Annotated in this window: 49 protein-coding genes, 3 pseudogenes and 1 riboswitch (1 of these 53 only partly in view); of the genes and pseudogenes, 37 read left to right on the top strand and 15 right to left on the bottom strand. The window is 72.0% G+C overall.

The window, feature by feature from the left end; translation table 11 throughout:
* The 3 genes from dprA to AB0C59_RS21875 form a co-directional block, all read left to right on the top strand.
* Window positions 1–57 carry the 3' end of a DNA-processing protein DprA gene (gene dprA / locus AB0C59_RS21885; protein ID WP_363007011.1) on the top strand. Its footprint begins 1,107 nt before the window's first position, so the window shows 57 of its 1,164 coding nt (coding positions 1,108–1,164); its start codon lies off the left edge, out of view; its stop codon occupies window positions 55–57.
* A 272-nt stretch (window positions 58–329) separates the two neighbouring features.
* Window positions 330–1,172: an RNA polymerase sigma factor WhiG gene (whiG, locus tag AB0C59_RS21880; protein ID WP_363007009.1), complete on the top strand. Its 843-nt coding sequence runs from the start codon at window positions 330–332 to the stop codon at window positions 1,170–1,172.
* Between the two features lie 107 nt (window positions 1,173–1,279).
* Window positions 1,280–1,837 (top strand): TetR/AcrR family transcriptional regulator, encoded by a 558-nt coding sequence (locus AB0C59_RS21875; protein WP_363007151.1) that lies wholly within the window; start codon window positions 1,280–1,282, stop codon window positions 1,835–1,837.
* Between the two features lie 45 nt (window positions 1,838–1,882).
* Here the strand turns inward: AB0C59_RS21875 and AB0C59_RS21870 are convergent, their stop codons facing one another.
* The gene (locus tag AB0C59_RS21870) at window positions 1,883–2,467 is read right to left on the bottom strand and encodes a M23 family metallopeptidase (protein ID WP_363007007.1); all 585 of its coding nucleotides are present in this window, start codon (window positions 2,465–2,467) and stop codon (window positions 1,883–1,885) included.
* Window positions 2,468–2,738: 271 nt separating this feature from the next.
* Here AB0C59_RS21870 and rpsB point away from each other — a divergent pair, with 271 nt between their 5' ends.
* The 5 genes from rpsB to AB0C59_RS21845 all read left to right on the top strand — a co-directional run bounded on the left by rpsB (window position 2,739) and on the right by AB0C59_RS21845 (window position 7,412).
* A complete protein-coding gene (gene rpsB / locus AB0C59_RS21865; RefSeq protein ID WP_363007005.1) occupies window positions 2,739–3,632 on the top strand; it encodes a 30S ribosomal protein S2 in 894 nt (297 codons plus the stop codon).
* A gap of 153 nt (window positions 3,633–3,785) precedes the next feature.
* A complete protein-coding gene (gene tsf, locus AB0C59_RS21860) occupies window positions 3,786–4,622 on the top strand; it encodes a translation elongation factor Ts (protein WP_363007003.1) in 837 nt (278 codons plus the stop codon).
* A 188-nt stretch (window positions 4,623–4,810) separates the two neighbouring features.
* Entirely contained in the window at window positions 4,811–5,569 is a 759-nt protein-coding gene (pyrH, locus tag AB0C59_RS21855) for a UMP kinase (protein WP_363007001.1), read from the top strand.
* A gap of 161 nt (window positions 5,570–5,730) precedes the next feature.
* Entirely contained in the window at window positions 5,731–6,288 is a 558-nt protein-coding gene (gene frr / locus AB0C59_RS21850) for a ribosome recycling factor (RefSeq protein ID WP_363006999.1), read from the top strand.
* Window positions 6,288–7,412, top strand: coding sequence for a phosphatidate cytidylyltransferase (locus AB0C59_RS21845; RefSeq protein WP_363006997.1), 1,125 nt, complete (start codon window positions 6,288–6,290; stop codon window positions 7,410–7,412). The genes frr and AB0C59_RS21845 overlap by 1 nt, the downstream gene beginning before the upstream one ends.
* Here AB0C59_RS21845 and AB0C59_RS21840 read toward each other — a convergent pair.
* Entirely contained in the window at window positions 7,322–8,020 is a 699-nt protein-coding gene (locus AB0C59_RS21840; RefSeq protein WP_363006995.1) for a hypothetical protein, read from the bottom strand. The two genes, AB0C59_RS21845 and AB0C59_RS21840, sit on opposite strands and share 91 nt — an antisense overlap.
* Window positions 8,021–8,138: 118 nt before the next feature.
* On the opposite strand from AB0C59_RS21840, the gene rlmN reads away from it, so the two are divergent.
* The 4 genes from rlmN (at window position 8,139) to AB0C59_RS21820 (ending at window position 13,242) form a co-directional block, all read left to right on the top strand.
* The gene (gene rlmN / locus AB0C59_RS21835; protein WP_363006993.1) at window positions 8,139–9,245 is read left to right on the top strand and encodes a 23S rRNA (adenine(2503)-C(2))-methyltransferase RlmN; all 1,107 of its coding nucleotides are present in this window, start codon (window positions 8,139–8,141) and stop codon (window positions 9,243–9,245) included.
* Window positions 9,246–9,271: 26 nt separating this feature from the next.
* Window positions 9,272–9,379: riboswitch (TPP riboswitch) on the top strand.
* Between the two features lie 67 nt (window positions 9,380–9,446).
* Window positions 9,447–10,523, top strand: coding sequence for a thiamine ABC transporter substrate-binding protein (locus AB0C59_RS21830; protein WP_363006991.1), 1,077 nt, complete (start codon window positions 9,447–9,449; stop codon window positions 10,521–10,523).
* Between the two features lie 65 nt (window positions 10,524–10,588).
* On the top strand, window positions 10,589–12,190 hold the full coding sequence (locus tag AB0C59_RS21825; protein WP_363007149.1) for an iron ABC transporter permease: 1,602 nt from the start codon (window positions 10,589–10,591) through the stop codon (window positions 12,188–12,190).
* A gap of 2 nt (window positions 12,191–12,192) precedes the next feature.
* Complete coding sequence (locus AB0C59_RS21820; protein ID WP_363007147.1) at window positions 12,193–13,242, top strand: ABC transporter ATP-binding protein; 1,050 nt, start codon at window positions 12,193–12,195, stop codon at window positions 13,240–13,242.
* Between the two features lie 109 nt (window positions 13,243–13,351).
* Here the strand turns inward: AB0C59_RS21820 and AB0C59_RS21815 are convergent, their stop codons facing one another.
* The 6 genes from AB0C59_RS21815 to AB0C59_RS21790 all read right to left on the bottom strand — a co-directional run bounded on the left by AB0C59_RS21815 (window position 13,352) and on the right by AB0C59_RS21790 (window position 18,944).
* The gene (locus AB0C59_RS21815; RefSeq protein ID WP_363006989.1) at window positions 13,352–14,038 is read right to left on the bottom strand and encodes an LAETG motif-containing sortase-dependent surface protein; all 687 of its coding nucleotides are present in this window, start codon (window positions 14,036–14,038) and stop codon (window positions 13,352–13,354) included.
* A gap of 223 nt (window positions 14,039–14,261) precedes the next feature.
* Window positions 14,262–14,669, bottom strand: coding sequence for a VOC family protein (locus AB0C59_RS21810; RefSeq protein ID WP_363006987.1), 408 nt, complete (start codon window positions 14,667–14,669; stop codon window positions 14,262–14,264).
* 164 nt (window positions 14,670–14,833) lie between these two features.
* Window positions 14,834–16,087 carry a hypothetical protein gene (locus tag AB0C59_RS21805; protein WP_363006985.1) on the bottom strand — a complete coding sequence of 418 codons (1,254 nt, stop codon included), beginning with the start codon at window positions 16,085–16,087 and terminating at the stop codon, window positions 14,834–14,836.
* The gene (locus AB0C59_RS21800; protein WP_363006983.1) at window positions 16,069–16,803 is read right to left on the bottom strand and encodes an ATP-binding cassette domain-containing protein; all 735 of its coding nucleotides are present in this window, start codon (window positions 16,801–16,803) and stop codon (window positions 16,069–16,071) included. The genes AB0C59_RS21805 and AB0C59_RS21800 overlap by 19 nt, the downstream gene beginning before the upstream one ends.
* Before the next feature lie 258 nt (window positions 16,804–17,061).
* Entirely contained in the window at window positions 17,062–18,444 is a 1,383-nt protein-coding gene (locus tag AB0C59_RS21795) for an aspartate aminotransferase family protein (protein ID WP_363006981.1), read from the bottom strand.
* Window positions 18,429–18,944, bottom strand: coding sequence for an Lrp/AsnC family transcriptional regulator (locus AB0C59_RS21790; protein ID WP_363006979.1), 516 nt, complete (start codon window positions 18,942–18,944; stop codon window positions 18,429–18,431). The genes AB0C59_RS21795 and AB0C59_RS21790 overlap by 16 nt, the downstream gene beginning before the upstream one ends.
* Window positions 18,945–19,110: 166 nt before the next feature.
* Between AB0C59_RS21790 and AB0C59_RS21785 the strand changes: the two genes are divergently transcribed.
* The 8 genes and pseudogenes from AB0C59_RS21785 to AB0C59_RS21750 all read left to right on the top strand — a co-directional run bounded on the left by AB0C59_RS21785 (window position 19,111) and on the right by AB0C59_RS21750 (window position 26,196).
* Window positions 19,111–20,550, top strand: a complete 1,440-nt coding sequence (locus AB0C59_RS21785; RefSeq protein ID WP_363006977.1) for a gamma-aminobutyraldehyde dehydrogenase — start codon at window positions 19,111–19,113, stop codon at window positions 20,548–20,550.
* Between the two features lie 174 nt (window positions 20,551–20,724).
* Window positions 20,725–21,915: a spermidine/putrescine ABC transporter substrate-binding protein gene (locus AB0C59_RS21780; protein WP_363006975.1), complete on the top strand. Its 1,191-nt coding sequence runs from the start codon at window positions 20,725–20,727 to the stop codon at window positions 21,913–21,915.
* A 154-nt stretch (window positions 21,916–22,069) separates the two neighbouring features.
* Window positions 22,070–22,441, top strand: coding sequence for a sortase-dependent protein (locus AB0C59_RS21775; RefSeq protein WP_363006973.1), 372 nt, complete (start codon window positions 22,070–22,072; stop codon window positions 22,439–22,441).
* The gene (locus AB0C59_RS21770) at window positions 22,438–23,055 is read left to right on the top strand and encodes a class F sortase (protein WP_363006971.1); all 618 of its coding nucleotides are present in this window, start codon (window positions 22,438–22,440) and stop codon (window positions 23,053–23,055) included. Before AB0C59_RS21775 ends, AB0C59_RS21770 begins: the two co-directional genes overlap by 4 nt.
* A gap of 66 nt (window positions 23,056–23,121) precedes the next feature.
* A complete protein-coding gene (locus tag AB0C59_RS21765) occupies window positions 23,122–23,613 on the top strand; it encodes an RNA polymerase sigma factor (protein ID WP_363006969.1) in 492 nt (163 codons plus the stop codon).
* Window positions 23,597–24,103 (top strand): hypothetical protein, encoded by a 507-nt coding sequence (locus tag AB0C59_RS21760; protein WP_363006967.1) that lies wholly within the window; start codon window positions 23,597–23,599, stop codon window positions 24,101–24,103. The genes AB0C59_RS21765 and AB0C59_RS21760 overlap by 17 nt, the downstream gene beginning before the upstream one ends.
* 155 nt (window positions 24,104–24,258) lie before the next feature.
* Window positions 24,259–24,816 (top strand): annotated as a pseudogene (locus tag AB0C59_RS21755) (TerD family protein); the annotation flags it as partial.
* A gap of 675 nt (window positions 24,817–25,491) precedes the next feature.
* Window positions 25,492–26,196, top strand: coding sequence for a lytic transglycosylase domain-containing protein (locus tag AB0C59_RS21750; RefSeq protein WP_363006965.1), 705 nt, complete (start codon window positions 25,492–25,494; stop codon window positions 26,194–26,196).
* A 43-nt stretch (window positions 26,197–26,239) separates the two neighbouring features.
* On the opposite strand, the gene AB0C59_RS21745 is transcribed toward AB0C59_RS21750, so the two are convergent.
* A complete protein-coding gene (locus tag AB0C59_RS21745; RefSeq protein WP_363006963.1) occupies window positions 26,240–26,899 on the bottom strand; it encodes a zinc ribbon domain-containing protein in 660 nt (219 codons plus the stop codon).
* 185 nt (window positions 26,900–27,084) lie between these two features.
* Here AB0C59_RS21745 and AB0C59_RS21740 point away from each other — a divergent pair, with 185 nt between their 5' ends.
* Window positions 27,085–28,104, top strand: coding sequence for an alcohol dehydrogenase (locus AB0C59_RS21740; protein WP_363006961.1), 1,020 nt, complete (start codon window positions 27,085–27,087; stop codon window positions 28,102–28,104).
* A 13-nt stretch (window positions 28,105–28,117) separates the two neighbouring features.
* Window positions 28,118–29,998 carry a Na+/H+ antiporter NhaA gene (gene nhaA / locus AB0C59_RS21735; protein WP_363006959.1) on the top strand — a complete coding sequence of 627 codons (1,881 nt, stop codon included), beginning with the start codon at window positions 28,118–28,120 and terminating at the stop codon, window positions 29,996–29,998.
* Between the two features lie 443 nt (window positions 29,999–30,441).
* On the opposite strand, the gene AB0C59_RS21730 is transcribed toward nhaA, so the two are convergent.
* Together AB0C59_RS21730 and AB0C59_RS21725 are read right to left on the bottom strand one after the other, a co-directional pair.
* Complete coding sequence (locus AB0C59_RS21730) at window positions 30,442–31,125, bottom strand: glycerophosphodiester phosphodiesterase (protein WP_363006957.1); 684 nt, start codon at window positions 31,123–31,125, stop codon at window positions 30,442–30,444.
* Between the two features lie 53 nt (window positions 31,126–31,178).
* Window positions 31,179–32,364: pseudogene (locus AB0C59_RS21725) on the bottom strand (adenosine deaminase).
* A 31-nt stretch (window positions 32,365–32,395) separates the two neighbouring features.
* Here AB0C59_RS21725 and AB0C59_RS21720 point away from each other — a divergent pair.
* Both AB0C59_RS21720 and AB0C59_RS21715 read left to right on the top strand, forming a co-directional pair.
* A complete protein-coding gene (locus AB0C59_RS21720; protein WP_363006955.1) occupies window positions 32,396–33,085 on the top strand; it encodes a DUF4190 domain-containing protein in 690 nt (229 codons plus the stop codon).
* Window positions 33,086–33,209: 124 nt separating this feature from the next.
* Window positions 33,210–33,674 (top strand): DUF4190 domain-containing protein, encoded by a 465-nt coding sequence (locus tag AB0C59_RS21715; protein ID WP_363006953.1) that lies wholly within the window; start codon window positions 33,210–33,212, stop codon window positions 33,672–33,674.
* Window positions 33,675–33,767: 93 nt separating this feature from the next.
* On the opposite strand, the gene AB0C59_RS21710 is transcribed toward AB0C59_RS21715, so the two are convergent.
* Window positions 33,768–34,322, bottom strand: a complete 555-nt coding sequence (locus tag AB0C59_RS21710) for an NADAR family protein (protein ID WP_363006951.1) — start codon at window positions 34,320–34,322, stop codon at window positions 33,768–33,770.
* A 212-nt stretch (window positions 34,323–34,534) separates the two neighbouring features.
* On the opposite strand from AB0C59_RS21710, the gene AB0C59_RS21705 reads away from it, so the two are divergent.
* The 6 genes from AB0C59_RS21705 to AB0C59_RS21680 all read left to right on the top strand — a co-directional run bounded on the left by AB0C59_RS21705 (window position 34,535) and on the right by AB0C59_RS21680 (window position 41,741).
* Window positions 34,535–36,088: a gamma-aminobutyraldehyde dehydrogenase gene (locus tag AB0C59_RS21705; protein ID WP_363006949.1), complete on the top strand. Its 1,554-nt coding sequence runs from the start codon at window positions 34,535–34,537 to the stop codon at window positions 36,086–36,088.
* A gap of 67 nt (window positions 36,089–36,155) precedes the next feature.
* Entirely contained in the window at window positions 36,156–37,400 is a 1,245-nt protein-coding gene (locus AB0C59_RS21700) for a spermidine/putrescine ABC transporter substrate-binding protein (protein WP_363006947.1), read from the top strand.
* Window positions 37,397–38,557 carry an ABC transporter ATP-binding protein gene (locus AB0C59_RS21695; protein WP_363006945.1) on the top strand — a complete coding sequence of 387 codons (1,161 nt, stop codon included), beginning with the start codon at window positions 37,397–37,399 and terminating at the stop codon, window positions 38,555–38,557. The genes AB0C59_RS21700 and AB0C59_RS21695 overlap by 4 nt, the downstream gene beginning before the upstream one ends.
* The gene (locus tag AB0C59_RS21690) at window positions 38,557–39,486 is read left to right on the top strand and encodes an ABC transporter permease (protein WP_363006943.1); all 930 of its coding nucleotides are present in this window, start codon (window positions 38,557–38,559) and stop codon (window positions 39,484–39,486) included. Before AB0C59_RS21695 ends, AB0C59_RS21690 begins: the two co-directional genes overlap by 1 nt.
* Entirely contained in the window at window positions 39,487–40,287 is an 801-nt protein-coding gene (locus AB0C59_RS21685) for an ABC transporter permease (protein WP_363006941.1), read from the top strand.
* Between the two features lie 35 nt (window positions 40,288–40,322).
* Complete coding sequence (locus tag AB0C59_RS21680; protein WP_363006939.1) at window positions 40,323–41,741, top strand: FAD-dependent oxidoreductase; 1,419 nt, start codon at window positions 40,323–40,325, stop codon at window positions 41,739–41,741.
* Window positions 41,742–41,813: 72 nt separating this feature from the next.
* Here the strand turns inward: AB0C59_RS21680 and AB0C59_RS21675 are convergent, their stop codons facing one another.
* Together AB0C59_RS21675 and gabT are read right to left on the bottom strand one after the other, a co-directional pair.
* Window positions 41,814–42,569, bottom strand: coding sequence for a phosphatase PAP2 family protein (locus AB0C59_RS21675; RefSeq protein WP_363006937.1), 756 nt, complete (start codon window positions 42,567–42,569; stop codon window positions 41,814–41,816).
* Between the two features lie 411 nt (window positions 42,570–42,980).
* A complete protein-coding gene (gabT, locus tag AB0C59_RS21670; RefSeq protein WP_363006935.1) occupies window positions 42,981–44,315 on the bottom strand; it encodes a 4-aminobutyrate--2-oxoglutarate transaminase in 1,335 nt (444 codons plus the stop codon).
* 262 nt (window positions 44,316–44,577) lie between these two features.
* On the opposite strand from gabT, the gene AB0C59_RS21665 reads away from it, so the two are divergent.
* The 3 genes from AB0C59_RS21665 to AB0C59_RS21655 all read left to right on the top strand — a co-directional run bounded on the left by AB0C59_RS21665 (window position 44,578) and on the right by AB0C59_RS21655 (window position 50,696).
* Window positions 44,578–46,968, top strand: a complete 2,391-nt coding sequence (locus AB0C59_RS21665; RefSeq protein ID WP_363006933.1) for an ATP/GTP-binding protein — start codon at window positions 44,578–44,580, stop codon at window positions 46,966–46,968.
* Between the two features lie 122 nt (window positions 46,969–47,090).
* Complete coding sequence (locus AB0C59_RS21660) at window positions 47,091–48,758, top strand: PucR family transcriptional regulator (protein WP_363006931.1); 1,668 nt, start codon at window positions 47,091–47,093, stop codon at window positions 48,756–48,758.
* A gap of 492 nt (window positions 48,759–49,250) precedes the next feature.
* Complete coding sequence (locus tag AB0C59_RS21655) at window positions 49,251–50,696, top strand: aldehyde dehydrogenase family protein (protein ID WP_363006929.1); 1,446 nt, start codon at window positions 49,251–49,253, stop codon at window positions 50,694–50,696.
* A 70-nt stretch (window positions 50,697–50,766) separates the two neighbouring features.
* Here the strand turns inward: AB0C59_RS21655 and AB0C59_RS21650 are convergent, their stop codons facing one another.
* Window positions 50,767–51,639: a methylenetetrahydrofolate reductase gene (locus AB0C59_RS21650; RefSeq protein ID WP_363006927.1), complete on the bottom strand. Its 873-nt coding sequence runs from the start codon at window positions 51,637–51,639 to the stop codon at window positions 50,767–50,769.
* 311 nt (window positions 51,640–51,950) lie between these two features.
* Here AB0C59_RS21650 and AB0C59_RS21645 point away from each other — a divergent pair, with 311 nt between their 5' ends.
* The 4 genes and pseudogenes from AB0C59_RS21645 to AB0C59_RS21630 all read left to right on the top strand — a co-directional run.
* On the top strand, window positions 51,951–53,891 hold the full coding sequence (locus AB0C59_RS21645) for an acyl-CoA dehydrogenase family protein (RefSeq protein WP_363006925.1): 1,941 nt from the start codon (window positions 51,951–51,953) through the stop codon (window positions 53,889–53,891).
* Between the two features lie 116 nt (window positions 53,892–54,007).
* A complete protein-coding gene (dxr, locus tag AB0C59_RS21640; protein WP_363006923.1) occupies window positions 54,008–55,300 on the top strand; it encodes a 1-deoxy-D-xylulose-5-phosphate reductoisomerase in 1,293 nt (430 codons plus the stop codon).
* Window positions 55,297–56,601: a site-2 protease family protein gene (locus AB0C59_RS21635; RefSeq protein WP_363006921.1), complete on the top strand. Its 1,305-nt coding sequence runs from the start codon at window positions 55,297–55,299 to the stop codon at window positions 56,599–56,601. Before dxr ends, AB0C59_RS21635 begins: the two co-directional genes overlap by 4 nt.
* A 177-nt stretch (window positions 56,602–56,778) precedes the next feature.
* Window positions 56,779–56,907, top strand: a pseudogene (locus tag AB0C59_RS21630) (4-hydroxy-3-methylbut-2-en-1-yl diphosphate synthase); the annotation flags it as partial.

Here is a 56,907-nt window from a genome sequence, read left to right as displayed (position 1 = left end):
TGGAAGTTGACACGCCAGGCGGTGACGGCCCCCCGACAAGATCACCGCCGGTGTTGACCGAGCGTGTTCGGCCGTCCGGGCGAACTCCGACAGCCTTGGCAAATCCCGCAGTTGACTCTTTCCGACGAATACGCACGGCGACGGCCGAGGTCCGGGCAGGCCCCCCGCCCCACCCGTTCGCGCACGGGTGATCCCTCGCCCTTCGCGCACTGCGACGCCACAGTCACGCTACGCTCACGAGGATCCCGGTACAGGCCGGTATCCCCACACCAGACCGACACCTCATCCGGACATCCCCAAGCTCACGGCAGAACGGCACAAGGCGACGAATGCCCCAGCACACCTCCGGGTCCGACCGGGCGGCGATTCCCCCAGCCGCCCGTGACGGCGGCAGCGTGCGCCCGCCCGCTCCCTCGACCCTTGCCGAGTTGTGGCGCTCGTACAAGGAGACGGGGGACGAGCGGCTGCGGGAGCAGCTGATCCTGCACTACTCACCGCTGGTGAAGTACGTGGCGGGGCGTGTGAGCGTGGGGCTGCCGGCCAACGTCGAGCAGGCCGACTTCGTGTCGTCGGGCGTGTTCGGGCTGATCGACGCGATCGAGAAGTTCGACATCGACCGCGAGATCAAGTTCGAGACGTACGCCATCACGCGGATCCGCGGGGCGATGATCGACGAGCTCAGGGCCCTGGACTGGATCCCCCGGTCGGTGCGGCAGAAGGCGCGCAGCGTCGAGCGCGCCTACGCGACCCTGGAGGCGCGGCTGCGGCGGACCCCCTCGGAGGGGGAGGTGGCCGAGGAGATGGGCATCGGGGTCGAGGACCTCCACGCCGTCTTCAGCCAGCTGTCCCTGGCGAACGTCGTGGCGCTGGAGGAGCTGCTGCACGTGGGGGGCGAGGGGGGCGAGCGGCTCAGCCTGATGGACACCCTGGAGGACACCACCGCGGACAACCCGGTGGAGGTCGCCGAGGACCGGGAGCTGCGCCGGTTCCTGGCGCGGGCGATCAACACCCTGCCCGACCGGGAGAAGACCGTGGTCACGCTGTACTACTACGAGGGCCTCACACTCGCGGAGATCGGCAACGTGCTCGGGGTGACCGAGAGCCGGGTCAGCCAGATCCACACCAAGTCCGTGCTCCAGCTGCGCGCGAAGCTGGCCGCGTTCGGGCGCTGAGACGTCGTGGCCGGCGGTGTGCCGCCCCGGCGCGGGGTGAGTGCGGCTCCCGTCCGCGGCGCCGGCTCCGTAGAGTGGGCGGCGTGCCAAGGATTCGAGCGGCCTCCGTGGCCGAGCACCGGTCGATGCAGCGAGCCGCCCTGCTGGACGCCGCGCGGTCCCTTCTGTCCGAGGGCGGTACGGAGGCGCTGACGTTCCCGGCGCTCGCCGAGCGGACGGGCCTCGCGCGCTCGTCCGTGTACGAGTACTTCCGCTCCCGCGCTGCCGTGGTCGAGGAGCTGTGCGCGGTCGACTTCCCCGTGTGGGCGGCGGAGGTGGAGGCGGCGATGGCCGGCGCGGACTCGCCCGAGGCGAAGGTGGAGGCGTATGTGCGCCGGCAACTGGCCCTGGTCGGCGACCGGCGCCACCGTGCCGTGGTGGCCATCTCGGCGAGCGAGCTCGACGCCGGGGCGCGCGAGAAGATCCGGGCCGCGCACGGCGGGCTCGTCGCGATGATCGTCGAGGCGCTCGGCGCGATGGGGCACCGCGAGCCGCGACTGGCGGCGATGCTGGTCCAGGGCGTGGTCGACGCGGCGGTGCGGCGTGTCGAACTCGGCGCGGCGGAGTCCCCTGACGCCATCACGGAGACGGCGGTGGCGATGGCCCTCCGGGGAGTGACGGGCTGAGCGGGGCGCTCACGACGAGGCGCCGGGAGGTCCCCGGGCCGCCCCTCACCGCGCCGGAGCGTGCAGCGGGAGCAGGCGGGACGGCCCTCGGGACAGGAGCCAGGGCGGGAGCAGGGACAGCGGGTCGAGGTAGGCGGCTCCCCTGCGCAGACCCCAGTGGAGGCAGGTGCTGAGGCAGTGGACCGCCGGGGCCTCCAGGGTGCCCACCACGTCGCCCGCCGAGACCGCGTCGCCCTCGTGGACCGACGCCCGCACCGGCTCGTACGTCGTCCGAAGCGGCGGGGAGCCCGTCCCCGACAGCTCCACCGAGACCGCGCCGCGCCCCGCCACCTCGCCCGCGAAGACCACCCTGCCGTCCGCCACCGCCCGCACCGGATCACCCGGACGCGCGGCCAGGTCCACGCCCCGGTGGCCCGGACCGTAGGGAGTCTCCGGCGGATCCCAGCCCCGGACGACCGCGGGGCGCGTACCCACCGGCCACAGCCGGGCCACGGCAGGCACGGCGGCGGCCGGGTCCGGCGGGGTCGGTCCCCGCCGCGCGGGCGGTCCCGCCCACGCCGCCGAGGTCAGGACGGTCGCGAGGGCGAGCAGCGGCACGGACCGGATCCGCGCCCGATGGGGGGTTCGCATGCGGGAACCGTCCCGCACTCCGCCGGATCGCCGCCGGTTCTGTGGACAACCGCCCGGTTGTGGGCAGCGGCGTCACCTGTCACTCCGCCGGTCCCGTACACTTCTCATGGCGATCCGGGTCACCGGGTCGACTTCGCACGCCCCGACATCAGGCTCCTCACCGACCGGTGTCAGCGCTCCTCGGTCCTTCGCGGCACAGCGCATCGCGGGCGTCAGGCGCGAGTGCCACCCGGCACCCGCGGCACAACCGAGAAACTCAAGGAGAACGGCCATGGCCGTCGTCACGATGCGGGAGCTGCTGGAGAGCGGCGTCCACTTCGGTCACCAGACCCGTCGCTGGAACCCGAAGATGAAGCGCTTCATCTTCACCGAGCGCAACGGCATCTACATCATCGACCTGCTCCAGTCGCTGTCGTACATCGACCGCGCCTACGAGTTCGTCAAGGAGACCGTCGCCCACGGCGGCACGGTCATGTTCGTCGGCACGAAGAAGCAGGCGCAGGAGGCCATCGCCGAGCAGGCCACCCGCGTCGGCATGCCCTACGTCAACCAGCGCTGGCTGGGCGGCATGCTCACCAACTTCTCGACCGTCTACAAGCGTCTGCAGCGCCTGAAGGAGCTTGAGCAGATCGACTTCGAGGACGTCGCGGCCTCCGGTCTGACCAAGAAGGAGCTGCTGGTCCTCTCCCGCGAGAAGGCCAAGCTGGAGAAGACCCTCGGTGGTATCCGCGAGATGCAGAAGGTGCCGAGCGCCGTCTGGATCGTGGACACCAAGAAGGAGCACATCGCGGTCGGCGAGGCCCGCAAGCTCAACATCCCGGTCGTCGCCATCCTCGACACCAACTGCGACCCCGACGAGGTCGACTACAAGATCCCGGGCAACGACGACGCGATCCGCTCCGTCACCCTGCTCACCCGCGTGATCGCCGACGCCGTCGCCGAGGGCCTCATCTCCCGCTCGGGCGTCGCCACCGAGGGCAAGGGCGAGAAGGCCGCGGGCGAGCCGCTGGCCGAGTGGGAGCGCGACCTGCTCGAGGGTGAGAAGAAGGCCGACGAGGCTCCGGCCGCTGCCGAGGCCCCCGCCACGGAGGCTCCTGCCGCCGAGGCTCCCGCCGCCGAGGCCGAGGCCACCGAGGCCCCGGCCGCCGAGGGCGAGCAGGCCTGAACCTCAGGGCCGTTCGGCTGAAGTGACGGCGGGTGGCGCCGAGCGCGCCACCCGCCGTTCATCCGCAGCCCGTAGATCCTTGGTGGTGGCCCGATCGATCCGGGGCCGTCGCCGACTTCGAGACTTCGAACTCCGAGAAGAGATTCACAGATCATGGCGAACTACACCGCCGCCGACGTCAAGAAGCTCCGTGAGCTGACCGGTGCCGGCATGATGGACTGCAAGAAGGCGCTGGACGAGGCCGAGGGCAACGTCGAGAAGGCCGTCGAGGCGCTCCGCATCAAGGGCCAGAAGGGCGTCGCCAAGCGCGAGGGCCGCTCCGCCGAGAACGGCGCCGTGGTCTCCATCATCGCCGACGACAACTCCGCCGGTGTCCTGGTCGAGCTGAAGTGCGAGACGGACTTCGTCGCCAAGGGTGACAAGTTCCAGGCCGTGGCCAGCACCATCGCCGAGCACGTCGCCAAGACCTCGCCGGCCGACCTCGAGGCCCTGCTCGCCTCCGAGATCGAGCCCGGCAAGACCGTCCAGGCGTTCGTGGACGAGGCCAACGCCAACCTCGGCGAGAAGATCGTCCTGGACCGCTTCGCGCAGTTCGCCGACGGCTTCGTGCTGGCGTACATGCACCGCACCATGCCCGACCTGCCGCCGCAGATCGGTGTCCTGGTCGAGCTCGACAAGCCGAACGCCGACGTCGCCAAGGGCATCGCCCAGCACATCGCCGCCTTCGCGCCGAAGTACCTCGCCAAGGAGGACATCCCGGCCGAGGTCATCGAGTCCGAGCGTCGCGTCGCCGAGGAGACCACGCGCGCCGAGGGCAAGCCCGAGGCCGCGCTCGCCAAGATCGTCGAGGGTCGTCTGAACGGCTTCTTCAAGGACGCCACGCTGCTCGGCCAGCCCTACGCGCTGGACAACAAGAAGTCCGTCCAGAAGATTCTGGACGAGGCGGGTGTCACCCTGAAGCGCTTCACGCGCATCAAGGTCGGCATCTGAGTCCGTACCGCGATCGACGGACGACCCCTATAGGGTCGACAGCAGTCGTCCGTGCTGTTCGCGTTTGCCGTCGCGCTCACGCGTGACGGACGACAGCAGATCTGACGAGGAGGCCATTGCCGCGCACGGGATGCGAACCACCCCACCGGCAATGGCCTTCTTCGTATGCGCACCACGAGGAGATCTCCATGACCACCAAGGCCGAGAAGAGCGACCACGGGAAAGTTCGCGGCCGGTTTCTGCTGAAACTGTCCGGAGAGGCGTTCTCCGGCGGTACCGGACTCGGTGTCGACCCGAACGTGGTGCACGCCATCGCGCGTGAGATCGCGGCCGTGGTGCGCGACGGGTCCGAGATCGCCGTCGTCATCGGCGGCGGCAACTTCTTCCGCGGTGCGGAGCTCCAGCAGCGCGGCATGGACCGGGCCCGCTCCGACTACATGGGCATGCTGGGCACGGTCATGAACTGCCTCGCCCTCCAGGACTTCCTGGAGAAGGAGGGCATCGACTCGCGCGTGCAGACCGCCATCACCATGGGCCAGGTCGCCGAGCCGTACATCCCGCTGCGCGCCGTGCGCCACCTGGAGAAGGGCCGTGTGGTCATCTTCGGCGCCGGCATGGGCATGCCGTACTTCTCCACCGACACCACCGCCGCCCAGCGTGCCCTGGAGATCGACGCCGAGGCGCTGCTCATGGGCAAGAACGGGGTGGACGGGGTCTACGACTCCGACCCGAAGACCAACCCCGAGGCCGTCAAGTTCGACTCGCTCAGCTACGGCGAGGTCATCACCCGCGATCTCAAGGTCGCCGACATGACCGCGATCACCCTGTGCCGTGACAACAGGCTGCCGATCCTGGTGTTCGAGCTGCTCGCGGAAGGCAATATCGCCCGGGCGGTCAAGGGTGAGAAGATCGGCACACTCGTGGGTGACCAAGGCGGCCGGGACTGACCCGAGGCAGACCCGTCCGGGGTGGAACCCGTCCGGGCGACGGGCCCTGACCGCAGGATGGACAATGTCCTGCCGGTCCGGAACCGTGCAGGAAGAAGACGCGACGCAGCCGGCCGCCGCCCACGGATGCCGGGCCTACTCAAGACACGCAGGAGCAAGTGGTGATCGAAGAGACCCTCCTCGAAGCCGAGGAGAAGATGGAGAAGGCCGTCGTGGTCGCCAAGGAGGACTTCGCCGCGATCCGCACCGGCCGTGCGCACCCGGCGATGTTCAACAAGATCGTGGCCGACTACTACGGCGCGCCGACGCCGATCAACCAGCTGGCCTCGTTCTCGGTGCCGGAGCCGCGCATGGCCGTGGTGACGCCGTTCGACAAGAGCGCGCTGCGCAACATCGAGCAGGCGATCCGCGACTCCGACCTGGGCGTCAACCCGAGCAACGACGGCAACATCATCCGTGTGGTGTTCCCCGAGCTCACCGAGGAGCGCCGCCGGGAGTACATCAAGGTCGCCAAGGGCAAGGGCGAGGACGCCAAGGTCTCCATCCGCTCCGTGCGCCGCAAGGCCAAGGACTCCATCGACAAGCTCGTCAAGGACGGCGAGGTCGGCGAGGACGAGGGCCGTCGTGCGGAGAAGGAGCTCGACGACACCACCGCGAAGTACGTCGCGCAGGTGGACGAGCTGCTCAAGCACAAGGAAGCGGAGCTGCTCGAGGTCTGATGAACGAATCTTCCTGGGGAGCGCCGCCACAGACCGGCTACTGGGGGCCCGCCGAGCGGGGGCCGCTCCAGGCGGCCGGTCCGGCGGGTCCCGCGTACGATGCGCATGACGCCCAGCAGACTCGCCCCATGCCCATCGTGCCCGACGTGCCCGCACAGGGCGGGGACCAGGATGACGACCCGGGGGCCGCTCACGTGAGCGGCCCCCTGTTCCGCGACCATACGCCGCAGGCGCCGTCCCCCTGGGCGGCGCAGCAGAATCCGGAGCCCATGCCCGACGCCCCGCAGCCGGCGCCCGCGCCGCAGAAGAAGAGCGCCGGGCGCGACCTGGGTGCGGCCATAGGCGTCGGCATCGGGCTCGGTGTCGTGATCGTCGCGTCGCTGTTCATCGTCAAGGCCGTGTTCGTCGGGGTGGTCGCGGTCGCCGTGGTCGTCGGCCTGTGGGAGCTGACGAAGCGGCTGGAGGAGCGCAAGGACATCAAGGCGCCCCTGGTCCCGCTGGCGGTCGGCGGTGCGGCGATGGTCGTCGCCGGCTATGTGCGGGGTCCCGAGGGCGCCTGGGTCGCGATGGCGCTCACCGCGCTCGCCGTCCTGGTCTGGCGTATGACGGAGCCGCCGGAGGGCTACCTCAAGGACGTCACGGCGGGCGTGTTCGCGGCCTTCTACGTCCCGTTCCTGGCCACGTTCGTCTCGCTGATGCTGACGGCCGACGACGGCCCGCAGCGCGTGCTGACGTTCCTGCTGCTGACGGTCGTCAGCGACACGGGTGCCTACGCGGTCGGCTGGCGCTTCGGCCGGCACAAGCTGGCCCCGCGCATCAGCCCCGGCAAGACGCGTGAGGGGCTCTTCGGCGCGGTCAGCTTCGCCATGGTGGCGGGCGCGCTGTGCATGCAGTTCCTGATCGACGGCGGCTCCTGGTGGCAGGGCCTGCTGCTGGGCCTCGCGGTCGCGGCCAGCGCCACGCTCGGCGACCTCGGCGAATCCATGATCAAGCGGGACCTCGGCATCAAGGACATGGGCACGCTGCTGCCGGGTCACGGGGGCATCATGGACCGTCTCGACTCGCTGCTGCCCACGGCGCCCGTGGTGTGGCTGCTGCTCGTGATCTTCGTCGGCGCCGGCTGACGGCCTTCTTCACGCGTCCGCCTCAGGCCCGCTCCCACCGGTCGACCGGTGGCAGCGGGCCTGAGCGTTTCCGGGTCCCAGTGGTACATCCGCCGGTACGCGACCCAAGCACCCCAGTCCGGTTCGTACAGGGACGTCGAGACCTGTGCCACCGCCGGGCCGTCCGGCCCGTGGAACAGGCAGCGCAGCCCGCCCGGACGCCACAGACCGCCGACCCGGACCTCGATGGGGCGGGGCGGCCAGTACGGCGTGTGGCCGGTGACGGGGTCGGGCATCCCGCCCGCACGCACCCTGCGCGCGTCGCCCGCGCGGGGCCGTGCCTCCGCCGTCGCGAGAACCGCCTCCGCGGTGTACTCGAGCGACATATGATCCGCATCCCAGACGACCCAAGCCGTCCGGACCGAGGGCACGGGGCGGTCCACGATGGCCAGGACGGCCCGGCGTCCGTCCGGAAGGGCCCGGTACTGCAGGACGGGCGTGCGCTGCCGCCGTCCGTCGCGGCCGAGGGTGAGCCACAGGCCGGTGCGGTCGAACTCCGTCTCCGGCTCATGGAGCAGCCCCTCCGGGACCGGGAGTGACACCACTTCCGCATCACGCCATTCGCTCATGTGTTCGAAAATAGACCATGCCCGGCCCCCGCGGGCGCCCAGCCGCGGATTCACCCGAACGAGGCCGCGCATCCGGCCAGCGAAGCCACCCGATTGGATCTGCGACACTGGTAGCGCCATGCCTAAGCCCGGAGAACTCACATTCGTCGCGCCGCGCGGAGCCAAGAAGCCGCCGCGGCATCTCGCCGACCTCACGCCCGCCGAGCGCAGGGAAGCGGTGGCCGCGGTCGGCGAGAAGCCGTTCCGTGCCAAGCAGCTCTCGCAGCACTACTTCGCCCGGTACGCGCACGACCCGGCGGAGTGGACCGACATCCCCGCCGGCTCCCGGGGCGCGCTTCAGGAGGCGCTGCTCCCCGAGCTGATGACGGTCGTGCGGCATCTGTCGACCGACCAGGACACGACCCGCAAGACGCTGTGGCGGCTGTTCGACGGGACCCTCGTAGAGTCCGTCCTGATGCGCTATCCCGATCGGGTCACCATGTGCATCAGCTCCCAGGCGGGCTGCGGCATGAACTGCCCCTTCTGCGCCACCGGCCAGGCGGGACTCGACCGCAACCTGTCCACCGCCGAGATCGTGCACCAGATCGTGGACGGCATGCGGGCGCTGCGCGACGGCGAGATCCCCGGCGGTCCGGCCCGGCTGTCGAACATCGTCTTCATGGGCATGGGCGAGCCGCTCGCCAACTACAACCGGGTCGTCGGCGCGATCCGTGCCCTCACCGACCCGGCGCCGGACGGGCTCGGGCTGTCCCAGCGCGGTATCACCGTCTCGACCGTCGGACTGGTCCCGGCCATCCACCGCTTCGCCGACGAGGGCTTCAAGTGCCGACTCGCCGTCTCGCTGCACGCGCCGGACGACGAGCTGCGCGACACCCTGGTCCCCGTGAACACCCGCTGGAAGGTGCGCGAGGTCCTGGACGCCGGGTTCGAGTACGTCGAGAGGTCCGGGCGGCGGCTGTCCATCGAGTACGCCCTGATCCGCGACATCAACGACCAGGCCTGGCGCGGCGACCGGCTCGGCCGGCTGCTGCGGGGCAAGCCCGTCCATGTGAACCTGATCCCGCTGAACCCGACGCCCGGCTCAAAGTGGACCGCCTCGCGGCCCGAGGACGAGAAGGCGTTCGTGGAGGCGATCGCCGCCCATGGTGTGCCGGTGACGATCCGGGACACCCGTGGCCAGGAGATCGACGGTGCCTGCGGTCAGCTCGCGGCCACCGAGCGGTAATCTGACTCCCGTCCTATCACATCTTCATATTCCGACAGGGGAGCGCCACAGCGCTGAGAGTGCGGCAGACGGGCCGCAGACCCTCTGAACCTCGCCCAGGTCATTCTGGGTAGGAAGTTCGGTCATCACTCAAGCTGTTGCGCCCTGCCCGGGCATCCCGGGCAGGGCCGCGTCTCTTCCTGGACCCCCAGGAGGAATCCAGTGCACAACAAGACGTTCGTGGCCGTCGCCACCGGGCTCGGCCTGCTCGCGCTGTCCGCGTGCGGCACGTCGTCCGGCGGCCCGTCGGCGGCCGACTCCAGGACCGTGACCCTCGTCAGCCACGACAGCTGGAGCGTCTCCAAGAACGTCCTCGCGGCGTTCGAGAAGCAGTCCGGCTACAAGGTCAAGGTGCTGGAGGACGGCGACGCGGGCCAGGCCGTCAACAAGGCGATCCTCACCAAGGACAACCCGCAGGGCGACGTCTTCTTCGGCGTCGACAACACCCTGCTCTCCCGGGCCCTCGACAACGGGCTGTTCCAGCCGTACGAGGCCAAGGGGCTCGGCCAGGTCGACGCCTCCTTCCGGCTCGACGGGGACAAGCACCGCGTGACCCCGGTCGACCACGGCGACATCTGCGTCAACTACGACAAGAAGTACTTCGCCGACCACAAGCTCGCCCCGCCCGCCTCCTTCGACGACCTGACCAAGCCCGCGTACAGGAACCTCCTCGTCACCGAGAACGCCGCCACCTCCTCGCCCGGCCTCGGCTTCCTGCTCGGCACCGCCGCGCGGTACGGCGACACGGGCTGGCAGCAGTACTGGACCAAGCTCAAGGCCAACGGGGTCAAGGTGGTCGACGGCTGGGAGCAGGCCTACGACCAGGAGTTCTCCGGCTCGGCCGGGGGACGGAAGGCGGGCGGCGACCGGCCGCTCGTCGTGTCGTACGCCTCCTCGCCGCCCGCCGAGGTCGTCTACGCCAAGCCGCGACCGAAGTCCGCCCCGACCGGCGTCGCGCAGGGCACCTGCTTCCGGCAGGTCGAGTTCGCGGGCCTGCTCTCCGGCGCGCACAACCCCAAGGGGGCGAAGGCGTTCCTGGACTTCCTGCTGACCAGGCGGTTCCAGGAGGACATGCCGCTCAACATGTACGTCTACCCGGTGGTCAAGGGCGCCACGGTGCCGCCCGAGTTCACCGAGTACGGTCCCCCGGCCACCCGCCCCGAGACCATGGCCCCGGCCAGGATCGCAGCCCACCGCGACCCCTGGGTCAGGTCGTGGACCTCGCTCGTCCTGAAGTAGAAGGGAAGGCGGCGGTGTCCGAGGCGCGCTCCAAGCGCCGGGGGAGCGCGGCGCGGCTCGGCCTGATGGCCCTGCCCGTCGCGTTCTTCGCGGCCTTCTTCGCCTACCCCGTCGCCGCGATCGTCTCGCGCGGTCTCCACGTCGACGGGGTGTGGCGGTTCGGCCGTGTCGCCGACGTGCTCGCGGGGTCCGACATCCGGCACGTGCTGTGGTTCACGCTCTGGCAGGCCCTCGCCTCCACCGCGCTCACCCTGCTGGTCGCGCTGCCCGGCGCCTACGTCTTCGCGCGGCTGGACTTCCCGGGCAAGGAGGTGCTGCGCGCGGCCGTCACCGTTCCGTTCGTGCTGCCCACGGTCGTCGTCGGCACCGCCTTCCTGGCGCTCGTCGGCCGGGGCGGGCTCCTGGACGACCTGTGGGGCGTACGACTGGACACGACCGTGTGGGCCATCCTGCTCGCCCATGTCTTCTTCAACTACGCCGTCGTCGTCCGCACCGTCGGCGGGCTGTGGGCGCAGCTCGACCCCCGCCAGGAGGACGCGGCCCGCGTCCTGGGCGCCTCCCGTCTCGCGGCCTGGCGGAAGGTGACGCTGCCCGCGCTGGGCCCGTCCCTGGCCGCCGCGGCGCTGATGGTGTTCCTGTTCACCTTCACCTCGTTCGGCGTGGTGCAGATCCTCGGCGGTCCCGCCTTCTCCACGCTGGAGGTCGAGATCTACCGCCAGACCTCCGAGATCTTCGACCTGTCCACGGCCGCCGTGCTGACCCTCGTCCAGTTCGCCGCGGTGGGCGCGATCCTCGCGGTGCACGCCTGGACCGTGCGCCGCCGGGAGAGCGCGCTGGGCCTGGTCGACACCTCCCGCACCGCCGCCCGGCCGCGGGGCGCGGGCCAGTGGGCGCTGCTCGCCTCGGTCCTCGCCACCGTCGCCGTGCTGCTCGTGCTGCCCCTCGCCGTCCTGGTGGAGCGCTCCCTGGACGCGCCCGGGTTCGGCTACTACAGGGCGCTGACGCGGGACGACGGCGGCACCTTCCTCGTCCCCCCGGTGAACGCGGTCGCCGTCTCCCTGCAGTACGCCGTGGCCGCGACGCTGATCGCCGTGCTGATCGGCACGCTCGCCGCCGCGGCCCTCACCCGCAGGGACGCCGGCCCGCTGGTGCGCGGCTTCGACGCGCTGCTGATGCTGCCGCTCGGCGTGTCCGCCGTGACCGTCGGCTTCGGATTCCTGATCGCCCTGGACAAGCCGCCGCTGGACCTGCGCGGCTCCTGGATCCTGGTGCCCCTGGCGCAGGCACTGGTGGGCGCCCCCTTCGTCGTACGCGTCATGCTGCCCGTGCTGCGGGCCGTGGACGAACGGCTACGGGAGGCCGCCGCCGTGCTCGGCGCGTCGCCGTGGCGGGTGTGGCGCGAGGTGGACCTGCCGGTCGTACGGCGGGCGCTGCTCGTCGCGGCCGGGTTCGCCTTCGCGGTGTCGCTGGGCGAGTTCGGCGCGACCGTGTTCATCGCGCGGCCCGACAACCCCACGCTGCCCGTCGCGGTGGCCCGACTGCTGTCCCGTCCCGGCGATCTCAACTACGGCGAGGCGATGGCTCTTTCCACGATTCTGATGGTGGTGTGCGCGGTGGCGCTGCTGGTCCTGGAGCGGTTGCGGTCCGACCGGACGGGGGAGTGGTGACGATGCTCAGACTCGCGGGAGCCGCCGTACGCTTCCCCGGGCGGGCCGCGCTCGACGGCATCGACCTCGATGTCGCCGAGCGTGAGATCGTGTGCGTGCTCGGACCCAGCGGCAGCGGCAAGTCGACCCTGCTGAGGACCGTGGCGGGGCTGCAACCCCTCGACGCGGGGCGGGTGTTCCTCGACGGCCGGGACCTGCGCGGGGTGCCCGCGCACCGGCGCGGCGTCGGACTCATGTTCCAGGACCACCAGCTGTTCCCGCAGCGGGACGTGGGCGGCAACGTCGGCTTCGGGCTGCGGGTGCGGGGCACCGGCCGCGCGGAACGGGACGCGCGCGTGGGGGAGTTGCTGGACCTCGTCGGGCTGCCCGGAGCCGCGCGCCGGGCCGTCGGCTCACTCTCCGGCGGCGAGCAGCAGCGTGTCGCGCTCGCCCGGGCGCTCGCGCCCAGGCCGCGGCTGCTGATGCTGGACGAGCCGCTGGGGCAGCTCGACCGGTCGCTGCGCGAGCGCCTGGTGGTCGAACTTCGCTCCCTCTTCGAGCGGTTGGGCACGACCGTGCTGGCCGTCACGCACGACCAGGGTGAGGCGTTCGCGCTCGCCGACCGGGTCGTGGTGATGCGCGACGGGCGGATCGCCCAGTCCGGTAAGCCACTTGAGGTGTGGCAGTGGCCCGCCGACGCGTTCGTGGCACGGTTCCTGGGCTTCGAGAACGTGGTCGGGGCGAGGGTCACGGGCCGGGTCGCGGACACCCCGTGGGGCGGGATCCCGGTCCCGGAAGGCTCCGCGCAGGGGCCGGGCGACCTTCTCGTCCGGCCCGCCGCGGTGCGGTTCGTGGCGGCGTCCGAGGGGCTGCGCTGCACCGTCACCGCGCGCACCTTCCGCGGCGCGCACGTCGCGGTGCGCCTCGATCCCGGCGGCGGCGCTCCCGCGCTGGAGGCGGAGTGCGCGGTGCGGGCGGCGCCCGGGCCGGGCGACGAGGTCGGGGTCGTGTTCGAGCCGGCGGACGTCGTCGTGCTCGGCGGTCGCGAGGCCGGGGCCGGACGGGCGCCGTAGCCGCGGTTCCCGCGCGCTCGGCGCGCCGCGGGCGTCCGGGAACGTGCGTGGGCCCGCACCGTCCGTTCGTCGGACGGTGCGGGCCCACGCACGTGTTCTCGCTGGGGCGTCAGCCGTTCTTCGAGGCGCCGCGGCGGCGCATGCCGAAGTACACCGCGCCACCGCCGATGACGACCAGAGCACCGGCGATGCCGGCGATCATGGGCGTGTTGGAGCTGGCGCCGGTCTCGGCCAGGTTGGACGTGCCGGCCGCCGGAGAGGGCGAGTTGCCCTGGGTGGTGGTGGCGGGTGCCGTGCTGTCCGACTCCGACGGAGTGGCCGAGGGGGTGTCGGACGAGGACGGCGTGGCCGACGGCTTCGGGCTGGTCGAGGCCGGCGGGGTGCTCTCCGGGGCCTTGCAGCCCTTGTCCGGCGTGACCAGGTTGGGTTTGACGTCCTCGTCGAGCTTGCTGCCCTTCACGCTGACCCGGATGCGGTACTGCGCCTTGGGGGCCCAGTCCTCGGGGAACGAGACCGTGGCGCCCTTCTTGGCGCCCTTGACCGTCTGCACGCCGACCTGCTTGGCGTCGGCGCCGTTGGACTCCAGGTAGACCGAGACGGTGGCCGTCTGGCCGGTGGGGTCGGTGTCGGTGACGGTGATGACGCCCTTGCCGTTGCTGTCGCAGGACGCGACGGCCGAGAAGTCACGGATGTCGCAGGCGAGCGCGTTGCCGGCGACGCCGAGTGCGAGCGCGGCGCCCGCCGAAGCGGCGCCGACGATACGCACCGTGCGTGCGGTGCGGGAGGATATGGACACGACTGCCCTTCGCGGATGTGCAACTGCGGGGGGTGACGGGCTTGTTGTCCACTCACCAGCAACCCCAGGGGGCTCACCTGTCTAATGGTGGCTACTTACTGCTGTCAACGCCGATGTCCGGCATGACCGTCGTCTTTGCCCGCCCATTACCTGTCGGAGTGTTTGAGGCCCGCCGGAACCGCTCAATCGCACCGCACTTGTAAGACTGTTCGACGTCGGGTGCTCAGCCCTGCACCGCCGCCGGGTCCATCCACATGACCTCCCAGGTGTGGCCGTCCAGGTCGTCGAAGGCGCGGCCGTACATGGAGCCGTGGTCGACCGCCTCGCCGCTGCCCCTGGCGCCCGCCGCGAGTGCCCTGTCCACCAACTCGTCCACCTTCTCGCGGCTTTCGGCGCTCAGGCAGAGCAGCACCTCGCTGGTCCGCGTGGCGTCGGCGATCTCCTTCGTGGTGAAGTCGGCGTAACGCCGCTTGCCCAGCAGCATCGCGACGATGGTGTCGCTGATGACAACACAGGCGCAGTCGTCCGTCGTGAACTGCGGGTTGATCGTGTAGCCCAGCTCCGTGAAGAACTTCTTCGACGCGTCGACGTCGGAGACGGGCAGGTTCACGAAGATCATCTGCTGGTACATGGCGCTCTCTCCCGGTGAGGTCTCGGTGGCCCGGTGGCCCGGTGGTGGGTGGTGAGTCGTGACGGCAGTGCAGACCGCCGACCGGCACGAAACTCATCGCTGCGGGCGCGAAAAGACGGGAGGAGACGCGAGGAGATCCGACGGATCCCACCGGCCGCGCGCGGTCAGCGGGCCAGCGGGATCGCCGCCAGCTCCGCGACCACCCAGGTGACCGGCACGAACACCACCGCCAGAGCGGTCGCCCGCAGCAGCGCCGAGGTGCGCAGCACCCTGGCCGGGGCGCCCATCCGCACCAGCGCCGCGATGGACCCGGAGCGCTCCTGGCGCGCCTCGACGGCGGCCGTGGCCAGCGTCGCGAGCACGCAGCCCGCCACGATCACGGCACCGAGGACGGTCAGCGGGCCGAAGGACGGCCGTGCGCCGCCGTAGAGCGCCGCCGTCGCGTACGACCCCGAGGCCACCGCGCACACCACGCCCAGCGGCCGCCCGATCCGCCGGGCCTCCTCCTGGAGCCCGCGCCCGGCCAGCAGCCGCAGGGCGCCGGGGCGCACGGACTGCAGCAGCCGGCCGCACAGGTGGGTGAGCGCCGGTCCGGCCAGGGCCAGTCCCAGCGCGGTCAGCGCCCAGCCGGCCAGGGCCCAGGCGGGGCCGCTCGCGACGCCTCCTGGCAGGTGCAGCCTAGGTGCCCGGGCGGCCTGGCTCGACTGTGTCTCGACCGCCAGGCCCGCGGCGAGCGCCGCCACCCCCCAGGGCAGTCCGCCGGGCACCCGGCCGGTCTCCGGGAGCACGTCCGGCTCGGCCTCACGCGGGAATCCGGTCGGGAGCGTGTCCGATGCGCCCGGGGAGTCCAGGAGGCCCACCTCGTCCGCGCCCCGGACACCGCCCTCGCCCCGGCGTCGCGGGCGCGCCTCCCTCGGGCGCAGGGCGAACGCGCTCGCCAGGGAGGCCGCGAGCGGCACCAGCGCGAGGAGGGTGAGCGCGGCGGGCAGCGGAAGCGGCTGGTCCGCGGCGAGGAACCGGGGGCCCGGGCCGTCCAGGGGCGTGCCCGGCAGATCGCCGCGCAGATGCAGGAAGGCCAGCAGGGCCAGCAGCGAACCGAGCACGGTGGACAGGGCGGTGGTCGCCGAAGAGAGCGCCATCAGGCGGGCCGGGCCCAGGCCGATCAGCGTGAGCGAGGACCGGGGGCGGGTGCCCGGGTCGGTGCGGGCGACCGCGACCGCGAAGTACACCGTGGCGGCCAGGGGGGCCAGGCACCACAGGAGCCTCAGCGATGCGCGGTCCGGTGTCCCGGGGTGCACCAGCGCGTTGCCCAGCGTGCACAGCAGCAGGAAGCCGGTGCCCGCCGAGGCCGCCACCACCAGGAGCCGCCGCAGCTGGACCAGGGGGTGCGCCCCGCGGGCTAGACGGAGAGCGAGCACGGTGCCCGGCCTTCCTCGGTCACCGGGGGCAGATGGACGGTGTTCACCCGCCGACCGTCCAGCAGGGACACGGTGCGGTCGGCGACGGCCGTGGCGTCCTCGGGATGCGTGGCCAGGACGACCGTGATGCCGTGCGACCGTGCCGCCGTGGTGAGCGTGCGCAGGACCTGGGCGCCGTCGGCGCGGTGGAGCGAGGCGGTCGGCTCGTCCGCGAACAGCACGGTCGGGCCGGCGGCGAGCGCCCGGGCGACGGCGATCCGCTGCCGCTCCGGGCGGGCGAGCTGGGACGGGCGCTTGCGGGCGCAGCCGCCGATGTCCAGGCGCTCCAGCCACTCCAGGGCGGCGGTCTTGGCCCGGCGGCGGCTCGTGCCGCGCAGCATGAGCGGCAGTGCGGCGTTCTCCCAGGCGTTGAGCTCGGCCAGGAGCAGGGGGGCCGGATCGATCCAGCCGAACCGGTCGCGCCGCAGCCGCTCCCGGGCGAGCGAGCCCATGGTGTGCACGGGCGTGCTGTTGAACCAGACCTCGCCCTGCAGGGTGGGGAGCACTCCGGCGAGGCACTGGAGAAGGGTGGTCTTGCCACTGCCGCGCGGGCCGGTGACAGCGAGGATCTCGCCCTCGCGCACGCCGAGCGAGACACCGCACAGCGCGGGCGTGCCGTGGTGCTGGAAGTGCAGGGCGCGAGCCCAGAGTACGTCGTTGTCCGGCGGGGCCACCATCGCGTACACCTCGGTTCAGGTCCGTGTTCCCGTGCCGGATTCCCGGGAGGGGAACCCGTTCGGGGGAACGAAGGCAGGAGCGATCGGTCACTGCGCACGCTAGGCAGTCCATGGCGGAAGCCCAGGACAGCGACGGCCCCGGGCCGCCGTTTCTCACTCGAACGGGCGACTCGGGGCCGTTTGCTGGTCATCCAGAAGGATGATCGGTACCGCAGGCGGGGCTCAGCCGGTCAGGATCCTGACGGGTCCTCGGGTGACTCAGAGCTTGGTCCACGCCTCCGTCAGCGTCGCCCGCAGGATCTGCTCGATCTCGTCGAACGTCTCCTGGTTGGAGATCAGCGGCGGGGCCAGCTGGATCACCGGGTCGCCGCGGTCGTCGGCACGGCAGTAGAGGCCGTTGTCGAACAGCGCCTTGGACAGGAAGCCGTACAGGACGCGCTCGGTCTCCTCCTCGTTGAAGGACTCCTTGGTCGCCTTGTCCTTGACCAGTTCGATGCCGTAGAAGAAGCCGTTGCCGCGGACGTCGCCGACGATCGGCAGGTCGTGCAGCTTCTGGAGCGTCTTCAGGAACGCGGACTCGTTGTCGAGCACGTGCTGGTTGAGGCCCTCGCGCTCGAACAGGTCCAGGTTGGCCAGGCCCACGGCCGCGGAGACCGGGTGGCCGCCGAAGGTGTACCCGTGCAGGAAGGTGTTGTCCCCCTTGTAGAACGGCTCGGCGAGCCGGTCGGAGACGATGCACGCGCCGATCGGGGAGTAGCCCGAGGTCATGCCCTTGGCGCAGGTGATCATGTCCGGGACGTAGCCGAACTTGTCGCAGGCGAACGTCGTGCCGAGCCGGCCGAAGGCGCAGATCACCTCGTCGGACACCAGCAGGACGTCGTACTGGTCGCAGATCTCGCGCACGCGCTGGAAGTAGCCGGGCGGGGGCGGGAAGCAGCCGCCCGCGTTCTGCACGGGCTCCAGGAAGACCGCGGCGACCGTGTCGGGTCCCTCGAAGAGGATCTGCTGCTCGATCTGGTCGGCGGCCCAGCGGCCGAAGGCCTCCGGGTCGTCACCGAAGATCGACGCGCGGTAGATGTTGGTGTTCGGCACCTTGTGCGCGCCCGGGACCAGCGGCTCGAACGGGGCCTTCAGGCCCGGCAGGCCCGTGATCGACAGGGCGCCCTGGGGGGTGCCGTGGTAGGCGACGGCGCGCGAGATGACCTTGTACTTGGTCGGCTTGCCCACCAGCTTGAAGTACTGCTTGGCCAGCTTCCAGGCGGTCTCGACCGCCTCGCCGCCGCCCGTGGTGAAGAAGACCTTGTTCAGGTCGCCCGGAGCCTCGTGCGCGAGCCGCTCGGCGAGCTCGACGGCCTTGGGGTGGGCGTAGGACCACACCGGGAAGAACGCGAGCTCCCGCGCCTGCTTGGCCGCGGTCTCCGCCAGCTCGGTGCGGCCGTGGCCGGCCTGCACGACGAACAGGCCGGCGAGGCCGTCGAGGTACCGCTTGCCCTTGTCGTCGTAGATGTAGGTGCCCTCGCCCCGGACGATGGTGGGGACGGGCGCGTTCTCGTACGAGGACATGCGGGTGAAGTGCATCCACAGGTGGTCGTACGCGGTCTGGCTGAGGTCCTTGGTGCTCACGGCTATCGGGTTCCCCACATGTAGGTCTGCTTCTTGAGCTTGAGGTAGACGAAGCTCTCGGTGGAGCGCACGCCGGGGAGGGCCCGGATGCGTTTGTTGATGACGTCCAGCAGGTGGTCGTCGTCCTCGCAGACGATCTCCACCATCAGGTCGAACGAGCCTGCGGTCATCACCACGTACTCGCAGTCGGGCATCGCGGTCAGCGCGTCGGCGACGGACTCCACATCGCCCTCGACGTTGATGCCGACCATCGCCTGCCGGCGGAAGCCCACGGTGAGCGGGTCCGTGACGGCGACGATCTGCATCACGCCCTGGTCGAGCAGCTTCTGGACGCGCTGGCGCACGGCCGCCTCGGACAGGCCCACCGCCTTGCCGATCGCGGCGTACGGCCGGCGGCCGTCCTGCTGGAGCTGCTCGATGATGGCGAGGGAGACGGCGTCCAGCGGGGGACTGCCGTTCCGGGACTCGCGGGAGTCCTTCTGATCTGCGCTTCGACTGGCCACGCCCTCACTGTGCACGACGTCTCGACAGTTTTGCAAGGCTCAAGCGATGAAATTCGTTGTTGAGGTGTGCCAACCCTGCGGATTTCGCAGTAGTGGCGTGTTCGGGCCTGTTGAAAACGTGGGGGCACGGACTAGGGTGGGTGTCTCAGTTATTGGACATCTCGAACTTGGAGGGCAGGCTGTGAGCAGCGAGCTGCGCCGTCTGCGCAACTACATCGACGGCGAATTCAAGGACGCCGCCGACGGACGCACCACCGAGGTGGTCAACCCCGCCACGGGCGAGGCGTACGCGACCGCCCCGCTGTCCGGGCAGGCGGACGTCGACGAGGCGATGGCGGCCGCGGCGGCGGCCTTCCCGGCCTGGCGCGACACCACGCCCGCGGAGCGCCAGAAGGCCCTTCTCAAGATCGCCGACGCGTTCGAGGAGCGCGCCGAGGACCTGATCGCGGCCGAGGTCGAGAACACCGGCAAGCCGACCGGTCTGACCCGCTCGGAGGAGATCCCTCCGATGGTCGACCAGATCCGCTTCTTCGCGGGCGCCGCCCGCATGCTGGAGGGCCGCTCGGCCGGCGAGTACATGGAGGGGATGACCTCCATCGTCCGCCGCGAGCCGGTGGGCGTCTGCGCCCAGGTCGCGCCGTGGAACTACCCGATGATGATGGCGGTGTGGAAGTTCGCCCCGGCCCTCGCGGCGGGCAACACGGTCGTCCTCAAGCCCTCGGACACCACCCCCGCGTCCACGGTCCTGATCGCCGAGATCATCGGCGAGATCCTGCCGAAGGGCGTCTTCAACGTCATCACCGGCGACCGTGACACCGGCCGGATGATGGTCGAGCACCCGACCCCGGCGATGGCCTCGATCACCGGTTCCGTCCGCGCGGGCATGTCGGTCGCCGAGTCGGCCTCCAAGGACCTCAAGCGCGTCCACCTGGAGCTCGGCGGCAAGGCGCCCGTCGTCGTCTTCGAGGACACCGACATCGCCAAGGCCGTCGAGGACATCTCGGTGGCGGGCTTCTTCAACGCGGGCCAGGACTGCACGGCGGCCACCCGCGTCCTCGTCCACGACTCCATCCACGACGAGTTCGTGGCCGCGCTCGCCAAGGCCGCGACCGAGACCAAGACGGGCCAGCCGGACGACGAGGACGTGCTCTACGGTCCCCTCAACAACCCGAACCAGCTGGAGCAGGTCGCCGGCTTCATCGAGCGGCTGCCCGCGCACGCCAAGGTCGAGGCCGGCGGTCACCGGGTCGGCGACAAGGGCTACTTCTACGCGCCGACCGTCGTCTCGGGCCTGCGGCAGGACGACGAGATCGTCCAGAAGGAGGTCTTCGGCCCGGTCATCACCGTCCAGTCCTTCACGGACGAGGCGCAGGCCGTCGAGTACGCCAACGGCGTCGAGTACGCCCTCGCCTCCTCGGTGTGGACGAAGGACCACGCCCGGGCGATGCGCATGTCCAAAGTCCTCGACTTCGGCTGTGTGTGGATCAACACGCACATCCCGCTGGTCGCGGAGATGCCGCACGGCGGCTTCAAGAAGTCCGGCTACGGCAAGGACCTGTCGGCGTACGGCTTCGACGACTACACGCGCATCAAGCACGTGATGACGTCGCTGGACGCGTAGGCGGCGCACAGCCATCGGTACGGCCGCGGCCCCGGACGGGACATCTCCCGTCCGGGGCCGCGGCCGTGTGCGTGAGCCGCCTCACCGCGGGATCGGCAAGATGTCTCGATCCCGACGAGCCGCTCGACGGGGCGTCGATTGCACGGCGGCGAGCACCGGTCGCATCCTTCGGCAATGCACCGGACCCCGAAGAACTCCGCCCCCAGCCGCCGCTCCCTGCTGCGCGCCCTCGGCGGGGGCGCCCTGCTCGGCTCGCTCGCCGGCTGCGGTGTGCCCGCCGCGTACGTGACGCGCGGCGAACGCTCCGGCGCCGACCTCTCCGCCCGGGACAAGCGGCTGACGATGGCCAACTGGCCGCTGTACATCGACACCGACGACGATCACCCCGGCCGCCGCCCCACCCTGGACGCGTTCGAGGAGCGCACCGGCATCACGGTGAGCTACTCGGAGGAGATCAACGACAACGACGAGTTCTTCGGCAAGGTCAGCCCGGCGCTCATGAACCACCAGCGGCCCGGACGCGATCTGATCGTCCTCAGCGACTGGATGTGCGCGCGGTTCGTGCGGCTCGGCTGGGTGCAGGAGATGGACCGCTCCCGCCAGCCCGAGGTGGCACGCCACCTCGATCCCCTGCTGCGCTCGCCCGGCTTCGACCCCGGCCGGAAGTTCACCGTGCCGTGGCAGTCCGGGATCACCGGCATCGCCTACAACCGGCGCAGGCTGGGCCGCGAGATCCGGCACGTCTCGGAGCTGTGGGCGAGCGACCTCAAGGGCCGGGTCACCCTGCTGTCCGGACTCGACGAGGCGTACGCGCTGCTGATGCAGGGCGACGGGGTGGACGTCACCCGCTGGACCCCCGACGACTTCCACCGCGTCTGCGACCAGGTCGAGCGGCAGGTGCGCGGCGGCCAGATACGCCGGTTCACCGGGAACGACTACACCAAGGACCTGGTCAGCGGCGACGTCCTGGCCTGCCAGGCGTACTCGGGCGATGTCATCCAACTGCAGGCGGACAACCCGGACATCCGCTTCGTCGTCCCCGACGAGGGCGCGGAGCTGTGGGCCGACTCGCTGATGATCCCCGACCTGGCGGACCACAAGGAGAACGCCGAACTGCTGATCGACCACTACTACCGTCCGGAGATCGCCGCGGAGCTGGCCGCCTGGGTGAACTACGTCTGCCCGGTCCCGGCCGCCCAGGACGTCCTCGCCGACTCCATGGACAAGGACACCGCGGCCCTCGCGGACAACCCCCTGATCTTCCCGGACGCCGCCATGCGCGAGCGTCTGGCGATCGCCAAGGACATCCCGTCCACGGAACGCGTCGGGTTCGCCAGGCGCTGGAACGCGATCGTGGGGTTGTGACCCAGGGGCGCGGTCCGGGCCGCGCCGTCGCGCACCCGCGAGGACTTTACCGTCTCTTTGCAACGGGGGCGGTGCCCGGTTCGTCTCTCCGCTCGATTCCCGACCCAGCCCGCCCGTGCACCGGACGGGCGGACCGACGAGAGAGAGCGATCCGATGCGCCGAACCATCCTGAGTGCCCTGGCACTGTCGTGCACCGCGGTCCTCGCGGGCACCGTGCCCGCGTTCGCCCACGGGGTGTCCCCGTCCCCGGTTCCCAGCCGTGCCGCGTCCTCGGCCACCCCCTCCGCGGTGCCCAGCGCCGGGCCGTCCCGCGACCAGGCCTCGGCCCGCCCGGCACCGGTCGGCCCGGAGACCGGTGGGCAGGTGTCCGTGGTGCCCAAGGGCGCGCCCGACACCGGGGTGGCGGTGCCCTCGGCCTCCGGCGGCGAAGGAGGCCTGATCGGCGCGGGCGCCGCCGCGGCCTTGGTCGCGGCCGGAGCGGGAGCCTACGTCGTGCGCCGCCGCCGGACCACGACCGGCGCATGACACCGCTCTCCAGGCGCGTCCTCCTCCCGGCGGCGCTCGCCGTGCTGCTCGCGGGCTGCGGCGGCAGGCCGGGCGCCGAACCCGCGGCGCCCCAGGTCTCCGGGAGTGCGCCACCGTCCCTCTCGGCCCCCGCCGGGAGCACGCCGCACGCCCTGCGGCGTTCGGTTCCGGTGCGGTTGACGATTCCGGCCATCGGCGTCGACACCCCGCTCATGCGGCTGGGGCTGGCATCGGACGGCACCGTGCAGGTGCCTCCCGTCACGGCGCACGACCGGGCGGGGTGGTACGCGCACTCGCCGACCCCGGGGCAGACGGGCCCGTCGGTGATCCTCGGGCATGTCACCGTCGGCTCCTACGGCGACGGCGTCTTCCGCCACCTCGCGCGACTGCGCCGAGGCGACCGGATCCAGACGCGCCTGGAGAGCGGCACCACGGCGGTGTTCACCGTCAGCTCGGTGCGGACGGTCGCCAAGGCCGACTTCCCGGCCAAGGACGTCTACGGGGACGTGGGCCGGCCCGAGTTGCGGGTCATCACCTGCGGTGGCCCCCGCAGCGGTGACGGCTACCCCGACAACGTGATCGTCTTCGCCGTGCTGACATCCACCACCCCGTGAGCCCCAGCCCGCCGAGTTCCACAGAACGTCCAGTTCCGTAGAGTGTCCCCACGACCCTGGAGAGCGTTGAAACGGTCCCGTGACGAGGCGGCCTCCGAGCTGTTCGCCGCCCTCTACCCGCGCCTGGCCGGCTGGTGCCGCCGCCTGGTCGACGACGACGAGACGGCCCATGAGATCGCCTCGGAGGCGTTCACCCGGCTCTGGGCCCGCTGGACCCGGGTGGAGGAGCCCCGCGGCTTCCTCTACGTCACCGCCGCCAACCTGGTGCGGGACCACTGGCGGAAGCTGGAGCGGGAGCGCCGCGCCGTGCGCCAGGCCACGTCCGAGGCCGCCGTACGGCCCCCCACCGAGCAGGCGGACCCGTCGGTGCGACTGCTCGTGCAGTCGCTGCCCGACCGGCTGCGCATCCCGATCCTGCTGCACTATTACGCCGACATGCCGATCCGGGAGGTGTCCGCGCTGACCGGGCGCAAGGAAGGAACCGTCAAGTCCGACCTCCACGCGGCCCGGGAACTGCTCCGCCTGCACCTGAGGAGAAGCCTTGACCACGCGCGCTGACGACGGACCGGACTTCGACGCCGGCCCTGGCGGTGACGATCCCCTCGCGGTGATCCTGCGACCGCCGTCGGCCCACCTCGGGCCACCCCCCGGGCACTTCGAGGCCGTTCGCCGCGCGGCTGGCCGCCGACGGCTGCTGAGGGCCGCGGCCGGAGCGGGCGTGTCCTGCGCCGTCGCCGTCCTCGTCGCGCTGCCCTTCCACCTCGCCGGTCCGACGACGCCCGCGCCCCCCTCGGTTCCGCTGGCGCCACCACCCGTGAGCGGTCCCGCCACGCCCCTCGCCACCCCGGGGGATCCCACCCCCTCGCCCTCTTCGGCGACCCCGACCCGGTCGATGCCGTCCGGGCCCGTCAGCCCCCGGCCCACCGCAGGGTCCGGGAGCGCCGGTCCCCGTATGCCGGAGCCCTCCGACACCCGCACCCGCCGGCCGGGGCCGATCTCGTCGCGGCCCAGCGCCGAGGCGTCCACCTCCCCGCACCGGTCCGGGTGAACGGGCCCGGGGGAGGAGGGAGTCTCCCGGTGGTGCGCCGCCTCCTCGATCGGGTCGTCACCTACCGTGGGCGGTGCGCGAGCGGGGAACCGGAGAAGCGTCGATCGCGTTGATCAGGGTGGGTGCGATACGGCGGACAACGGCGGAGGAAGCTCATGGGTGTGGCGCTGGCCAAGGGCGGCAACGTGTCGCTGAGCAGGCAGGCCCCCGGTCTGACGGCGGTCACGGTGGGGCTGGGGTGGAAGGCGGGCCCCGGCCTCGAAGCGGACGCGGGGGCGCTGTTGTGCGGCCCGGCGGGGAAAGTCCCCTCGGACGACCACTTCGTGTTCCACAACAACCCGGCCGCCCCCGACGGTTCGGTGCGGCACGCCGCAGACGGCGGCCCCGAGGACCTGGACGACCAGCGGATCCACATCGACCTCACCCGGGTTCCCCACGACATCGAGAAGATCGTCTTTCCGGTCGCGGTGTACGACGCGGTGGCCCGGGGTCAGAGCTTCGGCCAGGTGCACGGGGCCCACATCCGGGTCGTCGACCGGGAGAGCGGCGCCGAACTCGCGCGCTACCAGCTGGGCGCCTCGGGCCCGACCGCCGAGACGGCCCTGGTGTTCGGGGAGTTGTACCGCCATGGGGCGGAATGGAAGTTCCGCGCGATCGGCCAGGGGTATGCCGCCGGGCTCGCGGGCATCGCCTCGGACTACGGGGTGCGCGTGCTCCGCGAGGACACGAGGGCCGTCCCCGCCCCCGATCGGCACATCGCCGCCCCGCCCTTCGCCGGCCAGGTGCCGCCGCCCGCGCCCGTTCCACCGCCCGTGCCTGTCCCGCCGCCCGCGCATGTTCCGCCGCCCGTGCCCGTGGCGCCGGCCATGGCGCAGCCGGTCGTCCCCCCGCCGTACCCGGCCGGCGGTCCCTCCGCGTTGTGCTTCTTCGACCCCGGTCACGGCCCGGCGGCCCTGACCGTGACGTGGTCGCCCCAGTGGGGGGTGCCCCGGCCCGTGCAGGCGTGCGGAGGCTGCGCACAACGGGTGCAGAGCACGCCCCCGCCGTGGTACACGCCGCCCCAGCAGGGGTACGCGCAGCCGCCGGTGCAGCAGGGATACGGCTACCCCCAGCAGGGATACGCGCCGTCACCGCCGTACCCGGACCCCTACGACCACCACCACCCTCACGAGCACGGACACCACGGCGAGCACGGACAGCACGGGGAGCACGGCGGACGCCGGTTCGGCGCGGGCGCCCTCATCGGCGCCGGTGCGGCCGGCCTGATCGGCGGCGCGCTGCTCAACGAGGCGTTCGACGACGACGCACCGGACGTGGAGGTGAACAACTTCTACGAGGACTGACCTGCGGCGGGTCCGACCAGGCAGCGGTGCGAAAGAGGGTGGCGTATGGCCGATGTCCGGACACGACGGCGACGGTGGCTGGCCGTGGCCGTGTTCGTCCTGGCCCTCTACGTCATCGTGCGCGCGGCGGGCACCCCTCAGTCCGACGCTCCGCCCCGCTCCGGAACCGCCCCGTCCCCGTCCCCCTCGCCGTCCGGGGCGACGAGCACGCCCGGCCGGGCGACGGACTCCGCGTCACCGGCCGCCTCGTCGTACGACCCCGCCGACTACGCCTCCTCGGTGCGTGCCGAGGCCGACCGCACCGGCGTCAGCGCCCAGCTGCTGATGGCGATCCTGTACAACGAGGACTACAAGCCGCACGACCCGGCCTTCGAACGGGCCTGGCAGAAGATCAAGGCGGACGCGGCCTTCGGCATCGCCAACATGCATCGCGCGACGTTCGACGGCACCAAGAAGGGCCGCGACTTCGCCCACCGCGGCTGGGCGGAACTGCCCGACGACCGTGCCCTCGCCATCGAGGCCGAGGCCTGGTACCTGCACGACCTCGCGGCCCAGCTGCCCTCCACCTGGCCGGCCTCGTACAGCAAGGACGAACTGCTGGCCCTCGGCTACAACGCCGGCGCGGGCAACATGCTCGCCTTCGCCCGCGGCGCCACCCCCGGCGGCCAGGCCCGTTCCTATCTGGACCGGCTGCACGCCAACTGGGCCAAGGCGGGCAGAGCGGCGGCCGGCGCCGGCGCGAAGCACTGAGCCGGGCCCGGCGGCCCCGCCGCCCTGCCGACCCGCCGGGAGATCAGCGCCGCGTTCCGCACGCCGGGCAGAAGGCCGCCCCGTCCGGCAGCTCCTGGTGGCAGGCCGAGCAGCCCGACGCCTGCCCGAGGCGGTGCCCGCAGCCGGGGCAGAACGTCGCGCCGCGCGTCTGGGTCCGGCAGTGCGGACACACCAGCTGACGCGGGGTCGTGGCGTCGTACCCCTGCCCGCGCTGCTGTCCCGCGTCGTACGCGTGCCGCGAGACCATGTCGTTCAGGCCCCTCTGCCGCGCCGCCTGGGCCTCGGCCGCGGTGTCCGGGGAACAGGCGAGGCACAGCCCCTGCCCGGGGTCCCAACAGCGGGCGCACACATACCCCGTGCAGCGGGCGCAGCGGTTGAAGTGCTCCCGGGCGGTGGCGATGGCCCGGGAGAACGCCGCGTCCCGCTGCGTGCCGTAGTGGGCCCCCGCCAGGCCGTCGGCCGCGTCGGACACGCCCCGGCCCGCCCCGCCCACCACCGACCAGGCCGCGTTCATCCCCTTCGACAGCCAGCCGGCCATCTGCCCGGCCCGGAACGGCTCGAAGGGTGAGCGCCAGGTGTCGGCGCAGCGAGAGCAGGAGAACTCGAACTGAAAGCCGGCTCCGGTGCCGTGCTGCTCGCACATGTCCCGGTAGTTGCCGCTGAAGTGGATCTCGGACTCCATGAAGCACGCCCTCCAAGGCATTCCCGTGCTGTCGTTCTGCCCTGGGGACGCCGTACTCACCCCCGGGGTTCCCGTGACGTGGCGCGGCGCGGCGTACCGGACCATTCCGTGCCAGAACGACATGATCCTTCCCTGTCGGCCGGCATTCGGCCGGTCCGCCGAGTCAGGGGATGGAGTCGAGGACCATGTCTGTCATGCGCGTCGCCCAGGTGGCGGAGCCGGGAGGACGGTTCGAGGTCGTGGAGCGGGAGATCCCGGAGCCGGGGCCGGGACATGTGCGCATCGCCGTGGAGGCCGCGGGCATCTGCCACACCGACGCCGTGATGGTGCGGACCCCGCTCCCCGGCACCCGGTTCCCGCTCGTGCCCGGACACGAGGTGGCCGGACGGATCGACGCGGTGGGCGAGGCGGTGGACGACTGGAGGGTCGGCGACCGGGTCGAGGTCGGCTGGTTCGGAGGCAACTGCGGCCACTGCGGCCCCTGCCGCCAAGGCGACTTCATGAGCTGCGTCAACCTGAAGGTACCCGGCCTGGCGTACGACGGCGGATACGCCACCCACATGGTGGCGCCCGTCCAGGCCCTGGCCCGCATCCCCGAGGGCCTGTCGGCCGCGGAGGCCGCTCCGCTCGGCTGCGCGGGGGTGACCTCGTTCATGGGGCTGCGCAGCAGCGTGGCGCGGGCCGGCGACCTGGTCGCGGTCCTCGGCGTGGGCGGCCTCGGACATCTGGGGGTGCAGTACGCCGCCAGGATGGGCTTCGAGACCGTGGCGATCGCCCGCGGCCGGGACAAGGAGAGCCTCGCCCGGGAGCTGGGGGCCCACCACTACATCGACAGTTCGGCCTCCGACCCCGCGCGGGAGCTGAAGGATCTGGGCGGAGCCGCGGCCGTCCTGGGAACCGCGGCGAACTCCGCCGCCATGGAGGCGACGATCGACGGGCTCGCCCCGCACGGGCAGCTCATCGTGATCGGCGTGACGGATCAGCCGATCGGCGTGACGCCGCTCCAACTCATCTCCGGCGCCCAGTCCGTGATCGGTCATCCCTCGGGCACGGCGAAGGAGGTCGAGAACACCATGCGCTTCAGCGCGCGCTTCGGCGTCCGCCCGATGATCGAGACGGTGCCGCTGGAGGAGGCCGGCGACGCGTTCGCTCGCATGCTCTCCGGTGCGGCGCGCTTTCGCATGGTGCTGACCACCGGCTCCTGAGGACGCCCGTCGCATGTCCTTCGACGCCACCGACTACACCGGGCGGACCGCGTGCGGCCGCCACGCGCACTCCCCGCTGCGCGACTTCCTGCGGACCGAGACCGGGAGCGCCGCCGTCCTGGTGACGGCGACGCTCGCCGCCCTGGTGTGGGCGAACGCGGCACCCGCGGCGTACGAGTCGTTCTGGCACACGTCGTTGTCGGTCCGCCTCGGCTCCCGCGGGGTGTCGCTCCCGCTGCGCACCTGGGTGAACAGCGGGCTGATGACCGTCTTCTTCTTCGTCGTCGGCCTGGAGGCGCGGCGCGAGTTCGACATGGGTGAGCTGCGCGACCGCTCGCGTCTGACCCTGCCGCTCGTGGCGGGCCTCAGCGGCATGCTGGCGCCGGTCGCGATCTACCTCGCCTTCAACGCGGGCCAGGGCACGACCCGGGGCTGGGGCGCGGCGATGTCCACCGACACCGCCTTCGCGCTCGGCATGCTCGCGGTCGTGGGCCGCCGCATGCCGCCGGGACTGCGGGTCTTCATCCTGACGATCACCGTGGTGGACGACTTCCTCGCGCTCGGCGTCATCGCCGTCGCCTACACCGACCGCCTCGCGGTGCCCGCCCTGCTCGTGGCCGTCGGCGTCTTCGCGGCCGTCCTGCTGATGCGACGGCTCAGGCTCCGCAAGGGCTTCCTGTACGCGATCGCGGCCGCCGTCGCCTGGTTCGCGCTGCTCGCGTCGGGGGTGGACCCGGTGGTCATCGGCCTCGCCATGGGGCTGCTGACCTACGCCCATCCGGCGGCGCGCACCGATCTGGAGCGGGCGACCGGGCTGTTCCGGCTCTTCCGCGAGCAGCCCACCCCCGAACTGGAGCGCGACGTGCGCGTCGGGCTCGCCTCGGCGATCTCACCGAACGCCCGGTTGCAGCGCCTGTTCCACCCCTGGGCCGGCTACGTCGTCGTGCCGCTCTTCGCCCTGGCCAACGCGGGCATCCCGGTCCACGGCGACCAGCTCGGCAGGGCCTTCGGCTCGCCCGTCACCCTCGGCATCCTGCTGGGCTATGTCGTCGGCAAGCCGCTCGGCATCGTCGGGGCCACGGTGTCGGCCGCGGTCGTGGGCCGCGGGCGCATCAGGGTCCCGGTCGGCTGGGGTGCCGTTCTCGCGGGCGGGACCCTGGCCGGGGTCGGCTTCACGGTCTCCCTGCTCATCGCCACGCTGGCGTTCACCGGGACCCGGCTCCAGGACGCGAAGATCGGCATCCTGAGCGCGGTGGTCGCCTCGTTCGCGACCAGCCGGCTGGTCACCGGCGCCCTCCGGTTGCTGCCGGGGCCGACGCGCCTGCGGGCGCTGTACGGCAGCGCCGAGACGATCACCGACCTCGCGGTGCCGGTGGACCTCCACCGCGACCATGTGCGCGGGCCGCGCGACGCGCCGGTGACGATCGTGGAGTACGGCGACTACGAGTGCCCGTTCTGCGGGCAGGCGGAACAGGCCGTGCGGGAACTGCTCGGTGACTTCGGCGACGTGCGGTACGTGTGGCGGCACTTTCCGCTCGGCGACGTCCATGTCCACGCGCAGCTCGCGGCGGAGGCCGCGGGGGCGGCGGCGCTGCAGGGGCGCTTCTGGGAGATGCACGACCTGTTGCTCGCCCACCAGGGCGCCCTGGAGCTGGAGGACCTGCGGCGGTACGCCGGTCGGACCGGGCTGGACACGGGGCGGTTCGAACGGGACATGCGGGCGGGGGCCGGGGCGCCGCGGGTCGCGGAGGACGTGGAGTCGGCGGACCTGAGCGGGGTGGCGGGGACGCCGACGTTCTTCGTCAACGGACGCCGGCACGAGGGGGCGTACGACGTGGCGGGCCTGTCGGAGGCGGTACGGGTCGCCAGAGCGCGAGCGACCGTGACAACCTGAATACACCCCCTGCCCCGCCACTTCCAGGCACCCGCCCGCCCACGGCCCCCACCGCCCCGCAGCCGACAACGAGCCGGGAGGTTCCTCAGGGGCGCGAGGAACTGCGCGAGAACTCCCCACCGGCCCGCGGCCGACGACGAGCCGGGTTTTTTGGGGGCGCGAGGAACTGCGCGAGTACCCCCCACCGACCCGCAGCCGACGACGAGCCGAGGTTCGTGAGGGGCGCGAGGAACTGCGCGAGTACCCCCCACGGGCCTGCGGCCGACGACGAGCCGGCATTCCTCAGGGGCGCGGGGAACGGCGCGAATACCCCCACCGGCCCGCAGCCGGCGACGAACCGGGGGATTCCTGAGGGGCGCGGGGAACTGCGCGAACGCTCCCACCGGCCCGCAGCCGGCGACGAGGCACGCTCAAGGGGCCCGCACGCCCGGCAGGGCGACGGCTCAGGCCTCGCACACCGTGCGCAACGCGTCGATCCGGTTGGTCGTGATCGAGTCCACACCCAGCGCCACAAGCCGCCGCATCGCACGCCGCGTATCGGGCGTCCACGCCGACAGCAGATGCCCGGACCCCCGCACACGCGACACCAGCGCCTCGTCGATCAGGCCGAAGCGGTAGTTGAGCCACCGGGGCCGCACCGCGTCGAGCACCGCCGGCCGCGGCGGGGCCAGGGTCGTCCAGGTCAGGGCGATCTCCGCCGACGGGTCGGCCGCGCGGACCGCCAGCATGGCCTGCGCCCCCGCGCAGTAGTACACCCGCTCGCGGGCGTCGCACTGCCGGACGACGTCCACGATCCGCCGCACGGCCCCGGCCGTGGGCGACCCCGGCAGGTCGACCATGACCCGGCTGCCGGCGGTGGCCTCGAGCGCCTCGGCGAGGGCCGGCACGCCGCCCCCCGTCAGCCCCCGCACCTCGTCCGAGGAGAGCGCCGCGAGCGGCCGGTCCTGCTGCCAGAGCCGTTTCAGCGTCGCGTCGTGCAGGAGGACGGGGACACCGTCACGGGTCAGCCGTACGTCGATCTCGACCGCGTCCGCGCCCTGTCGGAGCGCGGAATGCAGCGAGGCGAGCGTGTTCTCTCGGTGGTGGTAGGGGTCGCCGCGGTGGGCGACGGCGGTCACGGTGCGCATGAGGCCATTGTGGCGGCGGTCCGGCGCGCACCGGACCGCCGGGGTGAGTGGCGTCAGTGCTTCGGCCACGCCGCGGTGTAGGCGTCGATCTCGGCCGAGAGCCGGGCCTTGCCGGCGGTGTCGAGGAAGGACGCCTCGACCGCGTTCTTGGCGAGCGCGGCGAGCCCCCGCTCGTCGAGGTCCAGCAGCCGCGCGGCCACCGCGTACTCGGTGTTGAGGTCGGTGCCGAACATCGGCGGGTCGTCCGAGTTGACGGTGACCAGCACTCCGGCCCGCACCATCTCCCTGATCGGGTGCTCGTCGAGGGTGCGCACCGCGCGGGTGGCGATGTTGGAGGTCGGGCAGACCTCCAGCGGGATGCGGTGCTCGGCGAGGTGCGCGAGCAGCGCCGGATCCTGGGTGGCGCTCGTGCCGTGGCCGATGCGCTCGGCGCGCAGTTCGTTGAGCGCGTCCCAGATCGACTGCGGGCCGGTGGTCTCGCCGGAGTGCGGCACGGAGTGCAGGCCCGCGGCGATGGCGCGGTCGAAGTAGGGCTTGAACTGGGGCCGGGGCACACCGATCTCCGGTCCGCCGAGGCCGAAGGAAACCAGGCCCTCGGGGCGGATGCCGTCGGTGACGGCGAGACGGGTCGTCTCCTCGGCCGACTCGAGACCCGCCTCGCCCGGGATGTCGAAGCACCAGCGCAGGATCACGCCCAGCTCGGCCTCGGCGGCCTTGCGGGCGTCCTCGATGGCGGCCATGAAGGCCCGCTCGTCGATGCCGCGCCGGGTCGAGGAGTACGGAGTGATGGTCAGCTCCGCGTAGCGCACGTTCTGCCGGACCAGGTCGCGGGCGATCTCGAAGGTCAGCAGCCGGACGTCCTCCGGGGTGCGGATCAGGTCCACGACGGAGAGGTAGACCTCGATGAAGTGGGCGAAGTCCGTGAACGTGAAGTAGTCGGCCAGCGCCTCCGGGTCCGTGGGCACCTTGGAGTCGGGGTGGCGGGCGGCCAGTTCCGAGACGATGCGGGGGGAGGCGGAGCCGACGTGGTGCACGTGCAGTTCGGCTTTGGGCAGTCCGGCGATGAAGGCCTGCGGGTCGCTCAAGGGGTTCCTCCCAGGGAACGGCGCCGTCTCGGGCGGCGCGGGTGATCGGCTGATCGGTGATGCGGTGACCATCGTAGGCGGCGTGTTCCGGCCGTGGCCGGGTGACCGGTGGCGGGCGGCGCCGATCACGTGTGCGAACCTGGGGCCGTAGCATGGCGTGAGCATTCGAACGAGGGGGCCGGGGTATGGCGGACGAGACGAGGCCTGACGCGGGCGACGCACCCAACCCGTGGGCGCCGCCGGACAGCAGGCCCTCACTGAGCAAGTCGACGGACGCGGCACCGGCCGTGCACGACATGCCGACGATGGCCGCGATGCCGGGTGCCGACGGTGTCGCCCCGCCGCAGGCGCCGATGTCCCCGCAGGCGTCGACGCCCCCGCAGGGCTACGCTCCGCCCGGCTTCGGACCGGCCGGGGGCACCCCGGCCGCGCACCCGGCGGACGGCATGCTGCCGCCGCCTCCCCTCGCGCCCACGGGCCCCGGTGCGGGCGGCTACGGCTATCCCGCCTACCCGGCCCAGGGCTGGCCCGGCGCGCCGGGCGCGCAGAACGGCCTGGGCACCGCCGCGATGGTGCTGGGCATCATCTCGTGCGCCCTGTTCTGCGCGTACGGCGTCCTCTCCGTCGTCCTCGGCATCCTCGCGATCGTCTTCGGTGTCAAGGCGCGCAAGCGCGTCGAGCGGGGAGAGGCGACCAACCCGGGCCAGGCGCAGGCGGGGTTGATCATGGGGATCATCGGGACCATCCTCGGCATCCTGGTCATGATCCTTCTCGTCATCGGGGTCGCGACCGCCATCACCCACTCCGACGACTCCGTCGACCACGACTCCTACGGCGCGGCACGGATGACCCAGTCGGTGGTCCAGGCCCGCTGACGGCCCCCTCGCGCGGGCCGCCGTGGCCGCCACCGGGACGTCGACCGGCCTTCTTCCTTCGGTATCCCCGAGTGCCACCCGGACCATTACGATGTTCCGACTGTCAACGAGGGGAGATCACTTCATGTCCGACCCGAATGCTGTGCCAGGCGGCTACGGCCATCCTTCTTCCGTTCCTCCGATGCCGCAGCAGGCACCGGGATACGGATATCCGCAGTCGGGCCAGGGCTACCCTCCGGCGCCGCAGGCCGGATACCCCATGGCGCCGCAGGGCGGCTACTACAACGCCCCCGGTTACGGGATGCAGCAGCAGCCGAGCAACGGCCTGGGAACCGCCGGTATGGTCTGCGGGATCATAGGCGTGGTGCTCAGCCTGACGTTCATCCTGTGGTGGGCCGGAATGATCCTCGGCATCCTCGCGATCATCTTCGGCGCGATCGGCCGAGGAAGGGCGAAGCGCGGTGAGGCCACCAACAAGGGGGCGGCCACGTCGGGACTCGTCCTCGGCATCGTCGCCACGGTGATCCTTCCGCTGCTGGGGCTGCTGCTCTTCGCCAGCTTCATGAGCGCCGTCTCCGGCGCGAGCTGATCCGAAGCCGCGCGGGACGCCACCACGGGCGTCCCGCCAGGACCGCCCCCTCGGGGGCGCGGCCCGCGCTCGCCACCACCCGGCCCGCGCCGCTCACCCCCTCAGCCGCTCACGCGCTTCCATCAGCGCGAAGCCGAGCAGATTCGCACCGCGCCAGCGCAGCGGATCGTCCGCTCTCTCGTCCGCCGCGGCGAGGCCTATGCCCCAGATCCGGTCCATCGGACTGGCCTCGACCAGCACCCGGTCCCCGGTGCCGAGCAGGAAATCCCGCAGATCGGTGTGCGCGGCGAACTTGTGGACGCTGCCCTCGACCACGATCGCGAACCGCTCGCGCTGCCACACCAGCTCGTCGAAACCGCGCACCAGCCGCCCCGCCTTCTTGGCCAGCGCCGGGTTCGCCGCGGCCACGGCCCCGCGCTCCGCCTCCGCGTCGCCGAAGAGCCGGGCCTTGGACGCCATCATCCAGTGCTCCGCCGTCGCGTACTCCACTCCTTCCACGGTGAACGGCGACGGCCACCACTGGCTCAGGCAGCCCGTCCCCACCTGCCCGTCCCGTCGCGGGCGGTGCCCCCAGAAGTGCAGGTACCTCACCCTGGCCCCCGCCCGGACCTCCTGGACCAGCGCTTCCCGTGTGTCGATCTTCCCCATGCACGCGAGTGTGGCACGCGCCACTGACACTCCGTCCTCGCTTTGCGGCGCTGAGTCGACACCTGGTCGACAGATTCCGTCGCGTAACCAAAAGGCAACAACGGAATCACTTGTTGGAGGCCAGTAGCTCTGTCAGGATCGGCACTCAAATCGAGCCGGAGCTACGCGCCAGCCCCCGCCGCGGAAGCGGACTGGCGGCCAAGGAGAGCGACATGCACAACCCGGGCAACGCCGGCGACGCCGATCTCCGCACGCGGACGCGGGACGACGTGCGGGAGTTCCTCGCGGACGGCGCGCAGTACATCGCGGGCAGGACGGTCAAGGGCACGTCGGGCCGTACCCACGCGGTGGTGGACCCGTCGACGGGAGCCGAGGTGTGCTCCTACGACCTCGCGGGCGCCGAGGACGTGGACCGCGCCGTAGCCGCCGCCCGCGCGGCCTTCCCCGCCTGGTCCGCCGCCACCCCCGGTGAGCGCTCCGACGCCATGCACCGCTTCGCCGCCGTCCTGGCCGAGCGGGCCGAGGAGTTCGCCCGCTTCGAGTCGCTCCAGTGCGGCAAGCCCCTCAAGCTGAGCCGCGAGTTCGACGTCCCCGGCACGGTCGACAACACGGCGTTCTTCGCCGGCGCCGCCCGGCACCTCCAGGGGCAGTCCGCCGGCGAGTACTCCGGCGACCACACCTCGTACGTCCGGCGGGAGCCCATCGGCGTCGTGGGCTCCATCGCGCCCTGGAACTACCCCCTCCAGATGGCCGCCTGGAAGGTCCTCCCCGCCATCGCCGCGGGCGACACGATCGTCCTCAAGCCGGCCGAGCTCACCCCGCTGACCTCGCTGCTGTTCGCCCGGGCGGCCTCCGAGGCCGGACTCCCCGACGGCGTCGTCAACGTCGTCACCGGCACCGGCAAGGAGGCGGGCGAACACCTCGTCGGCCACCCCGACGTGGCCATGACCTCCTTCACGGGGTCCACGGCCGTCGGCAAGCGCGTCGCCGAGATCGCCACCGCCACCGTGAAGCGGCTGCACCTCGAACTCGGCGGCAAGGCGCCCTTCCTCGTCTTTGACGACGCCGACCTGGACGCCGCCGTCCACGGCGCGGTCGCGGGCGCGCTCATCAACACCGGCCAGGACTGCACCGCCGCCACGCGCGCCTACGTGCAGCGCCCCCTGTACGAGGAGTTCGTCCGCAGGACCGCCGCCCTCATGGAGACCGTCCGGCTCGGCGACCCCTTCGCGCCCGGCACCGACCTCGGCCCGCTGATCTCGCACGCCCAGCGCGACCGGGTCGCCGCCTTCGTGGACCGGGCACGGGCCTACGCGCGCGTGGTAACCGGCGGCGAGGCGCCCGGCGGGGAGCTCGCGAGCGGTGCGTACTACCGGCCCACCCTCGTCGCCGACGCACCCCAGGACAGTGAGATCGTCCAGTCGGAGATCTTCGGACCGGTGCTCGTCGTCCTGCCCTTCGACGGCGACGACGAGGGCATCCGCCTCGCCAACGACACCCCCTACGGGCTCGCCGCCTCCGCCTGGAGCCGCGACGTGTACCGGGCGAACCGCGCGACCCGCGAGATCAAGGCGGGCTGCGTGTGGGTCAACGACCACATCCCGATCATCAGCGAGATGCCGCACGGCGGTCACAAGGCGTCCGGCTTCGGCAAGGACATGTCCGCCTACTCGTTCGAGGAGTACACGCAGATCAAGCACGTCATGTTCGACAACACCGCGGTGGCCGCCAAGGACTGGCACCGCACGATCTTCGGGGACCGCTAGCAGACAGGCCGTCCGACCGCGGCCACCTCACCGCCCGGACATCACCACCCGAAAGGGCACCACGCGCATGGACCAGTTCGAGCCCGACCGCCTGACCCCGGCCCAAGCGGCCGCCGTGCGGCGCGGTTTCCGCGGCAGGGCCGCCCTCACCCGACGCTCCCTGCTGCGCGCCTCGGCGGGCGGCGCGCTCGCCGTGGGCGGCCTCGGCGCGCTCAGCGGCTGCGGGATCCCCGCGGCCGGCAAGGCCCAGGGCGGCACCTCGGCCCAGGACCACTCGGCCACGGAGAAGGTCGTCGACTTCTCCAACTGGACCGAGTACATCGACGTCGACGACAGCGGCAAGCGGCACCCGACGCTCGACACCTTCGCCCGGCGCACCGGCATCAAGGTCAAGTACACCGAGGACATCAACGACAACAACGAGTTCTTCGGCAAGATCCAGCCGCAGCTCGCCACGGGCCAGGACACCGGCCGCGACATCATCGTCCTCACCGACTGGCTGGCCGCCCGGCTGATCCGCCTGGGCTGGGTGCAGAAGCTGGACCAGTCCAACCTCCCGCACGCCTTCGCCAACCTGTCCGACCAGTTCCGCGCCCCCGACTGGGACCCGGGGCGCGCCTACTCCTACCCCTGGCAGGGCATCTCCACCGTCATCGCCTACAACAAGAAGGCACTGGACGGCATCGAGGTCAGGTCGGTCTCGGACCTGCTGGACAACCCCAAGCTGAGGGGGCGCGTCGGCTTCCTGTCCGAGATGCGCGACAGCGTCGGCATGACGCTGCTCGACATGGGCAAGGACCCGGCGAAGTTCAGCGACGACGACTTCGACGCGGCCATGGCCCGGCTCCAGAAGGCCGTCGACAACGGGCAGATACGCCGCTTCACCGGCAACGACTACACCTCGGACCTCACCAAGGGCGACTTCGCGGCCTGCGTCGCCTGGGCGGGCGACATCGTCCAGCTCCAGGCGGACAGCCCGGACGTCGGATACGTCATCCCGGACAGCGGCTACATGACGTCGAGCGACAACATGCTGATCCCCAACAGGGCGCGCCACAAGACGAACGCCGAGCGGCTCATGGACTTCTACTACGAGCCCGAGAACGCCGCCGCGCTCGCCGCGTACATCAACTACGTGACCCCCGTCGACGGAGTGAAACCCCACCTCGCGAAGATCGACAAGGGTGCGGCGGACAACCCGCTGATCATCCCGGACAAGACCATGGCCGCGAAGTCGCACGCCTTCCGCTCGCTGACGCAGAAGGAAGAGACGGCCTACGAAGAGAAGTTCGCGAAGCTGACAGGGGCGTGACCACCATGACGAACGACAACGGCGGAGATGTCCGCCTCACCGGGATCGGCAAGACCTACGGCTCCTTCACCGCCGTCCACCCGATCGACCTGACCGTGCCCCAGGGTTCCTTCTTCGCCCTGCTCGGCGCCTCCGGCTGCGGAAAGACCACCACCCTGCGCATGATCGCCGGCCTGGAGGAGCCCACGTCGGGGACCGTCCACCTCGGCGACCAGGACGTCACCGGCCTGCCGCCGTACAAGCGGCCGGTGAACACGGTGTTCCAGTCCTACGCGCTCTTCCCGCACCTGGACATCTTCGAGAACGTCGCCTTCGGGCTGCGCCGCCGCGGCATCAAGTCGGTGAAGAAGCAGGTCGAGGACATGCTGGACCTGGTGCAGCTCGGAGAGCAGGCGCGCAAGAGGCCGCACCAGCTCTCCGGCGGCCAGCAGCAGCGCGTGGCCGTGGCCCGCGCCCTGATCAACCACCCCAAGGTGCTGCTGCTCGACGAGCCGCTGGGCGCCCTCGACCTCAAGCTCCGCCGCCAGATGCAGCTGGAGCTCAAGCGCATCCAGACCGAGGTCGGCATCACCTTCATCCATGTCACGCACGACCAGGAAGAGGCCATGACCATGGCCGACACCATCGCCGTGATGAACGGCGGCCGGGTCGAGCAGCTGGGCTCGCCCGACGATCTGTACGAGAACCCGCAGACCACGTTCGTCGCCAACTTCCTCGGCAGCTCCAACCTGATCGAGGCCGAGGTCGACGCGAGGAGCGGCGAGGAGATCGTCCTCAGGGCGGGCGGCGGCAAGCTCGCCCTCACCCGGGCACGGTGCTCCGCCGCGGCGCGGCCCGGCGGCACGGTGCTGGTCGGCGTCCGCCCGGAGAAGATATCCCTCGTCCACGCCGACGACGCCGGCAGCGTCCCCGACGGCCGCAACCGCATCACCGGCAAGATCGCCGAATCGAGCTTCATCGGCGTCTCCACGCAGTACGTGATCGACTCCCCGGTCTGTCCCGGGTTCGAGGTCTACGCCCAGAACATCGACCGCGACCCCCGCCTGGTTCCCGGCGCCGACGTGGTCCTGCACTGGAACCCGGCGCACACCTTCGGTCTCGACGCGGCACAGGACATCGACGCCGGTGTCGAGACGGCCGAGGAGGAAGCAGCCTGATGGCCGCCGTCACCGAAGCGCCGTCCCCGCCGGCGCCCACCGTCCCCACCACGAAGCCGCCGCGCAGGCGGCGCCGGCTCACCCCGTACTGGCTGCTGCTGCCCGGCATCCTCTGGCTGGTCGTCTTCTTCGCGCTGCCGCTGGTCTACCAGGCCTCGACCTCCGTGCAGACGGGCTCCCTGGAGCAGGGCTACCAGGTCACCTGGCACTTCGCGACCTACTGGGACGCGCTCGCCCAGTACTGGCCGCAGTTCGTGCGCTCCGTGCTCTACGCGGCGGCGGCCACGGGGCTGTGCCTGGTCCTCGGCTACCCGCTCGCCTACCTCATCGCCTTCCGCGCCGGCCGCTGGCGCAACCTGGTCATGATCCTGGTGATCGCGCCGTTCTTCACCAGCTTCCTGATCCGCACGCTCGCCTGGAAGACGATCCTCGCCGACAACGGCCCCGTCGTCGGCGCCCTCGGCGCGATGCACGTGCTGGACGTCACCAACTGGCTCGGCTGGACCCAGGGGGACCGCGTCCTCGCCACCCCGCTCGCGGTGATCTGCGGTCTGACCTACAACTTCCTGCCGTTCATGATCCTTCCGCTGTACACCTCGCTGGAGCGCATCGACGGGCGCCTGCACGAGGCGGCCGGCGACCTGTACGCCGCGCCCCTGACGACCTTCCGCAAGGTCACCTTCCCGCTGTCGATGCCCGGCGTGGTCTCCGGCACCCTGCTGACCTTCATCCCGGCGGCCGGCGACTACGTCAACGCCGACCTGCTCGGCTCCACCGACACCCGGATGGTCGGCAACGTCATCCAGACCCAGTTCCTGCGGATCCTCGACTACCCGACGGCCGCGGCGCTCTCGTTCATCCTGATGGCCGCGATCCTCCTCATGGTCACGATCTACATCCGCAGGTCCGGAACGGAGGATCTGGTCTAAATGGCCGTCGTCACCTGGTTCAAGCGCAATCTCGTCGTTCTCGCGGGACTTCTGACCCTCGGATACCTGCTGCTGCCCAACATCGTCGTGACGGTGTTCTCCTTCAACAAGCCGAAGGGGCGCTTCAACTACGCGTGGCAGCAGTTCTCCCTGGACGCCTGGAAGAACCCCTGCGGCGTCGCCGACATGTGCGGCTCACTGTCGCTCAGCCTTCAGATCGCCGTCTGGGCGACGGTCGGCGCCACCCTCCTCGGCACGATGATCTCGTTCGCGCTGGTCCGCCACCGCTTCCGCGCGCGCGGCTCCATCAACTCGCTGATCTTCCTGCCGATGGCGATGCCCGAGGTCGTCATGGCGGCCTCGCTGCTCACCCTGTTCCTCAACCTGGGCGCTCCGCTCGGCTTCTGGACGATCCTGATCGCCCACATCACGTTCTGCGTCAGCTTCGTCGTGACGGCCGTCAAGGCGCGCGTCATGTCGATGGACCCGCGACTGGAGCAGGCCGCACAGGACCTCTACGCGGGACCGGTGCAGACGTTCCTCAGGGTCACGCTGCCGATCGCGGCACCCGGGATCGCCGCGGGCGCGCTGCTCGCCTTCGCGCTCTCCTTCGACGACTTCATCATCACGAACTTCAACGCGGGCTCGACCGTCACGTTCCCCATGTTCGTCTGGGGTTCGGCACAGCGCGGCACGCCCGTGCAGATCAACGTCATCGGTACGACGATGTTCATCGTCGCCGTGCTCCTCGTCCTGGCCTCCATGGTCATCGGCAATCGCCGCAACCGCTCCAAGGCCTGACGCGTTCCGTGACACATCCGTAGGGAGTTGGAATCATGGCCCCGAGCGCCATGACCCGTTGGACCACGTCTCTTTCCGAAGCCCAGCCGGTCCCGTACTGGCTGGACGACCCCGCAAGGCCCCGCCCCGAGCCCGCCCTCACCGGCCCCGAGACCTGCGATCTGCTGGTCGTCGGCGGCGGCTACAGCGGCCTGTGGACCGCGCTCGTCGCCAAGGAGCGCGACCCCGGACGGGACGTGGTGCTCCTGGAGGGCCACGAGGTGGGCTGGGCCGCCTCGGGCCGCAACGGCGGCTTCTGCGCCGCCTCCCTCACCCACGGCCTCGCCAACGGGCTGGCCCGCTGGCCCGACGAGATCCACCGACTGGAGGAACTCGGCGCCCGCAACCTCGACGAGATCGAGACGGCCGTCACCCGCCACTCCCTGGACTGCGAGTTCGAGCGCACCGGCGAGATCGACGTGGCGACGGAGGAGTACCAGGCGCGGGAACTGCGCGCGTGGTACGAGGAGACCGAGGGACTCGGCCTCGCCGAGGGCTACGAGTACCTGGACGCGGCGGCGGTCCGCGCCCAGATCGACTCCCCCACCTTCCTGGGCGGCCTGTACGACCGCCGGGGCGTGGCCATGGTCAACCCCGCCAAGCTCGTCTGGGGACTCAAGCGCGCCTGCCTCCGGCTGGGGGTCCGGATCTACGAGCACACCCCCGCGCTCAGCCTGCGGACGTACGGCGCCGGCATGGCCGTACGCACCCCGTACGGCCGGGTGCGGGCGCGCCATGTGGCGCTCGGCACGAACATCTTCCCGAACCTGGTGCGGCGCCTGCGCGCGTACACCGTCCCCGTCTACGACTACGCGCTGATGACCGAGCCGCTCAGCGACGCCCAGCTCGCCTCGATCGGCTGGAGGAACCGCCAGGGCCTGGGCGACTCGGCGAACCAGTTCCACTACTTCAGGCTCTCGGCCGACAACCGCGTCCTGTGGGGCGGCTACGACGCGATCTACCCCTACGGCGGCCGGGTGCGCGCCGAGTACGACGACCGTCCCGAGACCTACGCCAAGCTGGCCGGGCACTTCTTCACCTGCTTCCCGCAGCTGGAGGGCGTCCGCTTCACCCACGCCTGGGGCGGCGCGATCGACACCTGCTCCCGCTTCTCCGCGTTCTTCGGGACGGCCCACCAGGGCAGGGTGGCGTACGCCGCCGGCTACACGGGCCTCGGTGTCGGCGCGACCCGCTTCGGCGCCGAGGTGATGCTGGACCTGCTGGCGGGGGAGCGTACGGAGCGCACCGAGCTGGAGATGGTCCGCAGGAAGCCGCTGCCGTTCCCGCCGGAGCCCTTCGCCTGGACGGGCATCGCCCTCACCAAGTGGTCGCTGGCCCGCGCCGACGCGCACGGCGGCCGGCGCAACCTGTGGCTGAGGACGATGGACCGGCTGGGCCTGGGCTTCGACAGCTGACGCGGCACGACCGGTCGTCGGGGCGCGGTCGGGCCGCGCGGTCCGGCCGCGGCACCGGCCCGGCGTGAGGGGTCACCCCGTGCCGGTGCCGGTGCCGGTGCCCGTGGCCGGCTCGGTGGCGGGGGCCGAGGGGTGCCGCTCATCGGCACGGCGGCTGAGCAGGCTCCACAGCGCGTACAGCGCCGGTGCGCACAGGCACCAGCTCGCCAGGGTGTCCAGGGGCCAGTGGTAGCCGCTGCGGATCAGGCCGTAGACGACGCCCAGGATCACCGCGACGCAGACGTCCAGCAGTCTGCGGCGGGCCTGGGGGGTGGCCAGCCACGGCCACAGCACCAGTCCCGCCAGGCCGTAGGCGAGCGTGGCGGTGGCCGTGTGGCCCGAGGGGTAGAAGCCGGTGACGGTCCCCGAGCCGGGCGGCCCGGGCCGGGCGATCAGCGCCTTGAGCACGACCACCAGCACCGGAACGGCCGCCATCAGCCCCGCCGCGGCCACCGACGCCAGCCACCACCGGTCCGCACCCGCCTCCCGGGCGCGCCAGGCGACGGCGATCAGGACGACGGCCAGGACGGGAACGGCGACCTCCACGTTTCCGAGGTCGGCCAGCAGCATGGAGATCCGGCCCGGGTGGACCAGGGCGGAACTCAGCCACTCGTCCGCCCGTTCGAGCGGACCACGGGTGACGACCTGCCAGGTGATCAGGAGGAAGAGGAGCACCACGGGGGGCAGGACGCGAGAGGGCCGCGGCGGCCGGGGCAGCGGTGCGGGCCCCGCGCCGGACGGTGCCTGGAGCGCGGGGGCTGTGTCGCTGGGGTCTGAGGAGGTCGGCACGCGAACAGCTTCGCAGGACCTGGGGGAGCAGACGCGGAAGGCAGGTCGGCCACCCCGGAAGGGGGGGATCCGGGGCAGCCGTCCGAATCGGTGTGCCGCCCGCCCCGGGGGGTGTGGGGCGTGCGGCCGTCCGATCGGTGAGGAGATCCGGAACCGGATGCTCCGGGTGTGTGCGCGAGGGCACGACCGGGTCGAAGCCGATGACGACCTGGCCCGGTGTCGCCCGCAGTCCCCTGCGAGCGGGGTGTTTCTCTCAACTGGTTAGAACCTACGGCAGGAGAAACCGCTCGAACAGCGGGAAACCCGTCCCGCCATCCACCTCGCACACGTTCTTCACACCCTCCGCCGTCCGCCGCCGAGGCCGGCGCACATCCTGTGCGCCGGCTGCGGGTTCCCTGTGCGGAAAGGGCCTCAGACGCCGGTGAACGCCTGCTCGATGATGTCCAGGCCCTCGTTCAGCAGGTCCTGGCCGATGACGAGCGGGGGCAGGAAGCGCAGCACGTTGCCGTACGTGCCGCAGGTCAGCACCAGCAGGCCCTCCTGGTGGCAGGCCTTGGCCAGCGCGGCGGTCGCCTCCGGGTTCGGCTCCTTGGTGGCGCGGTCCTTGACCAGCTCGATCGCGATCATCGCGCCACGGCCGCGGATGTCGCCGATGATGTCGAACTTGTCGGCCATCGCCGTGAGGCGGGCCTTCATGGTCTGCTCGATCTCCTTCGCGCGGGCGTTGAGGTCGAGCTCCTTCATCGTCTCGATCGCGCCGAGCGCGCCCGCGCAGGCGACGGGGTTGCCGCCGTAGGTGCCGCCGAGGCCGCCCGCGTGCGCGGCGTCCATGATCTCGGCGCGGCCGGTGACCGCTGCGAGCGGCAGGCCGCCGGCGATGCCCTTGGCGGTGGTGATCAGGTCCGGGACGATGCCCTCGTCCTCGCACGCGAACCACTGGCCGGTGCGGCAGAAGCCCGACTGGATCTCGTCGGCGACGAAGACGATGCCGTTGTCCTTGGCGAACTGGCTGATCGCGGGCAGGAAGCCCTTCGCGGGCTCGATGAAGCCGCCCTCGCCCAGCAGCGGCTCGATGATGATCGCGGCGACGTTCTCGGCCCCGATCTGCTTGTTGATCATGTCGATGGCCTGGGCGGAGGCCTCGGCGCCCGCGTTCTCGGGGCCGGTCAGCCAGCGGTAGCCGTAGGCCACCGGGACCCGGTAGACCTCGGGCGCGAACGGGCCGAAGCCGTGCTTGTACGGCATGTTCTTGGCCGTGAGCGCCATCGTCAGGTTCGTCCGGCCGTGGTAGCCGTGGTCGAACACCACGACCGCCTGGCGCTTGGTGTACGCACGGGCGATCTTGACGGCGTTCTCGACGGCCTCGGCACCCGAGTTGAACAGCGCCGACTTCTTGGCGTGGTCGCCCGGGGTGAGTTCGGCGAGCGCCTCGGCGACGGCCACGTAGCCCTCGTACGGCGTGACCATGAAGCAGGTGTGGGTGAAGTCCTGGAGCTGCGCGGAGGCGCGGCGCACGACGGCCTCGGCGGACGCGCCCACGGACGTCACGGCGATGCCGGAGCCGAAGTCGATCAGACGGTTGCCGTCGACGTCCTCGATGATCCCACCGCCGGCGCGCGTGGTGAAGACCGGCAGCACCGAGCCCACGCCCTGCGCGACCACGGCGGTGCGGCGGGCCTGAAGCTCCTGCGACTTCGGGCCGGGGATGGCGGTGACGACGCGGCGCTCCTGCGGAAGTGCGGTCATGAGGGCTCCCTGATGGTTCCGGGCGAGGTGAATGTCGGACGCCTGACTTCTTTTCCCGCAGGCTAAAACGGGGCATGGGGGGTGGGCATGCTCCATGTGGGTGCCTTGTGGGCCTCCGCTTGTCCGCGGTGGACATAGCGTGGACACGGTGGAGCAGGCCGCGGCACCACGCACCCGCCGTCAGGTACGGCGAACTCCGCGTGGAGCGCGTTAGATTGACTCGCTGAGGGTGCACGGAGCGGCTGGTCAGGGGGCAGGGGCGATGGACAGCGACGGGACGCAGGACGTACGCGGCCGACACGCGCCTCCCGCGCCACGCCCGGCGACCGAGGCGCAGGCGCCACCGATGCCGACCAGGGCGCCGGACACCCCGCCCGCCGGGGCCCCGCCCGCGCCGCCCCGCTCGCCCGTGGCCGACTGGCTCGACCAGCCCCGGCCGGCCGCCGAGCCCGGCATCTGGCGGCTGGGATACCGGCTGCCGAAGCCCGCGCGGACGGCGGAACGGCTCACCCCGGTGACCGTCGCCGGGATGCTGATCCCGGCACTCGTGGCCCTCCTTCTGTGGTCCTTCTGGCAGCGGGGCGTCATCCCGTACCAGAACGTGCCGCTGCGGCTCCTGACCCCGGACGACTGGTGGTGGGGCGCCTTCACCACGCCCAGACTCCAGGAGCACGCACAGGTCCCGTACCCGGGCGCGGAGGCCCGGGTGGTCTACAACGGCGTCGCCATGGCCGCGCTCGCCTACGCCGTGGTCCGGCTCGGCGGCTGGGCGGACGTCGCCCGCCACCTCGTCGGCGGCAGGCCGCAGCCCGTCCGCGCCCTGATCACCGCCGTCGTCGCGCTGATCACGCTGGTCCTCGTCCTGCCGAGCAGGCTGCTCGACCCGCTGTGGGCGCTCGCCGTCCTGATCGGGGGCAGCTACCACGTGCTCGCCTCGCCCCTGCTCTCGTACACGCTGTACGCGCTCGTGGCGCTGCTCGTGCTGTGGCCGTGCGCCCGCCTCGGCGGCTGGCGTCCGCTCGCCGAGGCGGCACTCGCCGCGCGCGCCCGCGCCAAGGCCGACCCGGCTCCCGGGCCGGTCGCCGAGCACGGGCGCTCCTCCTGGCCCGAACTGCGCGAGGCCGGCCGGCACCAGGCGGCCGACGTGCTCACCGCCGAGGTGCGCGAGGGCCGGATGAACGACGTGGACTGCGCGCGCGTCGACCACCGGTGGACCCGGGACCGCGCCCGCGCCCAGGCCGCCTCCTTCGCCGACACCGTGCTGCGGGAGGGCGCCGCCGCCTGGACGCACCCCTCCGGCGCGCGCGATCTGCCCACCCGGTCCGCCCCGCACGACCTGCTCGCCGGACAGGTGCGCATCGGGCGCTGGGTCGCGGGGGAGCGCACCCCGTCGTCCTACGGCGGCGCCGGGGCGGCCCTCGGCGCCGACACCCTCGGCACCTCGCTCCTGGCGGTGGGGCCCCCGGGCTCCGGCAAGACACGGAACCTGGTCCGACCCGTCGTGGAGTCCCTCGGACTGCAGGCGCTCACCGGGCGGTGCGCCGTCGTCGCCGTCTGCGCCGCCGGCACCCCGCTCGGTCCCGACTCCGCCTACGACGTCGTCGTACGCCTCGGCGACCCGGCCTCCGTGCACGACCTGGACCCGTACGCGGAGTCCGACGACGCCGACGAGGCGGCCGCCTTCCTCGCGGAGGGCCTGGCGGGCGACCTCGACGCGGTCGGCGGCCGGCGGGCGGCGACCGCGCTCGCCCAACTGCTCGGGCCCTACCGGGCGGCGCACGGCCGCTTCCCGACGCTGCCGGTCCTGCGCGAGCTGCTGGACGGCGTGCCGACGGCACTGGAGGCCCTGCGCGCCGCGCTGAGCGGGGACGAGCACGCCGCGATGCGCCGCGAACTCGAAGCGCGCGTACGGCAGCTGGGCGCCGCGGGCGATCCCGGACCGGTCCTGGCGGACCGGCTCGCCCTGCTGGACCGTCCGGCCTTCGCCGACTTCTTCGGCGCGGCCGGCGGTGGCGGCCGGCCGTTCTCGCTGCGCGCCGTCGTCCACCACCCGCTGCGCGTCCGCATCGACCTGCCCGAGCGCGGCCACGAAGAGGCGTCCCGGCTGATCACCAGGATGGTGCTCGCCCAGTTCGACGCCGTCTCCCGGGACGCCGGACGCGACCACTTCCTCTGCCTCGCCCTGGACGACGCCACGGGCGTGGTCACCGGCGAGTCCGTCCGCCGCATCCAGCGCCTGCGCTCTCGCAACGCCGGGGTGGTGCTCGCCCTGCGCACCGTGGGCGACGTCCCCGAGGCCCTGCACGGGCCGCTGTACGGGGCGGTCGGCTGCAGGATGGCGTTCTCCGGGGTGACCACCTGGGACGGCGGCCGGTTCGCGGACGCCTGGGGCAGCCAGTGGGTCCAGACGCGGGACGTGGCACACCACACCGTCTTCGCCAACCAGCCCATGACCCGGGCGCTCCACGCCCTGCGCAAGCTGGTCACGGGCAAGGCGGTGACGACCGAGGCCGTGACCGTGCGCGAGGTCGAGCGGGAGCGGTGGTCCGCGTCCGAGCTGGCGCACTCGGTGCCGCCGGGGCACGCGGTGCTGTCCCTGACCAGCGTGCAGGGCGAGCACGCGCCCCCGCTCCTGGTGGATCTGCGCGCCTGAGGGGGCGTGATCGTGCCCGCCGGATCGTACGGTGAGGCAGAATCGACATAGGCCGTTCATACGCGGCGGCCAATGGAGCACAGACTTCACGCGACCTCCATCCGTGCCGACCTGAAGGCCCCATGCCCCCCACCCTCGCCTCGCTCGTCCACCACTCGGCCCTCAAGCTGACCGTGCGCGCCGGGCAGGACCGGCTGGACGTCCCCGTCCGCTGGGCCCATGTCAGCGAACTCGCCGACCCGGTGCCCTACATGGAGGGCGGCGAGCTGCTGCTCATCACGGCGCTGAAACTGGACGCGGAGGACCCCGAGGCCATGCGCCGCTACGTGAAGCGGCTGGCGGGCGCGGGAGTGGTCGGTCTCGGGTTCGCCGTCGGCGTCAACTACGACGAGATCCCGAAGGCGCTCCTGGACGCCGCGCGCGAGGAGGACCTCCCCCTGCTGGAGGTGCCCCGGCGCACCCCGTTCCTCGCGATCAGCAAGGCCGTGTCCGCCGCCATCGCCGCGGACCAGTACCGGGCGGTGACCGCCGGGTTCGCCGCGCAGCGGGAGCTGACGAGGAAGGCGCTCAACGACGGCCCGGAGGGGCTGCTCGCCGCGCTCGCCGGACAGGTCTCCGGCTGGGCCGCGCTCTACGACGCCTCGGGCGCCGTCGTCGCCGCCGCGCCGGAGTGGGCGGCGAGGCGGGCCACCCGCCTGACCGCCGAGGTGGAACGGCTGCGGGAGCGCCCCGCCCCGGCCAGTTCCGTGGTCGGCGGGCCCAGCGGCGAGGACAGGGTGGAACTGCACTCCCTGGGCACCGGGCGGCGACCGCGCGCCGCGCTGGCCGTGGGCACGGCGGCGGCCCTGGGCACCGCGGAGCGCTACGCGGTGCACTCCGCCATCGCGCTGCTGACCCTGGTAACCGAGCGCTCCCGCTCCCTGCACGCCGCCGAACAGCGCATCGGGGCGGCCGTCCTGCGCATGCTGCTGGCCGGCGAACCGGACCACGCGCGGACGGTGGCCGGGGACCTGTACGGCGATCTCCTGGACGCCCCCTTCCGCCTGATCCTCGCCGAGTCGGCGTCCGCGTCGGCGGCCCGGGCGCACGCCGGCCACGCGCGCGTGGCGCCCGTGTCGCAGGTCACCGCCGCGGCCACCGCGGCCCAGCCGGAGGGCGATCCACTGGACGGACTGGCCGAGGCCGTGGAGTCGGCCGCCCTGCGCTCCGGCGAGCCCGTGCTGGTCGTGCCGGACGCGGAACGGCTCGTGGTGCTCGCCGTGGACGGTGGCGCGGCGCTCGCCGCGTGCCAGAGCTACGCGGCGGCGGTGCGGACGGCACGGTCCGCGGCGCCGGAGCAGGCGGCCTCCGACGCGGACGTACTGGTCGTGGGCCTGTCGGCGCCCGCCGGGCCGATCGCCGCGGCCGCGGCGTACAAGCAGGCGGAACAGGCGCTGTCGGTGGCCCGCAGACGGGGCCGCGCGCTGGTCGAGCACGAGGAACTGGCCACCGGTTCGGTCCTTCCGCTGCTCGCGGACGACGCGGTGCGCGCGTTCGCGGACGGGCTGCTGCGGGCTCTGCGGGAACACGACGCGACGGGGCGGGGCGATCTGGTGGCCTCGCTGCGCGCCTGGCTGTCCCACCACGGCCAGTGGGACGCCGCCGCGGCCGACCTCGGCGTCCACCGGCACACGCTGCGCTACCGGATGCGGCGGGTGGAGGAGATCCTGGGGCGCTCACTGGACGACCCGGACGTCCGCATGGAGCTGTGGCTGGCCCTCAAGACCACGGCGGCGGCAACGCCGGACTGACGGGTGGGGGCGCGTCCGCGTAAGGTCGGCTGCGGGCCCGTCGTGCCTTCTCGCGCAGTTCCCCGCGCCCCTTGAGGGTGGCTGCTTGTGGATGGTCGGCTGCGGGCCGGCCGTGGGTTTTCGCGCAGTTCCCCGCGCCCCTTGAGGGTGGCTGCTTGTGGATGGTCGGCTGCGGGCCGGCCGTGGGTTTTCGCGCAGTTCCCCGCGCCCCTGACAGGGCGCTTCTGTGGGGCGTCGGGTGTGGCAGGGCCCCGCGTCCCTGGGGGTGCGCGTGGATGCACGCGGAGCGTGCTTTCGAGGGGCGCGGGGAACTGCGCGAGCGGCCACGACGCACCCGACGACGCACAGGCACCCCCCGGGACGGCCCTGTACAACCCGTAGAAGATTCCCCCGGCACTGCTACCGTCCGGACAAGCGCCCCACCGCCGCCCCGGCCCTACCGTGGTCGTGAACCGCTCGGAACACGAACTCGGAAGGGCCCGGGACTCCCACATGACTTCCCCCACCGCCTTCTGGCTCGCCGGCCGCCAGGCCACCGGCGAGACCACCTTCGACGTCACCTCCCCGTGGGACGGCCGCCTCGTCGCCGCCGTCAGCGTGCCGACCGAGGCCCAGGTCGAGGAGGCCGTGGCCGCCGCGTACGCCGTGCGCGACGAGTTCGCCGCGACCCCGGCCCACGTCCGCGCCGCCGCGCTCGACCACGTCTCGAAGCGGCTCGCCGAACGCACCGAGGAGATCGCGCAGCTCATCTCCGCCGAGAACGGCAAGCCCATCAAGTGGGCGCGCGGCGAGGTCGGCCGCGCCGTCTCGGTGTTCCGGTTCGCGGCCGAGGAGGCCCGCCGCTTCAACGGCGGCGAGGCCCAGCGCCTGGACACCGACGCGGGCGGCCAGGGCCGCCTCGCGCTGACCCGCCGCTTCCCGAAGGGCGTCGTCCTCGGCGTCGCGCCGTTCAACTTCCCGCTGAACCTGTGCGCCCACAAGGTCGCCCCGGCCATCGCCGCCGGTGCCCCGATCATCCTCAAGCCGGCGCCCGCGACCCCGCTGTCCGGTCTGATCATCGGTGACCTGCTCGCCGAGACCGACCTCCCGGCCGGCTCCTGGTCGATCCTCCCGGTGAGCAACGACCGTATGCCCGCCCTCGTCCAGGACGAGCGCCTGCCGGTCATCTCCTTCACCGGGTCCGAGAAGGTCGGCTACGCGATCATGGACTCCGTGCCGCGCAAGCACTGCACCCTCGAACTCGGCGGCAACGGCGCGGCCGTCGTCCTCGCCGACTACGCGAGCGAGGAGGACCTGGACTGGGCCGCGAACCGCATCGCGACCTTCTCCAACTACCAGGGCGGCCAGTCCTGCATCTCCGTGCAGCGCGTGATCGCCGACGCCGCGGTCTACGACCGGCTGCTGCCGCGCATCGTCGCCGCCGTCGAGGCCCAGGTCACCGGTGACCCCTCCGACTCCGCCACGGACGTCGGCCCGCTCGTCAGCGAGGACGCCGCGCGGCGCGTGGAGTCCTGGGTCGACGAGGCCGTGGCCGCGGGCGCCACGCTCCTGGCCGGCGGCAAGCGCGACGGCGCCTCCTACGCGCCCACCGTCCTGACCGACGTCCCGGCCGAGACGACCATCTCCTGCGAGGAGGTCTTCGGACCCGTCCTCACGGTGCGCAGGGTGGACGGAGAGGCCGAGGCCTTCGCCGCGGTCAACGACTCCAAGTACGGCCTGCAGGCAGGCGTGTTCACGCACGACCTGCAGACCGCCTTCCGCGCCCACCGCGCCCTCGAGGTCGGCGGCGTCGTCATCGGGGACGTTCCGTCCTACCGCGCGGACCAGATGCCGTACGGCGGCGCCAAGCAGTCCGGCGTCGGCCGCGAGGGCGTCAGGTTCGCGATGGACGACTACACCTACGAGCGGGTGCTGGTCCTGACGGGCCTGGCCCTCTGACCCCGGGTTCGACCCCTTCGACGGCCGGAGTCCCGCACAGCGGGGCTCCGGCCGTCGCCGTGCGGGCGGGTCACACCGCCGCGGTGGCCGCCTCCCGGAAGCCGGTCGCCCAGTCGGAGGCCGCGCGCAGGCCGCCGAAGGTGTAGAAGTGCGCCTTGAGTTCCCCGTGGCGCCCGGCGTCGTAGCGCTCCGCGAGCGTCCGCAGGAACAGGTCGGGGCCGGCGGTGCCCATCAGCTGGGTGAGCGAGAGGCCGTACTTCCTGACGACGGACGCGCTCGTCGCGACCCCGAAGCGGGCCGCGTACGCCAGCAGCCGGCGCACTCCGGCCGGCCCCGGCACCCCGACGCGCACCGGCAGGTCGACGCCCCGCTCCCGCGCCGCCTCGACCCACCCGAGCACGGCCCCGGCGTCGAACCCGAACTGGGTGACCACCTCACCGGACAGGCCCCGCTCCCGCAGGGCCGCCGCCTTCGCGTCGAGCGCCGACCACAGCACGTCGTCCGCGATGGCGGGATGGCCCTCCGGATAGCCGGTGATCCCGACGTGCCGGACCCCGTGCCCGTCGAGCAGCCCGGACCGGATCACGCTCAGCGCGTCCTCGTAGGGGCCCTCGGGCACGGCCGGGTCACCCCCGACGACGAGCACCCGCTCCGCGAGCCCCTCCGCCCGCAGCGCCGCCAGGAACGCCTCCAGGTCACCCTGTGAGCCCAGTCGGCGGGCGGAGATGTGCGGGACGGGCACGAAGTCCAGCCGCCGCACCGCGCGGGCGGCCCGCAGCCGGGTCCCGGAGTCCTCGCTGCCGAGGTAGGTGACATTGATCCGCGTCCCGGGCGGGACGGCGGCACGGGCCTCCTCCAGCTTCACCACGTCCTTGCCGGTCATCTCCAGGGAGAAGTCCTCCAGCAGGGACGCGACAGCGGGGGCCGCGGGGGCGGCGTCCATGGCGCTCCTCGTTCACACACTCGCACGTACGTGCCCACGGTCCCGGGCGGTCCGTGGCCTCGGGCGAGGATATGCAGGCCCGCGGCCGTCCGCTGTGGCCGAATTGACACCGCGACCCCGCGACGGGGCGCATTCCGGGGCACGCGGCTGCGCAAGGACTGGTGGTCCGCCCCGGATTGGGGTACCAACGATCGAGTAGCACCGCTCAGTAACGTACACCCGCAAGATCGCCGTACGGGCCCCTTGGGTCCCTTGCGGCACTTCGTCCGGTGTGCGACCCACTAGCCCCGATTCGCGGCGAGGTGAGCCTCATGACCGCACCAACAGACCCCACTCCCAAGCCCACTGTCACCGAGCGTGAGGCCCGTCAGGTCGCCGAGGCCGCGCGTGAGCAGGACTGGCGCAAGCCCAGCTTCGCCAAGGAGCTGTTCCTCGGCCGGTTCCGGCTCGACCTGATCCACCCCCACCCGGTGCCCGCCGACGAGCACGTCCAGCGCGGCGAGGAGTTCCTGGCCAAGCTGCGTGACTTCTGCGAGACGCACATCGACTCCGCCCGCATCGAACGCGAGGCGCGGATCCCCGACGAGACGATCAACGGGCTCAAGGAGCTCGGTGCCCTCGGCATGAAGATCGACACCAAGTACGGCGGCCTCGGCCTCACCCAGGTGTACTACAACAAGGCGCTCGCCCTGGTCGGTACGGCGAGCCCCGCGATCGGCGCCCTGCTGTCGGCGCATCAGTCGATCGGCGTACCGCAGCCGCTGAAGTTGTTCGGCACCCAGGAGCAGCGGGACACGTTCCTGCCGCGCTGCGCCCGCACCGACATCTCCGCGTTCCTGCTCACCGAGCCCGACGTGGGCTCCGACCCGGCCCGGCTGGCCACCACGGCCGTACCGGACGGCGACGACTACGTGCTCGACGGCGTGAAGCTGTGGACCACCAACGGCGTGGTCGCCGACCTGCTCGTGGTCATGGCGCGGGTGCCCGCGTCCGAGGGCCACAAGGGCGGCATCACCGCGTTCGTCGTCGAGGCCGCCTCCGAGGGCGTCACCGTCGAGAACCGCAACGCCTTCATGGGCCTGCGCGGCCTGGAGAACGGCGTCACCCGCCTCCATCGCGTCCGGGTCCCCGCGGCCAACCGCATCGGTCCCGAGGGCGCGGGCCTGAAGATCGCGCTGACCACGCTCAACACCGGCCGGCTGTCCCTGCCCGCGATGTGCGTGGGCGCGGGCAAGTGGTGTCTGAAGATCGCCCGGGAGTGGTCGGGAGCCCGGGAGCAGTGGGGCAAGCCGGTCGCCCTGCACGAAGCGGTCGGCGAGAAGATCTCCTTCATCGCGGCGACCACCTTCGCCCTGGAGGCCGTCGTCGACCTGTCGTCGCAGATGGCCGACGAGAGCCGCAACGACATCCGCATCGAGGCCGCGCTCGCCAAGCTGTACGGCTCCGAGATGGCCTGGCTGATGGCCGACGAACTGGTCCAGATCCGCGGCGGCCGGGGCTTCGAGACGGCCGAGTCCCTCAAGGAGCGCGGCGAGCGGGCCGTCCCGGCCGAACAGCTCCTGCGCGACCTGAGGATCAACCGCATCTTCGAGGGCTCCACGGAGATCATGCATCTGCTGATCGCCCGGGAGGCCGTGGACGCCCACCTGTCCGTGGCGGGCGACCTCATCGACCCCGACAAGTCCCTGTCCGACAAGGCCAGGGCGGGCGCGAACGCCGGGGTCTTCTACGCCAAGTGGCTGCCCAGGCTGGTCGCGGGGCAGGGCCAGCTCCCCGGCGCCTACGGAGCGTTCCGCCGGCAGGTCGACCTGTCACCGCACCTGCGGTACGTGGAGCGCAGCGCCCGCAGACTGGCCCGCTCCACCTTCTACGCGATGTCCCGCTGGCAGGGGCGCATGGAGACCAAGCAGGGCTTCCTGGGCCGGATCGTGGACATCGGCGCCGAACTGTTCGCTATGAGCGCGGCCTGCGTCCGCGCCGAGCACCTGCGGGTGTCCGGCGACCACGGCCGCGAGGCCTACCAGCTCGCCGACGCGTTCTGCCGCCAGTCCCGCATCCGGGTCGAGGAGCTCTTCGGCCGCCTGTGGGACAACACGGACGACCTGGACCGCAAGGTCGTCAAGGGCGTCCTGTCCGGTACGTACGCATGGCTGGAGGACGGCATCGTGGACCCGTCCGGCGAGGGCCCCTGGATCGCCGACACCACCCCGGGCCCGAGCACCCGGGAGAACGTCCACCGCCCCATCCGCTGACAAGCCCCTCCCGCGCCCCCGTCGAGCGTGCCTCGCGCGCGTCCTCGGGGGCGCGGGAGGGCGCGGAGCCGGGGGACCCTGCACCCGGCACCGCCCGGTACCGCAACAATGGGGGGATGAGCGACAGTCCAGCCCCTCTTGCCGACCCCCATCTCGTCTTCGACCCCGTGGACGGGGTGCGGGACGTCGTGATCCTCGGCTCCACCGGCTCGATCGGCACCCAGGCCATCGACCTCGTGCTGCGCAACCCCGACCGGTTCAAGGTCACCGCACTCCTGGCCAACGGCAGCCGGGCCGGACTGCTCGCCGAGCAGGCCCACCGCCTGCGGGTGCGCACCGTCGCCGTCGCGCGCGAGGACGCCCTGCCGGCCCTGCGCGAGGCACTCGCCGCACGGTACGGCCCCGGGGAGCCCCTCCCCGAGGTGCTCGCCGGACCCGACGCCGCCGTCCAGCTCGCCGCCTCGGACTGCCACACCGTCCTCAACGGCATCACCGGCTCGATCGGCCTCGCCCCCACCCTCGCCGCCCTCCGGGCGGGCCGCACCCTCGCGCTCGCCAACAAGGAGTCGCTCATCGTCGGCGGCCCGCTGGTCAAGGAGCTGGCCGAGCCGGGCCAGATCATCCCCGTGGACTCCGAGCACGCCGCGCTCTTCCAGGCTCTGGCGGCCGGCACCCGCGCCGACGTGCGCAAGCTGGTCGTCACCGCCTCCGGCGGACCCTTCCGCGGCCGCACCAAGGCCGAGCTGGCGGACGTCACCCCGAAGGACGCCCTCGCCCACCCCACCTGGGCCATGGGCCCCGTCATCACGGTCAACTCCGCGACGCTCGTCAACAAGGGCCTCGAGGTGATCGAGGCGCACCTGCTGTACGACATTCCCTTCGACCGCATTGAGGTGGTCGTGCATCCGCAGTCGTATGTCCACTCGATGGTGGAATTCACGGACGGCTCGACCCTGGCGCAGGCGACGCCCCCCGACATGAGGGGGCCGATCGCCATCGGACTGGGCTGGCCCGAACGGGTACCCGACGCGGCCCCCGTCTTCGACTGGACCAAGGCGTCGACCTGGGAGTTCTTCCCGCTCGACGACGAGGCCTTTCCGTCGGTGGGGCTCGCCCGGCACGTCGGCGAGCTCGCGGGCACGGCCCCGGCGGTGTTCAATGCGGCCAACGAGGAAAGCGTCGACGCGTTCCTGAACGGCGGCCTGCCGTTCAACGGGATCATGGATACGGTCATCCGGGTGGTGGAGGAGCATGGAACCCCCCGCTCGGGAACTTCCCTGACCGTCGCGGACGTCCTCGAAGCGGAGACCTGGGCGCGCGCCCGGGCCAGAGAACTGACGGCACACGCAGCACACGCGCCGCACACGGCGCGAACGACACATTCGGCAACCGCGGAGGCTCGTGCATGACGACACTGATGATGGTCCTCGGCATAGTCGTCTTCGTGGTCGGCCTGCTGATCTCGATCGCGTGGCACGAGCTGGGGCATCTGTCGACGGCCAAGCTGTTCGGCATCCGCGTGCCGCAGTACATGGTCGGCTTCGGCCCGACCGTCTGGTCGCGCAAGAAGGGCGAGACCGAGTACGGGATCAAGGCCGTGCCGCTCGGCGGCTACATCCGCATGATCGGTATGTTCCCGCCGGGCCCGGACGGCCGCATCGAGGCCCGCTCCACCTCACCGTGGCGCGGCATGATCGAGGACGCCCGCGCGCAGTCCTTCGAGGAGCTCCAGCCGGGCGACGAGGACCGCCTCTTCTACACGCGCAAGCCGTGGAAGCGGGTCATCGTGATGTTCGCGGGCCCCTTCATGAACCTGGTCCTCGCCGTGGCGATCTTCCTCGGCGTGATGATGAGCTTCGGCGTCCAGACCCAGACCACCACGGTCAGCAAGATCTCCGACTGCGTCATCCAGCAGAGCGAGAACCGCACCAAGTGCGCGAAGGGCGATCCCGCCGCGCCCGCCCTGGCCGCCGGGCTCAAGCCGGGCGACAAGATCGTCGCCTTCGACGGCGCCGACGTGCCCGACTGGTCGGCCCTGCAGTCCGACATCCGCGCCAACCCCGGCAAGGACGTCACGCTCACCGTCGAACGCGGTGGCCAGAAGGTCGACCTGCGCGCCCACCTGATCAAGAACCAGGTGAGCAAGACGGACAGCAGCGGCGCCTACGTCGAGGGCAAGTACGTGTACGCCGGCTTCCTCGGCTTCACGCCCGCCTCCGGCATCGTCCAGCAGTCCTTCGACCAGTCCGTGCAACGCATGGGCGACATGATGCAGAACGGCATCGAGTCGCTCGTCGCCCTCCCAGGCAAGATCCCGGCCCTGTGGGACGCGGCCTTCGACAACGCCCCGCGGCAGCCGGACTCCCCGATGGGCGTCGTCGGCGCGGCCCGCGTCGGCGGGGAGGTGTTCACCCTGGACATCCCGCCGTCACAGCAGATCGCGATGATGCTGCTGCTCGTCGCGGGCTTCAACCTGTCCCTGTTCCTGTTCAACATGCTCCCGCTGCTGCCGCTCGACGGCGGGCACATCGCGGGCGCCCTGTGGGAGTCCCTGCGCCGCGCCGTGGCCCGGGTGCTGCGCCGCCCCGACCCGGGCCCCTTCGACGTGGCGAAGCTGATGCCGGTGGCCTACGTCGTGGCCGGCATCTTCGTCTGCTTCACCATCCTGGTGCTGATCGCCGACGTGGTTAACCCGGTGAAAATCTCCTAGCAGGGCGTCGTTGGCGGCGGCCGGGAAGACTGCTTCCCGGCCGCCACCCATTGGGTGGGTCCGACGGACGGTGATGTGCCCGCGGCCGGGCCCGTGGCGTAATCTCAGGGCTTGGAGCCCGTCATTGGCGCCGTTCCGTGACCGGACAAAGATCCACAACTCGAGGTTGCACAGCAGATGACTGCGATTTCTCTCGGCATGCCGTCCGTTCCGACCAGGCTCGCCGAGCGCCGTAGGAGCCGGCGGATCCAGGTGGGGTCGGTGGCGGTGGGTGGGGACGCGCCGGTGTCGGTGCAGTCGATGACG

Source organism: Streptomyces sp. NPDC048664 (assembly GCF_040650555.1).
In the GTDB taxonomy this organism is placed as follows: Bacteria; Actinomycetota; Actinomycetes; order Streptomycetales; family Streptomycetaceae; genus Streptomyces.
The sequence above is the reverse complement of the archived record's forward strand: the minus strand, read 5'-3'. Positions and strand labels throughout refer to the sequence as shown.

Coding starts and splice junctions, on each gene's coding strand:
- rpsB (WP_363007005.1), top strand. CDS start 2,739: ATGGCCGTCGTCACGATGCGGGAGCTGCTGGAGAGCGGCGTCCACTTC.
- AB0C59_RS21665 (WP_363006933.1), top strand. CDS start 44,578: ATGGACAGCGACGGGACGCAGGACGTACGCGGCCGACACGCGCCTCCC.
- AB0C59_RS21720 (WP_363006955.1), top strand. CDS start 32,396: ATGGCGGACGAGACGAGGCCTGACGCGGGCGACGCACCCAACCCGTGG.
- AB0C59_RS21680 (WP_363006939.1), top strand. CDS start 40,323: ATGGCCCCGAGCGCCATGACCCGTTGGACCACGTCTCTTTCCGAAGCC.
- AB0C59_RS21870 (WP_363007007.1), bottom strand. CDS start 2,467: ATGCGAACCCCCCATCGGGCGCGGATCCGGTCCGTGCCGCTGCTCGCC.
- AB0C59_RS21740 (WP_363006961.1), top strand. CDS start 27,085: ATGTCTGTCATGCGCGTCGCCCAGGTGGCGGAGCCGGGAGGACGGTTC.
- AB0C59_RS21750 (WP_363006965.1), top strand. CDS start 25,492: ATGGCCGATGTCCGGACACGACGGCGACGGTGGCTGGCCGTGGCCGTG.
- AB0C59_RS21660 (WP_363006931.1), top strand. CDS start 47,091: ATGCCCCCCACCCTCGCCTCGCTCGTCCACCACTCGGCCCTCAAGCTG.
- AB0C59_RS21780 (WP_363006975.1), top strand. CDS start 20,725: ATGCACCGGACCCCGAAGAACTCCGCCCCCAGCCGCCGCTCCCTGCTG.
- AB0C59_RS21710 (WP_363006951.1), bottom strand. CDS start 34,322: ATGGGGAAGATCGACACACGGGAAGCGCTGGTCCAGGAGGTCCGGGCG.
- AB0C59_RS21715 (WP_363006953.1), top strand. CDS start 33,210: ATGTCCGACCCGAATGCTGTGCCAGGCGGCTACGGCCATCCTTCTTCC.
- AB0C59_RS21700 (WP_363006947.1), top strand. CDS start 36,156: ATGGACCAGTTCGAGCCCGACCGCCTGACCCCGGCCCAAGCGGCCGCC.
- pyrH (WP_363007001.1), top strand. CDS start 4,811: ATGACCACCAAGGCCGAGAAGAGCGACCACGGGAAAGTTCGCGGCCGG.
- AB0C59_RS21635 (WP_363006921.1), top strand. CDS start 55,297: ATGACGACACTGATGATGGTCCTCGGCATAGTCGTCTTCGTGGTCGGC.
- AB0C59_RS21840 (WP_363006995.1), bottom strand. CDS start 8,020: ATGAGCGAATGGCGTGATGCGGAAGTGGTGTCACTCCCGGTCCCGGAG.
- AB0C59_RS21685 (WP_363006941.1), top strand. CDS start 39,487: ATGGCCGTCGTCACCTGGTTCAAGCGCAATCTCGTCGTTCTCGCGGGA.
- whiG (WP_363007009.1), top strand. CDS start 330: ATGCCCCAGCACACCTCCGGGTCCGACCGGGCGGCGATTCCCCCAGCC.
- AB0C59_RS21845 (WP_363006997.1), top strand. CDS start 6,288: ATGAACGAATCTTCCTGGGGAGCGCCGCCACAGACCGGCTACTGGGGG.
- AB0C59_RS21690 (WP_363006943.1), top strand. CDS start 38,557: ATGGCCGCCGTCACCGAAGCGCCGTCCCCGCCGGCGCCCACCGTCCCC.
- AB0C59_RS21645 (WP_363006925.1), top strand. CDS start 51,951: ATGACCGCACCAACAGACCCCACTCCCAAGCCCACTGTCACCGAGCGT.
- AB0C59_RS21770 (WP_363006971.1), top strand. CDS start 22,438: ATGACACCGCTCTCCAGGCGCGTCCTCCTCCCGGCGGCGCTCGCCGTG.
- AB0C59_RS21705 (WP_363006949.1), top strand. CDS start 34,535: ATGCACAACCCGGGCAACGCCGGCGACGCCGATCTCCGCACGCGGACG.
- AB0C59_RS21825 (WP_363007149.1), top strand. CDS start 10,589: ATGGCCCTGCCCGTCGCGTTCTTCGCGGCCTTCTTCGCCTACCCCGTC.
- tsf (WP_363007003.1), top strand. CDS start 3,786: ATGGCGAACTACACCGCCGCCGACGTCAAGAAGCTCCGTGAGCTGACC.
- nhaA (WP_363006959.1), top strand. CDS start 28,118: ATGTCCTTCGACGCCACCGACTACACCGGGCGGACCGCGTGCGGCCGC.
- AB0C59_RS21730 (WP_363006957.1), bottom strand. CDS start 31,125: ATGCGCACCGTGACCGCCGTCGCCCACCGCGGCGACCCCTACCACCAC.
- AB0C59_RS21800 (WP_363006983.1), bottom strand. CDS start 16,803: ATGGTGGCCCCGCCGGACAACGACGTACTCTGGGCTCGCGCCCTGCAC.
- AB0C59_RS21745 (WP_363006963.1), bottom strand. CDS start 26,899: ATGGAGTCCGAGATCCACTTCAGCGGCAACTACCGGGACATGTGCGAG.
- gabT (WP_363006935.1), bottom strand. CDS start 44,315: ATGACCGCACTTCCGCAGGAGCGCCGCGTCGTCACCGCCATCCCCGGC.
- AB0C59_RS21775 (WP_363006973.1), top strand. CDS start 22,070: ATGCGCCGAACCATCCTGAGTGCCCTGGCACTGTCGTGCACCGCGGTC.
- AB0C59_RS21655 (WP_363006929.1), top strand. CDS start 49,251: ATGACTTCCCCCACCGCCTTCTGGCTCGCCGGCCGCCAGGCCACCGGC.
- AB0C59_RS21810 (WP_363006987.1), bottom strand. CDS start 14,669: ATGTACCAGCAGATGATCTTCGTGAACCTGCCCGTCTCCGACGTCGAC.
- AB0C59_RS21650 (WP_363006927.1), bottom strand. CDS start 51,639: ATGGACGCCGCCCCCGCGGCCCCCGCTGTCGCGTCCCTGCTGGAGGAC.
- AB0C59_RS21820 (WP_363007147.1), top strand. CDS start 12,193: ATGCTCAGACTCGCGGGAGCCGCCGTACGCTTCCCCGGGCGGGCCGCG.
- dxr (WP_363006923.1), top strand. CDS start 54,008: ATGAGCGACAGTCCAGCCCCTCTTGCCGACCCCCATCTCGTCTTCGAC.
- rlmN (WP_363006993.1), top strand. CDS start 8,139: ATGCCTAAGCCCGGAGAACTCACATTCGTCGCGCCGCGCGGAGCCAAG.